Raw genomic sequence first — 55,806 nt, forward strand, 5'->3', positions numbered from 1 at the left:
CGATGATAGTGCGGGTTCCCGTGTGAAAGTAGGTCATCGTCAGGCTCTTACAGCCCAGAAAACCCCAGTCTCTAAAGGACTGGGGTTTTTTGCTTTGGAGTGCCAGATTCGCCACCGGGCTAGCTCTCAGCGCACGCATCGGTTCCTAGCCCTTATCCCTCGCTTGGCACCTCGCCGACGCTAGGCATTGCTTGCAATCAGATCGGCAGCCGCCGGCCTTGCTCGAACACCAGCAGCTCTCCCTTGCCGAATGCCGTCCAGCTCTCGTTGCTGGTCAATGGGCTCGTCACGATCACTGCGACTTGGTCGTGTTCGCTGGTTTCCTTCGAAAAATCCAGCTGCAGGTCTTCGTCACTCAAATGCGCTGCGCCAAATGGGTGGCGGCGCTCTATGTAGTGCAGATTGGTGGAGGCGTGTGCCCACAAGGCCTGACCATTGGAAAGAAGCAAATTGAATGTGCCATGAGGGGCTATACGCGCAGCGAGTTCCTTGAGGGTCAGCGTGAGCTCTGGAACTGAAGGCACGCTGGCGTGTGACTTGGCCAACTCCTGCATGATCCAGCAAAACGCGTGCTCGCTGTCGGTATCGCCTACCGGACGGAAATGTGAATGCAGGCGTGGACGGAAGTCTTTCAGATCTCCGTTGTGGGCAAACACCCAGTACCGACCCCACAGCTCGCGCACAAAAGGATGGCAGTTCTGAAGGCTCACCACGCCCTGGGTGGCTTTGCGGATATGGGCAATGACGTTCCGGCTCTTGATGGGGTAGCGGCGAATCAGCTCAGCTACAGGGGAGTCCATCGCCGCCAGATGGTCCACAAAGTGCCTCAACCCCTTGTCTTCGAAGAACGCGATACCCCAGCCATCGGTGTGATGGTCGGTCTTTCCGCCGCGTTGCGCAAACCCCGTGAAGCTGAAGGTCACATCGGTGGGGACATTGCAGTTCATGCCGAGCAGTTGGCACATGGCGAAGGTTCCGTTTCTTCGGTGTCGAAAAAAAGCTTGATAGAGTCTGGGCCACGCCGGCCCGAAAGCATCAGGATAGGGGGCGTGGTAGCGTCATTCGGAACGGGCTTCGCGCAGTTGCCAAGCCGCTACCAGAGCCAGCAGACACAGAAAAGTCAGCATCAAGAAAGTCTCGCCAAACGCTGCAATGCGGGCAGAGTTGCTGGCTCCAGCCGCCAGCGACGCGCCATGTGCGCTCAGGCGCCATTCCAGCACGATGCCACACAGGCTGACCCCTGCTGCGCCGCCCAGCATGCGCAAGAAGCCAATGGCGCTGGAGCCTTGAGAAATCAACGACTTGTCCAGCGGGCGCATCGAGCCGAGGTTCAGCGAGGGCAGAATGAATCCCAGCCCGATGCGCCCCAGGATCGCAAAAGCGACCAGCATCCACAGCGACGAGCCCAGGCCCACAAACACCATCAGTCCGAACGACAGCGCCAGCAAACCCAGCCCGGTGCTGACCAGCAAATGGGTCGGTTGACGGTCGGCCAGTCGGCCCACCACCGCGATGGTGGCGGCCAGCACGAATCCGGCTGGGAGCATCAGGGTGCCCACGTGGGATGCCGACAACTCCAGCCCCAATTGCATGAATACCGGCAACAGGTAGGTGGAGCCGAACAAGGCTGTACCGTAGATGAACGCCACCACACTGCCCATGGCGAACTGGCGGTATTGAAAAAGGCGCAGGTCCATCAGCGGCTTGCGCCCGGTGCGCAGTAGCCTGCGTTGCCAAGCCACAAAGCAAGCCACGGCCACGACCGCGCTCAGTAACAGGACACCTGCTTCGGTCATGGACCCACCATGCAGCGAGACCAGGCCATTGAGGAGGCACAGCGTGCCCACGGTGCCCAGCAGCAGCCCCCGCCAGTCCAGCGCCTGACCTTGGCGATTGGCCTCAACGCCCCCGGGCGCAGTGATCGGCACGAATTTGTAGGCCAGCCAAATGGATGCCAGGCACAGCGGCACGACCATGAAGAAAATCGAGCGCCAGCCAAACCAGTCCACCAGCAATCCCCCGATGCTCGGGCCAATGGCGGGTGCCAGCACCACGCCCATGCCAAAAATGCCGCTGGCGCGCCCTTGCTCATGGGGCTGGAAGGCGTAGAGGATGATGACGGCCGGGATGGGTTGCACAACACCGGCCGCCAGCCCCTCGGCCACCCGTGCGGCAAGTACCAGGCCAAAGTCGCGCGCCAGACCGCCTCCCACACCGCCGACCAGCAGCAGCAACATAGCGCCCACATAGGTCGCGCGGTAGCCGTACCGCGACAGCAGCCAGGGGGTGGTGAGCATGGACACGGTGGTGGCCACCATGAAGCCCGAGGTGACCCATTGGGCGCGCTCCTGGCCCAGTGCAAAGTAGTGGCTCATGTCCGGGATCGCCACGTTGACGATGGTGGAGGACATGATGGAGGCCATGGTGCCGACCATGACGGACAGCAACAGCAGCCACCGATAGCGCTCGCCATAGCGCTCGCGCAAGACGTACAGTGACCCCGAGGAGGAGTTCATGAAACGGTCAAATGCAGAAGCCGTGCGACGGGGTTCGTAACGGTGCGGGAACCTGCGTTCAGGACGTGCGCTCCAGCCACAGCTTGCCGCCCGTGGCCCAGTTTTCGCGCTTGATGTCGGTGATCAGGATGTCCACCGACTCGGGCGAGCCGCCCAGGATCTCGACGGACACGCGGGTGATCTCTTCCACCAGCTTCTTCTTTTGCTCGACCGTGCGGCCTTCCATCATTTCGACGTGGTACGTGGGCATATCAGCTTCCTTGGGAGTGGGCAAAAAACGAAAGAGAAATCATATCGGCGGTTACGCGGTGTCTCCGCTGCGTGCGCTCGGTGCGCCGGGCGCGCCGCAGGCGGGGCAAATGCAGCGTTGGCCGCGCTCGTCCGCAGGCAGGGCCTCCAGGGCGCCGGGCGCAATGCGCTTTGTCATGCACCAGCAGCTGTCGGGCGGCAGCCCCAGCGCCATCGCGCATTGGTTGGACTGGCCGCACAGGGGGCAACGAGAGGAGTCCGGTTCTGGGCGTGGCATGGAGCGGGATGAGATGGGCAGCGCGCGCAGGAAACGGGCACCGGCGCCCAGTGTACGGCGGCGCGTGGCGGGCCGGGGGCAAGCGTCGCGCAACGGCGCCCGCCTGCGGTTCATTCCACAATGCTCTCATAAAAGTAGCATCTTGCGCTTTATCTAAGGGCGCAGAGGGGCATTCTGGATTGGAATGGACTGGCTTCTGCCGCCCCGGCATCTTCGATGGCGCCGACCCCTGGTCGCAATGGTGTGGGCCGCCAGAGCCATTTCTGGAGCGCTTAGTTGCGCAGCTGCTCCGCCACAAACTGGCGGAACAGGCCCATTGACGGCGCTTCGGTGCGTCCCGCCAGCGTGACAAAGGCAAAACGCGCGCCGCTGACCAGCGGTGGCTCGGTGGCCAGTTCAGCGAGCTGCCCCGCGGCGATGCCCACGCGTGCGGGTGCCAGGATGCCCAGGTAGATCGCGTCCGAGGCCGCAACGGTGGCGATCAAGCTGGTGATGTCGTCGCAGCGCAGGCTCACGGCCTGCTGCGGGTCGGCCTGCGGGCCGAAGTGGGTGACCAGCAGATGGGCGACTTCGGTGCTCAGGGGGATCGACGCCAGGGGGTAGCGCAGCAACGCGTCAAACGACACCGGGCCGCCGCCCTGCAGCAAGGGATGGCCGCTGCGGCAGACAAAACCGGCACGCATGTCGGTGAGGTACTCGATGGCCAGGTCAGGCGCCGGCGCCGTGCGGCGAACATCAACCACCAGCGCGTCCAGCGTGCGCTGGCGCAGCTGCATGAGCTGCAGTTCGGTCGCGCCCGGCGACACGCTGACCTGCACGCCTGGATGGTGTCTGGCCATGTGGATCAGAAACGGCGTCATCAGCATCGCGCCCGGCCCCGACCCCAGACCCACGCGGATAGCGCCCAGATCGCCCTGCTTGAGCAGTTCGGCACTGCGGCGCAGTTCGGCCGCCTCGAACACCATGCGCCGGGCGCGCACCGCCACGGCTTCACCCAGCGGCGTGAGCTCGTTGCGTTTGCCGCTGCGGTCGACCAGGCGCGCACCCAGATCTTCCTCCAGGGCCTGGATGCTGCGGCTCAGGGCGGATTGCGTGAGGTGCTGTCGTTCGGCGGCGCGGCTGAACGAGCCGGTCTCGGCCACAGCCAGCAGGTGTTCGAGTTGTTGGAGGTTCGTGCTGCAGCCAATGAATGAGTCGAATGAATGATAAGCAGAAAAATAATGCATTGGACACATCAATTCGGCCTATCTAGCATTCTTGAATGCATCCCCAGTGCGCCCGTTCCAGGCATTCCGATGCATTCCAAATATTCCAAGGAGACAACCCCATGAACGCATTCAAGACAGTCAGCCTGCTCCTGGCCAGTGCGCTGCTGGTCAACGGCGCCGCCCTCGCCCAGACCTACCCCAGCAAGCCGGTCAACCTGATGGTGCCCTACCCGGCCGGGGGGCCGTCCGATGCGACGGCACGCATCTTCACCGTACCTTTGGGCAAGGAGTTGGGCCAGCCGGTGGTGGTGGAAAACCTGGGCGGCGCCGCGGGGGGCCTGGCTGCCCAAAAGGTGCTGGCCGCGCCTGCCGATGGCCACTACATCTTCCAGGGCTCGCCCAACGAGGTCATCCTGTCGCCGCTGGCCAACGCCGCCGTGAAGCTCAAGACCGAGGACTTCCGCCTGGTGCATCCGGTGGCGGATGCCGTGATGGTTTTCGTGGCGCGCAAGGATCTGCCGGTCAACAGCGTGGACGAGCTGATTGCGCTGGCGCGCAAATCGGGTGACAAGCCGCTGACCTACGGCAGCGTGGGCGTGGGCTCGCTGTACCACCTGATCCTTGAGGACGTGCAGCAACGCGCCGGCATCAAGCTGCTCCACGCGCCCTACAGGGGCAATGCGCCCCTGATGCAGGACATCGGCGGCGGGCAGGTCGATTTCGCCGTGCTGGTGTACAGCGCGGCGATGGGGGCGATGGCCGATCAAGGCCGGGTCAAGATCATCGGCCAGCTCGGCGGGCAACGTTCGGAGCTGCTGAAAAACGTGCCGACCGCCAGCGAAGGCAAGGAGCTGAAAAACTTCTCCTACGGCATCTGGAGCGGCTTCATGGTGCCCAAGAACACGCCAGAAGCGGTGGTTCAGCGCCTGCACAAGGCCATTGGCGCGACGCTGCAGGACCCGTCCGTGCGCTCGCAGCTGGCAGCGCAAACGCAGCTGGCATCGCCGTCCACATCGCTGGCCGAAGCCACCGCGTTCTTCGAGGCCGAGACCGCGCGTTACCGTGCCATCGCCAAATCCATCAACCTGCAGCCCCAGTGAGCGTTCCCATGAGCACCCCTTTGCTGAAAGCACTGAACGCGACGGCCGACGAATTCATCGGCCTGCGGCGCGACATCCACCGCCACCCAGAACTGGCTTTCGACGAACACCGCACCTCGGCCCTGGTGGCCGAGAAGCTCCAGGGCTGGGGCTACGCAATCGAGCGCGGCCTGGGTGGTACCGGTCTGGTGGGCCAGCTGGTGCGCGGCGACGGCCGCCGCCGGCTGGGCCTGCGCGCCGACATGGATGCCCTGCCCATCCATGAAGCCACCGGCCTGCCACACGCCAGTTGCCACGACGGGGTGATGCATGCCTGCGGCCACGACGGCCACACCGCCATGCTGCTGGCTGCCGCACAGCACCTGGCGCAGAGCGGGGACTTTTCGGGCACCTTGAACCTGATCTTCCAGCCTGCCGAAGAAGGCGGCGGCGGCGCGCTGCGCATGATGGACGACGGCCTGTTCGACAAATACCCCTGCGATGCGGTCTTTGCCATGCACAACATGCCCGGCTTGCCACAAGGCCAGCTGGTGCTGCGCGAGGGCGCCACCATGGCCTCGTCCGACTACGCCACGGTCACGCTCACCGGCGTCGGCGGCCATGGCGCCATGCCGCACCTGGCGACCGACCCCATCGTGGCCGCAGCCAGCATCGTGATGGCGCTGCAGACGGTGGTCTCGCGCAACATCGATCCGTTGCAGATGGCGGTGGTGACCGTGGGGGCGCTGCATGCCGGCAAGGCCAACAACGTGATCCCGCAAAGCGCCACGCTGGAGCTGAGCGTGCGCGCGCTGGACCGTGCAGTGCGCGCCAGGCTGGAGCAACGTATCAAGGCGCTGATCGCTGCGCAGGCGGATAGCTTGGGCGTCGCGGCGCAGATCGACTGGCGGCCCGGTTATGCCGTGCTGGTCAACACGCCGGAAGAAACCGCCTTCGCCTGCGAGGTGGCCCTGGAGCTGGTCGGCGAGGCGCATGTGACCCTGCAGGGCCTGGCCTTGTCCGGCAGCGAAGACTTCGCCTTCATGCTGGAGCGCGTGCCCGGCAGCTACCTGTTCATCGGCAACGGCGACGGCGACAGCGCGGGGGCATGCATGGTGCACAACCCCGGCTACGACTTCAACGACGCCAATCTGCCCATCGGTGCGGCCTATTGGGCGCTGCTGGCGCAACGCTTTCTGGTCTGAACCCGCAGGTTGCTCCCAGAACCACAACGGCGCCCTCGGGCGCCGTTGTTTTTGGATCAGAGAGGCCTCTGGTGCCTATCCTGTATGTGCTGAGTGCTATCCAATAAATAGCATTTCGCTCAAGCCTGGTCAGGCCGTGGCGGCCTTCACCTTCAGGCGCCAGGCGTGCAGCAGTGGCTCGGTGTAGCCGCTGGGCTGCTCCAGGCCCTTGAAGACCAGGTCGCAGGCCGCCTTGTACGCCATGCTGGTGTCAAAGTGTCCGGCCATGGGCTGGTACAGCGGGTCACCCGCGTTTTGCTGGTCCACCACGGCGGCCATGCGCTCGAACGTGGCACGCACCTGGGCTTCGGTCACCACACCGTGGTGCAGCCAGTTGGCCATGTGCTGGCTGCTGATGCGCAGCGTGGCGCGGTCTTCCATCAGGCCCACGTTGTGGATGTCGGGCACCTTGGAGCAACCCACGCCCTGGTCCACCCAGCGCACCACGTAGCCCAGGATGCCCTGGGCGTTGTTGTCCAGCTCCTGCTGCTTCTCGGCGTCGCTCCAGTTGGGGGCGGCGGCCACGGGCACGGTGAGCAGGCCGGTCAGCAGGTTGTCGCGCTCGGCGTTCACGTCGGTCTTTTCCAGCTCGATCTGGATGTCGCTCACCTTCACCTGGTGGTAGTGCAGCGCATGCAGCGTGGCGCCCGTGGGGCTGGGCACCCAGGCGGTGTTGGCACCGGCCTTGGGGTGGGCGATCTTCTGCTTGAGCATCTCGGCCATCAGGTCGGGCATGGCCCACATGCCCTTGCCGATCTGCGCCTTGCCGCGCAGGCCGCAGCTCAGGCCCACCAGCACGTTGTTCTTCTCGTACGACTGGATCCAGGCGCTGGTCTTCATGTCGCCCTTGCGCACCATGGGGCCAGCGTGCATGGCGGTGTGCATCTCGTCGCCCGTGCGGTCCAGGAAGCCGGTGTTGATGAATGCCACGCGGCTCGATGCGGCGGCAATGCAGGCCTTGAGGTTGACGGACGTGCGGCGCTCTTCGTCCATGATGCCCAGCTTGACGGTGCTGTCGGGCAGACCCAGCAGCTTTTCGACGCGGCCAAACAGTTCAGCGGCAAAACCCACTTCGGCGGGGCCGTGCATCTTGGGCTTGACGATGTAGACGCTGCCTTTGCGGCTGTTGCGAATACCGTTCGCGCCATGGCCTTGCAGGTCGTGCAGTGCAATGGCCGTGGTCACCACCGCGTCCAGGATGCCTTCAGGGATCTCGCGTTGCGCGCCCTGGGCGTCCTTCCAGAGGATGGCCGGGTTCGTCATCAGGTGGCCCACATTGCGCAGGAACATGAGCGAGCGGCCGTGCAGGCGCACTTCACCGCCTTGGGGGGCGGTGTAGATGCGATCAGGGTTCAGGCCGCGCGTGAAGGTCTTGCCGCCCTTGGCGACCTGCTCGGTCAGCGTCGCCTGGATGATGCCCAGCCAGTTGCTGTAGCCCAGCACCTTGTCCTCTGCGTCCACGGCGGCCACGGAGTCTTCCAGGTCCAGGATGGTGGAGAGGGCGGCTTCGAGCACCAGGTCGCTCACGCCTGCCGCGTCAGACTGGCCAATGGGCGTGCTGCGGTCGATCTGGATGTCCAGGTGCAGGCCGTTGTGCTGCAGCAGCACCGACGAAGGCGCGGCGGCATTGCCCTGGTAGCCCTTGAACTGTGACGCGTCCTTCAGGCCCGTGGTGCTGCCGTTGGCGAGCGACACGACCAACTGGCCACCCTCGACCTTGTAGCCGGTGGAGTCCTTGTGAGAGCCGCTGGCCAGGGGCGCCGTGTCATCCAGCACCTGGCGTGCAAATGCGATCACCTTGGCGCCGCGCACGGGGTTGTAGCCCTTGCCCTTTTCGGCGCCATCGGTTTCTGGAATGGCGTCCGTTCCATACAGCGCGTCATACAGGCTGCCCCAGCGCGCGTTGGCGGCGTTCAGCGCATAGCGTGCGTTCAGGATAGGCACCACCAGCTGGGGGCCAGCTTGCGTGGCCAGCTCGTCGTCCACGTTGGCGGTGGTGGCCTTCACGTCGGCAGGCAGGGGCACCAGGTAGCCGATCTTTTCGAGGAAGCTGCGATACGCCACCATGTTCTGGATGGGGCCGGGGTTGGCCTTGTGCCAGGTGTCTAGCTCGGTTTGCAGGCGGTCGCGCTCTGCCAGTAGGGCGATGTTGCGCGGGGCCAGGTCCGACACGATGGCGTCAAAGCCCTTCCAGAAGGCGGCGGCATCGACCCCCGTGCCGGGCAGCACCTTGTCTTCGACAAAGCGGTACAGGGAGGTGGCCACTTGCAGGCCGTGAACTTGGGTGCGATCGGTCATGGGGTGCCTAGAGAAGAGTGGTGGAAACGGGGATCAAAGAAAAACGGTGCCCGCACAAGCAGGCCATGGACAGACTGTATTGCAAATGTTTGTCCATATAAATACGCTGAAAATCTCTAAACCAGTGACTTTTACGCAAAACTGAGGGCGGTCCGTAGTCGCCCTGAATGGTGCTTTGGCCCGTTACCCACTACGCTGCGCCCACAACAAACCCACCGGGAGACAAACCCATGCAGGCACCCCTGGACGCCAGCGCGCTCAACGCGGCCCACAAGAACAAGATCGTGAGCGCCGCCGATGCCGTGCAGCTCATCCACGACGGCGACACCGTGGCCACGGGCGGCTTTGTGGGCATCGGCTTTGCCGAGAGCATTGCAGTGGCGCTGGCCCAGCGGTGGGAGTCCACACAAACCCCGCAGGGCCTCACGCTGGTCTATGCCGCAGGCCAGGGCGACGGCAAGCAGCGCGGCCTCAACCACCTGGGCCATGCGGGCCTGCTCAAACGCGTGATCGGCGGGCACTGGAGCCTGGTGCCGCGTATCCAGAAGCTGGCGGTAGACAACCAGATCGAGGCCTGGAACCTGCCGCAGGGCGTGATCACGCACCTGTTCCGTGACATCGCTGCGGGCAAGCCCGGCACGCTCACACGCGTGGGCCTCGACACCTTTGTAGACCCGCGCCACGGCGGCGGCAAGCTCAATGCGCGCACCACCGAAGACCTAGTGCGCATCCTGCCCATCGACGGGCAGGACTACCTGTTCTACAAGGCCTTCCCCATCCACGTGGGCATCATCCGTGCGACCACGGCCGACGCGGACGGCAACCTCACCATGGAGCGCGAGGCGCTCACGCTCGAAGCGCTGGCGATTGCCATGGCGGCGCGCAACTCGGGCGGCGTGGTCATCGCGCAGGTCGAGCGCATTGCCGAGCGCGGCACGCTCAACCCCCGGCAGGTAAAGGTGCCCGGCGTGCTGGTGGACGCCGTGGTGCTGGCCACCGAGCCCGCGCACCACCACCAGACCTTTGCCGAGCCCTACAGCGCCGCGTTCGCCGGCGAGCTGCGCGTGCCCATGGACATGCTGGAGGCGATGCCCCTGACCGAGCGCAAGATCATCGCCCGCCGTGCGGCGCTGGAGCTGCGCCCGCACCAGGTGGTGAACCTGGGCATCGGCATGCCCGAGGGTGTGGCCAACGTGGCGGCCGAAGAGCGCATCATCGACCTGGTCACGCTCACGGCCGAGCCCGGCGTGATTGGCGGCATCCCCGCAGGCGGGCTGAACTTTGGCGCGGCCGTGAACCCGCAGGCCATCATCGACCAGCCCAACCAGTTCGACTTCTACGACGGCGGTGGCCTGGACATCGCCATCCTGGGCCTGGCGCAGGCCGACCAGCACGGCAACCTCAACGTGAGCAAGTTCGGGCCCCGCCTGGCGGGCGCGGGCGGTTTCATCAACATCAGCCAGAACGCCAAGACCGTGGTGTTTGTCGGCACCTTCACCGCCGGCGCGCTGCAGGTGGAGGCGGTGGACGGCCACCTGCACATCCTGCACGAAGGCGGCGCGCGCAAGCTGGTGCGTGAGGTCGAGCACCGCACCTTCAGCGGCGCCGAGGCGCTGCGGCGCGGCCAGCGCGTGCTGTATGTGACGGAGCGCTGCGTGTTCCGCCTGGTGCCCTCGGGTGATGCCGACGGCGGTGGCGCGCTGGAGCTGATCGAGCTGGCGCCCGGCATCGACCTGCACCGCGACGTGTTGGCCCACATGGCCTTCACGCCGCGCATCAGCCCCGGCCTGCAGACCATGGACCTGCGCCTGTTCGAGCCCGGCCCGCTGGGCCTGCGCGAGCAGTTGCTCAACCGCCCGCTGGTGCAGCGCTTTGAGCTGGACGCCGCGCGCCAGCTGCTGCACATCGACTTCTCGGGCCTGCAGATCAACAGCGCCAGCACCATCGACGCCATCGAGCAGGAGGTGCGCCGCCTGCTTGCCCCGCTGGCCGCACAGGGCGAGCGCGTGGGCGTGATCGTGAACTACGACCACTTCACCATCGCTCCCGACCTGGCCGACGCCTACACCGCCATGGTGCAGGGCCTCACGCGCGACCTTTACACCGAGGTCAAGCGCTATGGCACCGTGGGGTTCCTCAAGTCGCGCCTGGTGTGAAGTGCGGGTGATGCCGGTTTACTATCATTTGTGTAGCTGCTCAGGCATGTTGTACTAGCGCATGCGGCCTGTTTGGCTTCAAAACCGATCACAGGCCGTGCCCATGTCCGCCACCAGGCCCTTCGCCGCTTTATCCCCATAATCAGCGCCCATGGACAAACTCAAGGCCTTCGAATCGTTTGTGTCGGTGGCAACGCGCGGCAGCCTCACCGCGGCGGCCAAGGCCGAGGGCGTGGCCCCGGCCATCATGGGCCGGCGGCTCGATGCGCTGGAAGAACACCTGGGCGTGAAGCTGCTGGTGCGCACCACGCGCCGCATCAGCCTCACGCACGAAGGCAGCGCGTTTCTGGAAGACTGCCAGCGCCTGCTGTCCGACGTGGCCAATGCCGAGGCCAGCGTGTCCGAAGGGGGCGTCAAGGCCACGGGCCATTTGCGCATCACCGCACCCGCCGGCTTTGGTCGCCGCCATGTGGCGCCGCTGGTGCCGCGTTTTCGCACGGCGCACCCCGATGTGACCATCTCGCTCAACCTCAGCGACCGCGTGGTGGACCTGGCGGGCGAGGGCTACGACTGCGCCGTGCGCGTGGGCGACCTGCCCGACTCGTCGCTGGTGAGCGTGCGCATCGCCGACAACCGCCGCCTGTGCGTGGCCACGCCCGCTTACCTGCAGCGCCACGGCACGCCGCGCCACCCCAGCGAGCTGGTGCAGCACGACTGCCTCACGCTGTCGAGCGAGGCCTCGCAAACACGGGGCTGGGCGTTCCGCATGCCGGTCGAAGGCGGTGGCACCGAGGTCATCCACCTCAAGCCCGGCGGCCCGCTCGACTGCTCGGACGGGCAGGTGCTGCACGACTGGTGCCTGGCGGGCTACGGCATTGCCTGGCGCAGCACCTGGGAGGTTGAGGCCGAGATCGCCGCTGGCCGTTTGGTGGAGGTGCTGCACGACTTTGCCGCACCGCCCAACGGCATCTATGTGGTGTTCCCGCAGCGCAAGCACATGCCGCTGCGGGTGCGGCTGTGGATCGAACACCTCAAGCACCAGTACGCGCAGCCCGCGTTCTGGAAAGGCCCCCAGGCCGGCGGCTGATGGCCCCCGTGGCAGACTGCACCACACTCATGTCCACCGCGCCCACGCTCCTCGTCGCTGACGACCACCCGCTGTTCCGCGCCGCCGTGCTGCATGTGCTGCGCGAGCGGCTGCCGCAGTTCCGCACGCTGGAAGCCGCCAGCGCCGCCACGCTGGGCCAGGCGCTGCAAGACCACCCCGAGGTCGAGCTGGTGCTGCTGGACTTGAGCATGCCTGGCACGCGCGGCTTCTCGGCCCTGCTGCATGTACGCGGCGAGTACCCCGAGCTGCCCGTGGTCATCATCTCGTCCAACGACCACCCCCGCGTCATCCGCCGCGCCCAGCAGTTTGGTGCGGCGGGGTTCATCCCCAAGTCCGCGCCCGCCGACGCCATGGGGGACGCCATCCAGGCCGTGCTGGACGGCGGCAGTTGGTTCCCCCCCATGGCGGCCGAACGCTCTGAGGCCGATGCCGAGCTAGCCGCGCGGCTGGCCCAGCTCACGCCCCAGCAGTTCCGCGTGCTGCTCTGCCTAGCCGATGGTTTGCTGAACAAACAGATCGCGGCCACGCTGGGCTTGGCCGAGAACACGGTGAAGGTGCACGTCACCGCCATCCTGAAAAAGCTGGAGTGCTACAGCCGCACGCAGGCAGCGGTGCTGGTGAAGAGCCTGGAGACAGAGGACGGGGCTTCGGGCTGAGGCCGCGTTGGGAGTTGGGTCGAAATGGGCCTCTGGTGCTAGTCCATCATGCGTTTGCAGCTATCAGTTTTGCAGTGATGAGAAGCTGACTCGCTGCGGCTACTTCTCGCGCCAGCGCAGCAGCGTCTGGCTCACCAGCGCCCGCAGTGCAGGCGCGCGCACCGGCTTGGCCAGAAAGCCCCAGCCGCGCTCGGCGGCCTGGCGGCGCAGGGTGGCGTCGCGCTCGGCGGTGACCAGGATCACGGCGGGTGTCTGGCCCCAGCGCTGGCACAGCTGCGCGAACACTTCGGGGCCGTGGAGGCCCGCGCCCAGGTGCACGTCCAGCAGCACCAGCTGTGGTGCCTGGCCGGGCTGGGCGGCGGCCAGGGCCTCGGGTGCGCCAGCGGCCAGCGGCACCGTGCAGCCCCAGCGCTGCAGCAGGGCCTGTGTGGCGGCGCAGGTGGGGCCGTCGTCGTCAATGACCCAGGCGCTGCTGCCTTGCAGGGGCGCGTCATCACTGGGCTGGTGCGTGGTTGCGGGGGGCGCAGCCTGCTGCGCGGCGGCGGGGTTGCCCAGCGGCACACATACCCAGAACACGCTGCCGCGTCCCAGCTGTGAGCGCAGGCCGATCTCGTGCCCCAGCAAGCGGCCCAGGCGTTCGACGATGGCCAGGCCCAGGCCCGCGCCGCGGTCGTCGGCGCGGCCTTCGTCCAGGCGGCGGAATTCTTCAAAAATCTCGCGTTGCAATGCCTCGGGGATGCCGGTGCCCTGGTCGTGCACCTCGATGCGCAGGTGGTCTCCCATCCTGCGGCAGCCCACCACAATGCGCCCGCGCCGGCTGTAGCGGATGGCGTTGGAGACAAAGTTCTGCAGGATGCGGCGCAGCAGGTTTTCGTCGGTGCGCACCACGGCACGCGTGGGCACGCAGCGCAGCTTTAAACCTTGGCTCTCGGCCAGCACGCCAAAGTTGTGGCCCAGCACCTGCAGCAGCGGGCCCAGCGCCACGTCGTGGATGTGCACGTCGAACTGGCCCGACTCCATGCGCGAGATGTCGAGCAGGCTGTTGAGGATGGCGTCCTGCGCGGCCAGGGCGCCGTCGATGCTGTCCACCGCGTGCCTTTCGGCGTCGCCCGGCAGATGGCTGCGCAAGAGCGAGGTGAACATGCGCGCGGCGTTCAGGGGTTGCAGCAGGTCGTGCACGGCGGCGGCCACAAAGCGGGTTTTGGAGCGGTTGGCCTGCTCGGCCTCGCGCCGTGCGGCGTCCAGGTCGCGGGTGCGGTCGGCCACGCGCTGCTCCAGCGCGTCGGCCAACGAGCGCAGCTCGCGCGCGGCGTTCTTGTAGCTGGTGATGTCGGCGTAGCTGGTCACAAAGCCGCCCTCGGGCAGCGGGTTGCCCCGGATCTCCAGCACGGTGCCGTCTTCCTTGGCGCTTTCGTGCAGGTGCGGGGTGCCGCTGCGCAGGTGGGCCAGGCGGCGTTCGATGGCTTCTTCCATCGGGCCCGGGCCCAGCAGGCCCCGGCGTGCGTTGTGGCGCATCAGGTCTTCGATGGGGCGGCCCACCTGCATCAGGTCGGCGGGGTAGCGGAACAGCTGTACGTAGCGCGAGTTCCACGCCACCAGCTTCAGGTCGGCGTCGATGATGACCACGCCCTGGGGCAGGTGCTCGAGGCTGCGGGAGAGGCCCATGTCTGCTTGCTGGGCGGCCTGCACGATGCCGTCCTGTGCGGTGCGCAGCTCTTGTGCGTGCTGTTGCAGTACGGTCTCCAGCTCCTGGCGGCTGCGCTGGCGCAGGCGGGCCAGGCGCTGGCGCTGGCGCACAAACAGCACCAGCAGCGATAGGGCCAGCCAGCCGCCGCCCCCGGCTGCGGCCGCCCAGCGGCTGTCGGCAATGCTGCTGTGGGTGGTGTGCACCAGGTGCAGTTGCCAGGGCGTGCCGGGCAGGGGCTGGGTCAGCCACAGCATGCGGCCGGGTGGGGCGGGCATGTCGGCGGACGGTTGCACGCGCACCAGCCGCCCGCCGTTGTAGAGGCGGTCGTCCACGCGGATGTCGAGCGGGCGCAGCGGCTGGTCGGAGTATTGGCGGGTGGCGTTCAGCTCGCGGCGCTCCTCGTCGTCCAGCGGCTCCAGCAGGCGGTAGCGCCAGGCGTCCTGGCTGGCCAGGAAGACCACGCCATGCGCGTCCGACGCCAGCACGATGTCGGGTGTCTGCAGCCACTCGCGCTCCAGCTCCTGCAGCGCGATCTTGATGGCCACCAGACCGAGGATGTGGCCGCTGTCGTCGCGGATGGCCTGCGACAGGAAGTAGCCCGGCTCGCCCGTGGTCACGCCAATGCCGTAGAAGCTGCCGCGCCCCTGGGCCAGCGCCTGCTGCACATAGGGGCGAAAGCTGTAGTCCACACCCACATTGCTGGTGGTCGTGCGCCAGTTGCTGGCGGCCACGGCCAGGCCGTCGCGGTTGAGCAGGGTGAGGGTGGACGACTGGCTGGCGCCGTTGGCCTGCTCCAGCTTGCGGTTGAGCCGCGCCACCTCGTCGGTGCTCAGGGTGCGGCGCAGCGCGTCCTGCAGTTGCGCGTCCAGGGCCAGCACCTCGGGCAGGGTGCGGTAGCGGTCGATGCGCTGGGCCAGCGTCTGCCCGTACAGAGCCAGCTGGCGCTGCACGCTGTCGCTTTCGTCCAGCAAGGACCGGTGCCAGGCCCACTGGCCGGCCGCGAACATGCTGGCCGCTGTGCCTGCAAGCAGGATGAGCAGCGTCCAGAACTGGCGAAGGCGGGGCGTGGGCATGGAAATCCGGCGGGGTGGTTGTGCTGCGACAAGGCCAATTGGGCGCGAGTGGGAGTGTGCCGCACCAGGCTGGGGACTAAGTAGTTACCCTGATTTGGTGCACGCGTTCTCCTATGAGGCCGCTTGCGACTAATACCAATAGGTTATCGGCTGAAACAAAGTGCAGCGGTACAAACGGCACCCTAACGCGCGCCGGAGGCACCCCGGTGGTGCAGACCCGTGACCCCAGGAGACCCGTTCCATGCACAACCATTCCGCTCCCGCAGCCTCAACCCTGAAGCTGCCCTTTTATCGGCAACTGTACTTCCAGGTGGTGTTCGCCATCGTTCTGGGCGTGCTGCTGGGCCATTTCGAGCCCGCCTATGGCGAGGCGCTCAAGCCGCTGGGCGACGCGTTCATCAAGCTGGTCAAGATGATCATCGCTCCGGTGATCTTTCTGACCATCGTGACCGGCATCGCGGGCATGTCGCAGCTCTCCACCGTGGGCCGCGTGTTCGGCAAGGCCATGGCGTACTTTTTGTTCTTCTCCACGCTGGCCCTGGTGGTGGGCCTGGTGGTGGCCAACGTGGTGCAGCCCGGCGCGGGCATGAACATCAACGTGGCCGACCTGGACCAGACGGCAGTGAAGACCTATGTGGCCAAGTCGCACGAGATGACGCTCACGGGCTTTGCCATGGACATCATCCCCAAGACCCTGGTGAGTCCGTTCGTGGGCGACAACATCCTGCAGGTGCTGCTGGTGGCCGTGCTGTTCGGCGTGGGCCTGGCGATGGTGGGTGAGGCAGGCCGGCCGGTGCTGAACTTTCTGGACGCGCTGACGACCCCCGTGTTCAAGGTGGTGGGCATCGTGATGAAGGCCGCTCCCATCGGCGCGTTTGGCGCCATGGCGTTCACCATTGGCAAGTTTGGCCTGGGCTCGCTGGTCAACCTGGCGTGGCTGGTGGGCTCGTTTTACATCACCTCGCTGCTGTTTGTGGTGGTGATCCTGGGCCTGGTGGCGCGCCTTTGTGGCTTCTCGGTGTTCAAGCTGATCCGCTACCTCAAGGCCGAGCTGATGCTGGTGCTGGGCACTTCGTCGTCTGAATCCGCCCTGCCATCGCTGATGGAAAAGATGGAAAAGGCCGGTTGCAGCAAGTCGGTGGTGGGCCTCGTGGTGCCCACGGGCTACTCGTTCAACCTGGACGGCACCAACATCTACATGACGCTGGCCGCGCTGTTCATCGCCCAGGCCACGAACACCGAACTGACGCTGGGCCACCAGGTGGCGCTGCTGCTCGTCGCCATGCTGTCGTCCAAGGGCGCAGCGGGTGTGACGGGCGCGGGCTTCATCACCCTGGCCGCCACCCTGGCCGTGGTGCCCGAAGTGCCCGTGGCCGGCATGGCGCTGATCCTGGGCGTGGACCGTTTCATGAGCGAATGCCGTTCGCTGACCAACTTCATCGGCAACGCCGTGGCCACGGTGGTGGTGTCGCGTTGGGAAAACGCGCTGGACCACGAACGCCTGGACGCGGCGATGAACGGCCATCCGCTGCCGCTCGCAGTGTCTGCCGCTTCTGCGCCTGTGGTGTCGGCGGACGTACCTGTGACCACGATGGCTCGCACAGTGGCCTGAGCGTGGGTACCTGCACAATAGTGACCGCAGCGGCGCGGGCCTTCGGGCCCGCGCCGCTTTTTTGCGGGTAGTGTCGAGTCACCGCCATCAAGCACAATGGCGGCCCTGCCTGACGGCTCTATGAGCGCTTGGCGCGGCTCAAAAGCCTGGGGCACTACAAGGAATCCTCACCATGACCCTCGAAGCCATCCTGGCCGCCTTTCACCTTCTGGCCATCCTGACCTTTGTGGTTTTCCTGTCGAGCCAGGCCGCGCTGTGCCGTATCGAATGGCTCAACGCCGCCGTGATCGAGCGCCTGGCCCGGCTGGATGTGATCTGCGGTGTGGCCGGGGCAGTGATGCTTGGCAGTGGGCTGGCCCGGTTGATCTGGGGCGTGAAGGGCGCTTCGTGGTACCTGTCGCAGCCCCTGTTCCACGTCAAGATCACCCTGGTGTTGGCCATGGTGGTGCTGTCGTTTGTGCCCTCGGCTGCTTTTCGCCGCTGGCGCCAGAACCTGCGCAGCACCGGCGCCCTGCCACCCGCTCAGGAAGTCTCGCGGGTGCGCCGCCTGGTGATGATCCAGTCGCATGTGTTGCCGGTGGTGGCGATGATTGCGGTGTTCTGGGCGCGCGGCTGGTAAGCGCGAATTCCCCCGAATTTCACCAAAAGAAAAGCCCGCCCGGCTTGCTGCCGGCGGGCTTTTTGTTTTGTCGAGTGCGCCAGTGGCGGCGCACTGCGCGTGAACTTACTTCTTCAGGCACTCGCTCATGAAGGCCTTGCGCTCGTCGCCCTTGAGGGTCTTGGTCTTGGCATCGGCGTTGCAGGTCTTCATCTTGTCCTGCTGGGTGGCGGGCTTGTTGCTCAGGCAGGTCTTCATGAAGGCCTTGCGCTCGTCACCTTTCATGTCTCCTGCGTCCTTGTTGCAGGTCGCCATTTTCGATTGCTGTTTGGTGGGCGCCTTGGCGTCTTCGGCGGCGTGAGCACCAAAGCCCAGTGAAAGGGCCAGGCCGAGTGCAGTCAGGGAAAGAAGCTTTTTCATGGAATCTCCTGGTGTGAATGCGTTATGGGGGGTCCCGATGGCATTGCACCATAGAACACGGCGTGCGACAACGCGCACAAGTCATGACAACCTTGTGCGGGGCTTGGAGGCCGCTGCTGCGTGAAAGGCTTTCAGTGTCGTTTGGATCTGCCGGGGGTCGTGCGCCAGCCCGCCGAGGGCAAACACCACATCACCCCGTTGCTGCCAGCGTTTGAGCGTCTTGATGATCACGCCTAGGGCAGAGTCCTTGTGGCCGGGTCGCAACTTGACCAGGATCACGCCTTCGTAGCCGTCCAGGTGCACACGTTCCATGGCTTCCCAGGGCACGGTGTATGGGTCGTCCTGGCGCAGGTCGGTGATGCCGGTGGCGTCAATGACCACTGCCGGGTCTTGCTCCCGGTAGGCCTCCAGAGCGGACCGGCCCAGGGTTCCGCCCACACAGAAGGAGACGAACGCGGCACACAGGCAGAGGATCGTGAGCAGCCGGTCGTTCGATACGGACGCCCAATACAGCGAGAACGCCAGGCACATCGCCATCAGCAGCACAAAAGGCACCTGAAACACCAGGGTCCAGCGGCGCCGGTAGAGCAGGATGGGTGGGGGCGGCATGTGCAATCTCCGGGTGAAAGGGCACGGTGGCCCATTGTGCCTTTGGCTGCGGGATGCCCCGTGGCGGCGCGTCTGGCGCCCCGCCGCTGGCGGGCCCGTAAAATCCGCCGATGCTCACAGCCAAAAATGAATTGCTCGCTGCGCTCGCAGCCGAGCTGGAAAACCTGTCTCCCGGCGCTGGCGCCAAGGCAGCCTTTGAATCTCCCAAGGTAGCGGCCCATGGCGATTTCGCCTGCACCGCGGCCATGCAGCTGGCCAAGCCGCTCAAGCTCAACCCGCGCGCCCTGGGCGAGCAGCTCAAGGCTGCGCTCGAAGCCACGCCAGCCTTTCAACGCTGGGTGTCCGCCATTGAAATCGCGGGCCCGGGCTTTCTGAACATCCGCCTGCAACCCGCTGCCAAGCAGGAAGTGGTGCGCGAGGTGCTGACGGCCGGTGAACGTTTCGGTTATCAGGCCAGCAACGGCCAGCAGGTGCTGGTCGAGTTCGTGTCGGCCAACCCCACGGGCCCGCTGCACGTGGGCCATGGCCGCCAAGCGGCGCTGGGCGATGCCATCTGCAACCTGTTCAGCACCCAGGGCTGGAAGGTACACCGCGAGTTCTATTACAACGACGCGGGCGTGCAGATCGACACCCTCACCAAGAGCACGCAGCTGCGCGCCAAGGGCTTCAAGCCCGGCGACGACTGCTGGCCCACCGACAGCGACAACCCGCTGGCCAAGAACTTCTACAACGGCGACTACATCGCCGACATTGCCGAGGCCTTCAAGGCCAAGGCCACCGTCAAGGCCGACGACCGCGAGTTCACGGCCAATGGCGATGTAGACGACTACGACAACATCCGCCAGTTTGCCGTGGCCTACCTGCGCAATGAACAGGACAAGGACCTGCAGGCCTTCAACCTCCAGTTCGACGAGTACTACCTGGAGTCCAGCCTGTACACCAGCGGCCGGGTCGAGGCCACGGTGAACAAGCTCATCGCCAACGGCAAGACCTACGAACAGGACGGCGCGCTGTGGCTCAAGAGCACCGACTACGGCGACGATAAGGACCGCGTCATGCGCAAGCAGGACGGCACCTTCACCTACTTTGTGCCCGACGTGGCGTACCACATCGCCAAGTGGGAGCGCGGCTTTACCAAGGTCGTCAACATCCAGGGCACCGACCACCACGGCACCATTGCCCGCGTGCGCGCCGGCCTGCAGGCGGCCGACGTGGGCATTCCGCAGGGCTACCCCGACTACGTGCTGCACACCATGGTGCGCGTGGTCAAGGGCGGCGAAGAGGTCAAGATCAGCAAGCGCGCGGGCAGCTACGTCACGCTGCGCGATTTGATCGAGTGGACCAGCAAGGACGCGGTGCGTTTCTTCTTGCTGTCTCGCAAGCCCGACACCGAGTACACCTTCGACGTGGACCTAGCGGTGGCGCAGAACAACGACAACCCGGTGTACTACGTGCAGTACGCGCATGCCCGCATCCAGTCGGTGCTGCGCGCCTGGCAAGAGGCGGGTGGTGGCGACGTGGCGTCGCTCCAGGACGTGGACCTGTCGGCGCTGGAAGGCCCCCAGGCCCAAGCGCTGATGCTGCAACTGGCCAAGTACCCCGAGATGCTCACGGCCGCTGCCGACGGCGAAGCCCCGCACGACGTGACCTTCTACCTGCGCGACTTGGCCGCCAGCTACCACAGCTACTACGATGCCGAGCGCATCCTCGTGGACGACGAGGTGGTGAAGAAGGCGCGCCTGGCGCTGGTCGCTGCCACCGCCCAGGTATTGCACAATGGCCTGGCTGTGCTGGGCGTGTCGGCCCCGGCCAGAATGTAAGCAGTTACTACCAATATGAAAAAGCAACAGACGGGCGGGACCATTGTCGGCTTCATCGTCGGGGTCATCGTGGGCCTGGGCGCGGCGCTGGCCGTGGCCGTGTATGTGACCAAGGTGCCGGTGCCGTTCTTGAACAAGGGCAACGGCCGCGGCGCGGACATGGACGCGGCGGAGTCACAGAAGAACAAGAACTGGGACCCGAATTCGCCGCTGTATGGCAAGAACCCGGCCCGCCCCGCCGCGCCCCCGGTGGCCGCGGCTGCGTCAACCCCTGCATCGGCACCGGCCCCTGAGGTGCGCGCCGCCGCATCGGCCGCCAAGCCCGCCGCAAGCAAGCCAGACGCGAAAGCCGAAGCCAAGGCCGAGAGCAAGCCGGGTGCCGACCCCCTGGGCGATCTGGCCGTGGCCAAGGCAGCGGCCAAGGGCAGCGCGGACCCGTTTGACTACTTTGTGCAGGCAGGCGCCTTTCGCACCCAGGCCGACGCAGACGCCCAGCGCGCCAAGCTGGCCATGCTGGGTTGGGAGGCCCGCGTGAGCGAGCGTGAGCAAAATGGCCGGGCGGTGTTCCGGGTGCGCATCGGCCCCTTCACCAAGCGTGACGATGCCGAGGTGCTCAAAGAGAAACTCGACGGCGCCGGGCTGGAATCGGCGCTCGTGCGCGTGCAGCGCTGAAGTGCCTGTCAAAACGGCACCAACGCCAGGGCTGAACTTTTTGTAAAGGGATGTCTCACATCCCGCATACCTGAACCAGGAGAGTCTTTGTCATGAAACGCCGTGAGTTTTCTTTGTCCGCCGCCTCGGCGGTTGCCGCTTCTGCCCTGACGCTGCCAGTGGCCAACCCCGCCATGGCGCAAGCCCGCCAGTTCAAGGAGGGCAAGGACTTCAAGCGGCTGGACAAGCCCGTCGCTCCCGATGCCCCCGCTGGCAAGGTCGATGTGATCGAGTTCTTCTGGTACAGCTGCCCCCACTGCAACGCCTTCGAGCCTTCGCTGGACGCCTGGGTCAAGGCCGCGCCCAAGGACCTCTCCATCCGCCGCGTGCCCGTGGCGTTCAATGCCAGCTTTGTGCCCCAGCAAAAGCTGTACTACACGCTCGAAGGCATGGGCAAGCTCGACGCCCTGCACGCCAAGGTCTTCCGCGCCATCCATGTGGAAAAAGTCAAGCTCGCCAAGGACGACGAGATCCTGGCCTGGGTGACCCAGCAGGGCGTGGACGCCGCCAAGTTCAAGGAGGTCTACGGCTCCTTCAGCGTGGCCAATCAGGTGCGTCGCGCCTCGCAGCTGCAGGATTCGTACGGCGTCGAGGGCGTGCCATCCATGGGCGTGGCAGGCAAGTACTACACCGACGGCACGATGGCTGGCAGCATGCAGACGGTGCTGCAAGTGGTCGAATACCTGGCATCGACGGCGCGCAAAGCCTGACGAGTGGCCGACCCTGTCGGCAAGCTGTCCCAAAGGCCCGCTGATGCGGGCTTTTTTTCGGGATGGGTACCATCGGGTGGCTACAATCATTGCAAGATTCGTGCCCTATGACCCAACGCCTACTCCCCCTCCTGTTGCTCGCAGCCCTGACTGGCCTTGCGGGCATGGCACACGCCGAAAAGGCCGACCGTGCCAAGCCCATGAACATCGAGGCCGATGCCCTGCGCCACGATGAACTCAAGCAGACCAGCGTGTTCTCGGGCCGCGTGGTGATGACCAAAGGCACCATCGTGCTGCGCGGCGCGCGGCTGGATGTGCGCCAGGATGCCGACGGTTACCAGTACGGCGTGGTCACGGCCGAGGCGGGCAAACGGGCATTCTTTCGCCAGAAGCGCGACACCGTGGCCGGAGCGCCGGACGAGTTCATCGAAGGCGAGAGCGAAGTCATCGAGTACGACGGCAAGGCCGACAACGTGCGCTTCATCACCCGCGCCGAACTGCGTCGCTACCGTGGGTCGGTGCTGAACGATGAGATCACCGGCGCCGTGATCGTCTACAACAACCTCACCGACGTGTTCACCGTGGACGGCCAGAAGGCGCCCGCGTCTTCGGCTGCTGCAGGCGACACCCCCGCGCCCGGTGGCCGTGTGCGCGCCGTGCTGGCGCCCAAGGACCCGCCGCCCGGCGCGGCAGCGCCGGCCCCTGCGCCCGACGCGCCCGCACCGGCGCTGCGCCCCAGCAGCAGCCTTGGCGGCGGCGCCAAGTGAGCGGGCCTGTGGTGAGTACCGGTCCTGATACCCAGGCGGATGGCCGCCTGGGGCCTGATTCGCAGTCGGGCAGTCGCCTGGAGGTGCAGCACCTGGCCAAGTCCTATGGCAGCCGCAAGGTCGTCAAGGATGTGTCGCTGGTGGTGCAAAAAGGCGAGGTGGTGGGGCTGCTTGGGCCCAATGGCGCGGGCAAGACCACATCGTTCTACATGATCGTGGGCCTGGTGCGCAGCGATGCGGGCGACATCCGTATCGACGGCCAGTCCGTAGCCCACATGCCCATCCATCGCCGGTCGCGCTTGGGGCTATCGTACCTGCCGCAAGAAGCCTCCATCTTCCGCAAGCTCACTGTCGAAGAAAACGTGCGCGCCGTGCTGGAACTGCAGCGCGCCGATGACGGCCAGCCGCTGTCGCGCGATGCCATCGAAGAGCGCCTGACAGCCCTGCTGCAGGAGCTGCGCGTGGACCACCTGCGTGCCTCGCCCGCCCTGGCGCTGTCGGGCGGCGAGCGCCGCCGCGTAGAGATTGCCCGCGCCCTGGCCACCCAGCCACGTTTCATCCTGCTGGACGAACCCTTCGCCGGTATCGACCCCATCGCCGTGATCGAGATTCAGCGCATCATCGGCTTCCTGAAGGCGCGGGGCATCGGTGTGCTCATCACCGACCACAACGTGCGCGAGACGCTGGGCATCTGCGACCACGCCTTCATCATCAGCGACGGCCGCGTACTGGCCCAGGGCACGCCCTCCGAGATCGTGGACAACGCCGAAGTGCGCCGGGTGTACCTGGGCGAGCATTTCCGCATGTGATGAAGCCTGGACTGTCGCTGCGCGTCTCGCAGCACCTTGCATTGACCCCTCAGCTCCAGCAGTCCATCCGGCTGCTGCAGTTGTCCACGCTCGAACTGTCGCAGGAAGTCGAGCAGATGCTCGACGAAAACCCGTTCCTCGAACGCAATGCCGACGAAGCCCCGCGTGAGGAGTTTGGCCTGGAAGCCGCCGACACGCCCGCACAGGCCGACGACTATAGTGCCGATGATGCTATGTTTTCAGGAGCTGTCAGCACAAGCAGCACCAGCACTGAAAGCCAAAATGATGCTGAAATCTCCGGTGGAGGCACCGACGAGCCCGACTGGAGCGGCGACGGCACCGTCGAGATGGCGCCCAATGATGCCGAGTGGGGCGGCGACGCCCCCGCCCGCACCCATAACGGCGCCGAGGGCGACGAGGCCGACGCCACCGAACTGGCGCGCTCGCACGAATCGCTCACGGCCTTCCTGCACCGCCAGGCGCTGTCGCTGCGGCTGTCTGACGTGGACACGGCCGCACTGCGTTTTCTCATCGAATCGCTGAACGACGACGGTTACCTGGAAGAGCCTCTCGAAGAGCTGGCGATCAGCCTCGCCGGGCCCGACGACCTGGAGCAGATCGAAGAACTGGTACATCGCTTCACGGTGGCCCAAAGGCTGCTGCAAAGCCTGGAGCCTGTGGGCGTCGGCGCGCGCAACCTGGCCGAATGCCTGACGCTGCAGCTCACCGCCCTGGCGGCCGATGAAGACAGCGATGCCGACCCCGACACCGTGCAGACCGCGCTGCGTATCTGCCAGCAGCCGCTGGAGATGCTGGCCCGCCGCGACATCCGCCGCCTGACGCAGCTGTGTGGCGATGGCGAGGAGCGCACGCGCGCCGCCATGGCCCTGATCGCCCGCCTGGAGCCGCGCCCTGGCCGCCGTTTTGCCGATGTTGAGCGCAACATCATCATTCCCGACGTCATCGTGCGCAAAGCTGGCCGGGCCAACGGGCGTGACGGGCAGCACAACTTCATCGTGAGCCTCAACCCCGATGTGATGCCCCGCCTGCGTGTGCACGACATCTACGCCGGCGCGCTGCGCGGTCACAAGGGCGGCGAGGGCCACCAGGGCATGCAGCAGCGCCTGCAGGAGGCGCGCTGGTTCATCAAGAACATCCAGCAGCGCTTTGACACCATCCTGCGCGTCTCGCGCGCCATCGTCGAGCGCCAGAAGAACTTCTTCACCCACGGCGAACTGGCCATGCGCCCCCTGGTGCTGCGCGACATTGCCGACGAACTGGGCCTGCACGAGTCCACCATCAGCCGCGTCACCACCGCCAAGTACATGGCCACGCCGATCGGCACCTACGAGCTGAAGTATTTCTTTGGCTCCGGCTTGGGCACCGAAACGGGCGGCAATGCATCCAGCACCGCTGTGCGCGCGTTGATCAAGCAGTTCGTGTCGTCGGAAAACCCGGCCAAGCCGCTGTCCGACAGCCAGATCGCCGAGATGCTCAAGGAGCAGGGCATTGAATGCGCCCGCCGCACCGTGGCCAAGTACCGCGAGGCGCTCAAGATCGCGCCGGCGAATTTGCGCAAGGCTTTGTAGACGCTCGGCAGGTGGCGCACTGCCCGCCTGCGCCGCCGTAGTCTTTTCTGTTGTTTCCGTATTACCCACCGCAGCCCACCATGGCCCGCATCGTCTTTGACCTTCCCGCGCACTTCGGTTTTGCCACCGAGCTGCAGATCTACATCAGCCATGTGAACCAGGGCGGGCACCTGGACAACGCGCAGTTGCTCAGTCTGGTGTCTGAAGCGCGCGTGCGCTTCTTCCAGTCCCTGGGCTACCCCGAGGCGGATGTGGGTGGCCTGTCCATCGTCGTGGGCGACATCGTGGCGCAGTACAAGTCCGAAGGTTTCCACGGCGAAACCATGCGCGTGGAGATGGCGCCGGCCGACTTCAACCGCTATGGGTTCGACCTGGTCTTTTGCATGACCGAGAAGACCTCGGGCCGCGAGGTGGCGCGCGGCAAGATCGGCATCGTCTTCATTGGCAAGGCCGACCGCAAGGTGGCGTCCATCCCCGAGTCCATCCGCCAGTTGCTTCTGGCGCGCGCCGGCACGCCGGGTTCCCACACGTTGCCCGAGCGCGTATCCTCCCCATCGACATGAACCAACTCCAACTTTTCCTCCCTTGCGCTGCGGGCGTCGAGGGCTTTCTGGCCGACGAGGTGCATGGCATCACCGGCCTCACGGGGCAAGACCTGCTGATGGGCCGGGGTGGCGTGCTGCTGCGCGCCTCGTGGCGCCAGGCCATGCAGCTCAACCTGCACAGCCGCCTGGCGCAGCGCGTGCTGGTGCAACTGGCGCACCGCCCGTACCGCTCCGAGAACGATCTGTACGGGATGGCCAGCGACGTGGCCTGGGAGATCTGGTTCACCACACGCCAGACCTTCAAGGTCGAGGTGACGGCCCAGCACAGCCCGCTGCAGAGCCTGAACTTCGCGGGCCTCAAGGTGAAGGACGCCGTGGCCGACCGCTTCCGCCACAAAAGCGGTGTGCGCCCCGATGTGAACACCCAGTGGCCCGACGTGCGCATCCACCTGCACCTGACCACCGACGAGGCCACGCTTTACATCGACACATCGGGCGAGCCGCTGTTCAAGCGCGGCTGGCGCGAGGATAAGGGCGACGCACCGCTAAAGGAAACCCTGGCCGCCGCCATGATCGCTGCCAGCGGCTGGGACCCGCACGGCGACAACCCCCAGCCCCTGTACGACCCCTGCTGCGGCAGCGGCACCATCGTGGTCGAGGCGGCGCAGATCGCCTGCCGCATTCCCGCGGGCATGCTGCGGCGCTTTGCGTTTGAAAAGCTACTGCCCTTCCAGGCGCACGTCTGGTCTGCTATCAAAAACGAAGCTGAAAGCGCAATTTGTACTAGCGCTGTACCCATATTTGGCAGTGATGTGGCCTTCCGCATGGTCGATTTTGCCCAGCGCAACGCCGAGCGCGCAGGCGTGGCCGAGGCCGTGCAGCTGCGCGGTGGCGACGCCCTGCAGCGCATGCCGCCTTGCGAGCAGCCTGGCGTGATGCTGCTCAACCCGCCCTATGGCGAGCGCATTGCTGCCGCAGGCAGCGCAGGCCGCAATGCCAGCGAGCGTGCGGCCGACCGCGCCCAGGGCCTGGCCGTGGGCCGCGAAGAGGCGCAGACCGAAGACGGCGGCGAGTTCTTCAGCCAGCTGGCCACGCACTGGAAGAAGAACTACAGCGGCTGGACGGCCTGGATGCTCACGCCCGACCTCAAGCTGCCCGGCAAGATGCGCCTGAAGGAATCGCGCCGCGTGCCCATGTGGAACGGCCCCATCGAATGCCGCATGTTCCGCTTCGACATGATCAAGGGTGCGGTGCGCGAACGTCCTGCCAAGCCATCCGCCGATCACCACGCTGGCAACGGCGCACCATGAAGGTCGAACTGAGCCTGCCTGCCGAGGCGGCGGCGGGCGAGCCCGTACGCCCCGTGGTGGTGGACACCAACGTCGCGCTCGACCTGCTGATCTTCAGCGACCCACGCACCGTTCCGCTGCGCACCCTGCTGGCCCAAGGTCGCCTGTCATGGATTGCCACGCAGGTCATGCGCGACGAGCTGGAGCGCGTGCTGGCCTACCCACACATCGTGGCGCGCATGGACTACTACCGGGTGGATGCGGCGCAGGTGCTGGCGGCGTTTGATGCGCAGGCGCTTCTGGTGGATGTGGCGCCGCGCGTCACCTATGTGTGCAAGGACGCCGACGACCAGAAATTCATCGATCTGGCTGCCGCGCACCGCGCCATCTTGCTGAGCAAGGACAAGGCGGTGATCTGCATGCGCAAGCGGCTGCTCACGCTGGATGCCCATGTGGCGACGGCACTGGTGCTTGAGCGCGCAGAGGATTCGGCGCCCGCCGGCGTTTGACGCTCAGCCATCGAACCTGAAGTCTGCAGCGGCGTGCAGCGCCCACGCGCCTTCGCCCTTGATTTCCAGCACATGCGTGTGGTGCTTGAGCACGGCGGGGCGGTGGGCAATGCTGATCAGGGTGGTGCCGCTCGCGCGCAGGCGTTCGTAGAGGGCGGCTTCGTTGGCGCTGTCCAGCGCGCTGGTCGCCTCGTCGAGGATGACGATGCTGGGCTGGCGCGCCAACACCCGGGCAAAGGCCAGGCGTTGCTGCTCACCGATGGACAACTGCTTCTCCCAATCGTGCGACGCGTTGAGCCCACCCACGCGCTCTGCCAGTGATTCCAGTCGCACTTCCTGCAGCAACTCGAGCAAGCGTTCATCGCTCAACCCGGTCTGCCTGCTCGGGTAGATGATCTGGCTGCGCAGCGTATCGATCTGCATGTAGGGGCGTTGGGGCAGGAAGAAAACGTCTTGCAGGGGCGGGTGCTGCACGGTGCCGGTGCCCGTGCGCCACAAGCCGGCAATGGCACGCAGGATAGAGCTTTTGCCGCTGCCACTCGGGCCTGTGATCAGCAGCGCATCGCCGGGCTGCAGCTGAAGCGACAGGTCACGCACCAGGAGGCGACCAAACTGGGGGGTGTAGAGGCACAGGTCCTCAATGGCCAATGTGTTGCCGATGCGGGTGATGATTTGCGGGGGCGGCTCGGTGGTGCCGGGGGACGCATCGCGCATCGGCAAATCGTCCGCCGTTTTGCCCCCCGCGCCAGGTTCTGCCCACGGGGTGGGTGCGGCAGGGGTTTTGAGCACCACCTGCGACAGTGCGTGCAGCCGGTCGATGCCCGCCACAAACCGGCTCAGGCTCTCGAAGTTGTCCACGATCAGTGAAATCGCGCCCAGCACAGCCGCGAACGCGCCAGCAGCCTGGATGGCCCGCCCCACTTCCAGCTCGCCCGATAGCACGCCGTTAGCCAGGAGGATGCTGGGCAACACCAGCGTGAGCTGGCTGAAAGAGCGCTGATACAGGTTGAGCGAGCGCTGCTTCTTGATGAGCCGCGCGTAGTTGGTGAAGGCAGCTTCGAACCGGTTGTCGATCTGGGCGCGTTCTTGCGGCTCGCCGCTGTAGAAGGCAATGGATTCGGCGTTTTCGCGCAGCCGCATCAGTCCAAACCGGAAATCTGCCTCACGCCGGATCTGCCAGAAGTTCAGCCGAATGAGTGGCGCGCCAAACAGGTACAGCGCCCCGAAAGTGCCCAGCAGGGCATACACGGCCAGAAAGGCCACCAAGGTCTTGGAGATGGACCACAACACCGCACTGAAGGCCACCAGCTGCATCAGCGAACCAAGAAAGATCAGCAGGAAGTGTGTGGACCGGCCCGTGAAGGTGTTGATGTCTTCGCTGATGCGCTGGTCGGGGTTGTCGATGTCGCTGCCCGCACCAATTTCATAGTACTTGCGCTCGCTCAGGTAGCCGTCCAGAAAGCGGTAGGTGAGCCAGCGCCGCCAGTGGTTGGAGAACGCGTCGCGCATGTAGTAGTAGAAGGCGTATACCGGTACGGCGAACGCCAGCACCACCAGGGTGGTGCGCACCGCCGACCAGAAGCGATCGGCCTGCTTGGCCGCCAGTGCCGATGTCATCTCCCCTGTCTTGTCGATCAACATCACTGCAAGCTGTGTCTCGCACACCATGAGTCCGATCAGCAGCGCTAGCAGCCCCCATGCGGTGCGCTTGTTGTCTCCTGCCCAATAGGGTCGGGCCACGCCCATGAACTGCTTCCAGGCGGCCAGCGACAGGGTCGGCGGGCGCTGGCGTCGGTGTTTGGTATCGGGGGGAGGCAACGGAGCGGGCGCTGAAGGGCCGGGAATCGCGGCGGCAGGAGTGGTCATTGCAAAGAAATAGGTCGAAGCGAAGCTCCGTCTGCACATTAAATCGCTGTTCGGCCTGGTGCTGCCAGCGGATGACGACCGCCCGCTAAGAAGAGCTGCGCCCGTGGTTCATCTGTGCATGACTGCTTGACTCCACGACCTGGCCCCGGACGCACACCTGGCTCACGGAACCAGCAGGTCATACGCCGCCCGCACCCGCTGCAAATCCCGCCCCAACCGACGGCTCGCGGGCAGGTGCCGCATCCACCCCATCCGGCGGATACTGGTCGCCAGCAGCGCCTGCATCTCCCCGTCGCCCTGTGCGACCCATGCAGCCCAGCGTTCGCGGGCCTCGGGCAGCCGGCCGCTTTGGTGCAAGAAGATGGCGGTGGAGTGCGCGTAGCACAGGGCATCGCGCACATGGCACAGCGGCAGTGGCAACACGGCGGCCGGGTCGTCCTCAAAGTCGATGCAGACCACCGCACCGCTGGGGTCGCGCACCATATTGCGCGCAAACGCCTGGCTCAGGCAGGTGCCCTGGTGGTGCACGTGGGCCAGCGCGTCCAGCCCTTGCTGCCACAGTGAGAGCACGGCGGCGGGGTCATGCGCACGCAGCGTCCGCTCGATCGCGTTGCCCAGTGAATGGGCCTCCTCGCCCACGCGGCCCAGGTGGCGCATGGCAAAGCCATTCTCTTGCGCGGCCAGCACTTCGGGCACGCGCACGCCGCGAGCGGCCAGGTCCCGCAGGCGCCGCACCTCGGTGGCAATGGCGGCGGGGCCGCCCGGGTTGGGCACAGGGCGCAGCACCGGCAGCCGCAGCAGGCCTGCCAGCATGGCCATGGCGCGATAGCGGCCCGTGCCATGGGGGGCGCCTGCGCGCTTGATCCAGATCTGCTCATTGCCCAGCACATGGCTCATCACGTTGTGGGGCTGCGTGGCCAGCTGCTGGCGCAGAAAGGCGCTGTAGTCGATGGCCGAAACGTTCGTTGTCATGCGGCCGCATCTCCCGCCACCACGGCAGCCGTGCCCGCGGCGGCGGCGTGGACCATCTCCACATGGTGTGGCACCGACGGCTCCAGAGCAGGCTCGCTGGCCTGAAAGCTGTGGGCGCTGGCCAGGGGCCAGTACAGGCGAAACACGTTGTGCTGCGCGTCGAGCGGGCCCAGCAGCGCGCCGGGTTGCATGCGGGTGATGAGGTTGGACAGCAGGCGCACCTCGGTGTCGCTGATGCGGCGCACGATGTGGTGGGCCGTGATGTCCTGGGGGTGTCGCAGGCCGGCGGCCTGCACCAGCTCCTGCAGCGCGTGCAGCGTGCTGCGGTGGAACTGCGCCACGCGTGTGGCCTTGTCGGGCACCACCAGCGCCTGCTGGCGCAGCGGGTCTTGCGTGGTCACACCGGTGGGGCAGTGGCCGGTGTGGCAGCTCTGCGCCTGGATGCAGCCCAGCGCCATCATGAAGCCGCGACCCGCGTTGCACCAGTCGGCACCCAGCGCCATCATGCGCGCGATGTCGAAGGCGCTGATCACCTTGCCCGCGCAGCCCAGGCGCACGCGGTCGCGCAGGTTCACGCCCACCAGCGTGTTGTGCACCAGCAGCAGGCCCTCTTGCAGCGGCGCGCCCACGTGGTCGGTGAACTCGACAGGCGCCGCGCCCGTGCCGCCCTCGGCACCGTCCACCACGATGAAGTCGGGCGTGATGCCCGTGACCAGCATGGCCTTGACGATGGCAAACCACTCCCACGGGTGGCCCAGGCAGAACTTGAACCCCGTGGGCTTGCCGCCCGAGAGCAGGCGCAGTTTGGCGATGAACTGCATCATCTCCACCGGGGTGTGGAACGCGCTGTGGCTGGCGGGCGAAATGCAGGTTTCACCTTCCTTCACGCCGCGGGCGGCCGCGATCTCGGCCGTCACCTTGGCGCCGGGCAGTACGCCACCGTGGCCCGGCTTGGCACCCTGGCTCAGTTTGAGCTCGATCATCTTGACCTGTGGGTCGGTGGCATTGGCGGCAAAACGCTCTTCGCTGAACGTGCCATCGGGGTTGCGGCAGCCAAAGTAGCCCGAGCCAATCTCCCAGATCAGATCGCCCCCATGCACGCGGTGGTGCTGGCTGATGCTACCTTCACCCGTGTCGTGCGCAAAGCCGCCTTTTTTCGCGCCCTGGTTGAGCGCCAGGATGGCGTTGGCCGACAACGCGCCGAAGCTCATGGCCGAGATGTTGAACACGCTCGCGTGGTAGGGCTGGGTGCAGGGCGATACGGACGGTGACGGCACATCGGGGCTGCCCCCGACCCACACCCGAAAGTCGTGCGACGGCAGCTGGGTGGGCGCGAGCGAGTGATTCACCCATTCGTAGCCCTGCGCGCCCACGTCCAGGTGCGTGCCAAAGGGCCGGTTGTCCGGGTCACCCTTGGCGCGCTGGTACACCAGCGAGCGCTGCGCGCGCGAGAACGGCGCGGCTTCGCTGTCGCTCTCGATGAAGTACTGGCGTACCTCGGGCCGCACGTATTCGAGCATGAAGCGGATGTGGCCGATGACCGGGTAGTTGCGCAGGATGGCGTGGCGCGACTGCTGCAGGTCGTACACACCCAAAGCCACCAGGGCCGCGAACACCAGCACCACGGGCAGCCCCACTTGAAAGGCCACCAGCGCAAACAGCGACAACAGCAGCCCGAAAACGCACAGCACAAAAGCCGTGTAGCGCACCGGGTACAGGGAGTTCAGTTGGTGGATCATGGAGGTCCTGGTTCTGGGCCGCGGCGCGGGAGGGCTACACTGACCGCCTTTTTATCGGGTTGCCGGGTGGTGAGCGGCCTGCCTTGCGCCGCCCCAGCCCACGTCTGCGGTGCCGCTGCTGCACCATGACCGTGACATGGCCGTGGCACAAGGCCTGCGCATCATAAAAGTAAAACTTTGCCCGCCAATCCCCGCTTTCTCCCTTGACGACCGGAGCCAACATGACCGAACCCACATCGCCCACCCCCGCCACTGACGAACTCGACCCCACGGCCGCACCGGCCGCTGCGCTGGGCCCGCAGGAGCTGGAAGAGATCGACAACATCCTCGACGACCTGCGCGCGCGCGGCGAGGAAATTCCGCAGTGGGAGTTCTGCGACGGCTTCATGACGGCGCTGATCTGCAGCCGCCGCCCGATTGCCCCGGCCGAATACCTGCCCATGCTGCTGGGTGACGGGGCCGAGCTGGACGTGGCGGAGGGCGCGCCGCTGCCGCTGCTGCCCGCGTTTGCCGACGCCGCACAGCAGGCGCGGTTTCTGGTGCTGTGGGACCGCCGCTGGGCCGAGATCGTGACCCAGCTCGACACCGATGTGAAGACGCTGGATGACGATCGCACCTTCCAGCCCGAAGCCATGGACATGCGGGGTGCCGTGGCCAGCCTGACCGACGAGCAGCGCGCGGAGATGGGCGACGACCAGGAGATCCCGTCCTTCGGCCAGGTCTGGGCGCTGGGCTTCATGTTTGCCGTGGAGAACTGGCCCGAAGACTGGGCCGCCCCGCGCGACAAGGAAGCCGCCAAGTGGCTGGACGACGCGCTGGACCGCATCGTGGCCCTGACCGAAGACGACACCGGCAAGCCCGAAGTCTGCATGTACGACGAAGACGGCCCGCCCAGCACCAGCCAGGCGCGCGTGGAAGCCTTCGGCGAAGCCATCTGGGCGGTGTACGACCTCCGCCAGCTGTGGAAGAGCATGGGCCCGCGCGTGGAGACCGTGCGCAAGGCGCCCGAGCCAGGGCGCAATGACCCTTGCCACTGCGGCAGCGGCAAGAAGTACAAGAAGTGCCACGGGGCTTGAGTCCTCTTGGACCTCCCTGCAAACGCAAAAATGGCGCAATTCATCCAGGCCGTGATGGATCACTTTGAATGGGGGCAGTACGTACTGTTCTCGGTGGTCCTGGGCATTCTTGCTTTGACAGAGCACTTCTGGCCTCGCCGTGTGACCGGCGAAGGCTGCCAAGGGCGGAGAAAGGTCAATCTATTGCTGTATGGGTTGGGTGGTCTGTTGATGTGGTGGGTGGCCGAGCCCGTGCAGACCGCAGCGGTACGACTGGGGACGTCCTTAGAGTGGACAGGGTTGGCCGGATCGGCATTGCCCGGTGTTCCCAAGATCGTCATTGGCGTTTTGCTGGTTGATGCGATTCAGTATCTGCTGCACCGTGCTTCGCACTCCATTCCACTACTGTGGCGAATGCACCAAGTGCATCACGCAGACGCCGCGTTCGATGTGACGACCAGTGTGCGACACCATCCGCTGGAAGTGGCGGCACTTGCTGCACTGACGCTGATGCTTTGCGCGGCGCTGGGCATTCCTCTTGCCTCCTTGTTGTTGTACGCGGTGTTTCAACTGGTGCACTCCGCGTTTTGCCATGCCAATGTTGCGATTCCTTTGCGCTGGGATCGGAGGCTGCGTTGGGTCATGGTGACCCCGGATATGCACCGTGTGCACCATTCTGAACGCATGGATGAGGGCAACAGCAACTTCGGAATGGTGTTCCCCTGGTGGGACCACTTGGCAGGAACCTACTGCGTGCAACCAGTGTTGGGCCACAAGGACATGCGCCTGGGACTGGCCAACGACAACGATGCCCGGCCTGACGGGCTCTGGCGGGCCTTGAGCCAACCCTTTGACAAGCTGCCTTGAGGCGCTGGTTCAAGACCGAGTGCGCGCGGTCATTTTTTGGAAGACATTTTCAAAACATTGAAGTACAAACGCCACTCTCTTGATTGAGCGTTCAGAAAGCCTGCATTTTTTAGAGGACGATATGTCGAAAGTTCGTTGGATGGGAGCGCTGTTGATCGGCGCCGGCGCATTGTGGGCAACTGGCGCGCAAGCGGGCGTTGTCTTTACTTTTAGCAAGGCGTTTGGAGTGCCAAGCGTGGCGGTCGGAAGCTCTACCTCGCTGGCGTTCACCATCAATCGGATGGGGGGGGCCGCTAACAACATCACGTTCACGGACAACTTGCCTGCGGGCTTGGCGGTGTCCACTCCCAACGGTTTGGTGGGCGACTGTGGGGTCGGTAGCGTGGTGACCGCCGTACCGGGTTCCTCCGCGGTGGCCTTGGCCGGCGGGGCGCTGGCCGCAGGGGGCAGTTGCACCTTTTCTGTTCAGGTCACGGCGACAGCGCCGGGCGTAAAAAATAACGTCACTACGGGCCTGAATTCCAGTGCCGGCAGTGCCCCTGCCGCCAACGCCACGCTTAACGTGCTGGCTGCCAGCGCAACCTCTGTTCCGACACTGAGCGAATGGGGGCTTATGGCGCTGTTGCTGGCCATGACAGCATCGGCATTCAATGCGGTGCGTCGCAAGAAGACTTGAAGCTCAAGCGCAGCCAATTGCACAGGGGGCTTGTGTCGTATTTCGCGGGCCTGGTGTGCGGGTCATAGCGGCCGTGCCTCCTGCGCCAGAAACTTCTTCAGATTCCCCGCCGCTGTACTACGCACCTTGCGCTTGAGCGATGGCGACCAGCCCAGCAGCAGCCCCGGCGCACCTAGCGCCTGCCGCGCCCAGCGCCAGAAGTTGAAGCGGTCGCGGTGGGTGGCGATCAGCCCGTCGGGCGTGAAGGTGAAGGTGCCGTCGATGATGTTGTGCACCTTGCGCCCCGTGGCGCTGAAGAGGTAGTGCGCTTCCCAGTGCGCCTTGCCGCCCTGCGCATCGGCGTCGATGCCGCTGAACTCCAGCTTCCAGTGTTCGGCGGCGCCGGGCTTTTGGGTGGCAGTGCACAGCATGCGCCACATGCCTGCCACCTGCTCGCGGCCTTTCAGGGAAAAGGCTTCGTCGTCAAACGTGGCGTCGGGTGCATAGCAGGCCGCCATGGTGGCGTGGTCCAGTTGCGCAAACGCGGTGTAAAAGCGTTGCAGAGTCTGGGCGTTGGGGTGCATGGGTTCTCCTCCTCAAGGGCTGCCCATGCTACACGCACGCTCCGGTCATCACAGCACGAGCAGTGCCCGAAAGTCGTTGACGTTGGTATGGGTGGGACCGGTCACCACCAGGTCGCCCAGGGCTGAGAAAAATCCGTAGGCGTCGTTGCGCTGCTGGTGCTCGGCCAGGTCCAGGCCCAGGGCATTCGCCCGTGCCAAGGTATCGGGACTGACGATGGCGCCCGCGTTGTCCTCCATGCCGTCGATGCCATCGGTGTCCGCTGCCAGGGCCCACACGCCAGGCTGCCCTTGCAGGGCCTCGGCCACGCCCATGCAGAACTCGCCCGCACGGCCGCCGCGCCCGCGCGGGGCGGGGCCCTCGGCCCGGCGCACCGTGACGGTGGTTTCCCCGCCGCTGAGTAGCACGCAGGGCCGTTGCAGGCTGCTGCGCCCCTGGGCCACGGCACGCGCCATGGCGCCGTGCACCCGGCCTACGTCGCGTGATTCGCCCTCGATGGCATCGCCCAACAGGTACACGGCCAGCCCGGTTGCACCCGCTGCCTCAGCTGCTGCCTGTAGCGACTGCTGGGGCGTGGCCAGCAGGTGAACCTGGTGGTCGGCCAGACGCGGGTCGCCGGGCTTGGGGGTTTCCAGGTCGCCGCGGCGCAGCGCGGCCTGCACGGCGTGGGGCAGGGTGATGCCGTAGCGGGTCAGAATGGCCAATGCATCGGCACAGGTGGAGTCATCGGGCACGGTGGGGCCGCTGGCGATGACGGCAGGGTCGTCGCCCGGCACGTCGCTGATGGCCAGGGTGACCACTTGGGCGGGCGCGCAGGCGGCGGCCAGGTGGCCACCCTTGATGCGGGACAGGTGCTTGCGCACGCAGTTCATCTCGGCAATGGTGGCCCCGCTGTGCAGCAGCGCGCGGTTGAGGGTCTGCTTGTCCTGCAGCGTCAGGCCCTCGCAGGGCAGTGTCAGCAGGGCCGAGCCGCCACCCGAGATCAGGCACAGCACCAGGTCGTCGGCTGCAAGGCCATGGGTAAGGGCCAGCATGCGTTCAGCGGCCTGCAGTCCGGCCGCATCGGGCACGGGGTGCGCGGCCTCGGCAATCTCGATGCGCGCGGGTAGACCCGTCGGGAGAGGTGGCGTGTGCCCGTAGCGCGTGACCACCAGGCCGGACAGCGGCGCATCCTGTGGCCACAGGGCCTCCAGCGCATGCACCATGGCACCAGCCGCCTTGCCCGCACCCAGTACCACGGTGCGTCCCCGAGGCGGCGCGGGCAGCGCCTGCGCCATGCGGTGCACCGGCTGCGCGGCGCGCACGGCGATGTCGAACAACCCCCGCAAAAAGCCCCCGGGCGTTGCAGTGCCTCCGCGGGGCGGCGGTGCCGTCACGCCAGCCACTGCTTGAGCTGGGCGGCCATCTTGTCGGCAGAGATGCCGTAGCGATCGTGCAACGTTGGCAGGGCACCTGCGTCCAGGAACGCATCGGGCAGCGCCAGCATGCGAAAGCGCGACGGTGTCACGCCCTCGCGCAGCAGCAGGCCTGCCACGGCCTCGCCCAGGCCACCCACCGTGGAGTGGTTCTCGGCCACCACCACCAGCCGGCCGGGCTTGCGCACCTCGGCCAGGATGGTGGCGTTGTCCAGGGGCTTGATCGTGGGGCAGTGCAGCACAGCCACGCTGATGTGGTCGGTGGCGAGCTGCTTGGCGACCTCCAGCGTGCGCATGGTCATGAAGCCGCTGCTGATCACCAGCACGTCGGCACCGTCCTGCAGCAGCTTGGCCTTGCCCAGCTCGAAGCGGTAGTCGTATTCGTCCAGCACCAGCGGCACGTTGCCGCGCAGCAGGCGCATGTACACGGGGCCGGGGTGTTGCGCGATCTGCGGCACGGCCTGCTCGATGTCCAGCGCGTCGCACGGGTCCACCACCGTCAGGCCAGGGATGGCGCGCATCATGGCCAGGTCTTCGGTGGCCTGGTGGCTGGGGCCGTAGCCAGTGGTCAGGCCGGGCAGGGCGCAGCAGATCTTGACGGGCAGGCTCTCCTCGGCAATCACCTGGTGGATGAAGTCGTAGGCGCGCCGGGTGCCAAACACCGCGTAGGTGGTGGCAAACGGCACCAGGCCCACCTTGGCCATGCCGCCTGCCGCGCCCATCAGGAGCTGCTCGGCCATTCCCATCTGAAAGAATCTATCGGGGTAAGCCTGGGCAAACAGGTGCAGGTCGGTGTACTTGGCCAGGTCGGCCGTCATGCCTACCACTTCGGGGTGGCTGGCGGCGTATTCCACCAGCGCCTTGCCAAAGGGGGCTGCCTTCACGCGCTGCCCTTCGGACGCGATGGAGGCGATCATGGCCGAGGTGGTCAGCCGGGGTTTCTTGTCGGTTGCTGCAGTGTTCATGGTGTGGCCCCGGGTTCAAGGACGATGGGCATCGAGTACCTCAAGGGCCTGTTGCCATTCGGGCGGATCGACGCGGATGAAGTGGTTCTTGTCGCGCGACTCCAGGAAGGGAATGCCCTTGCCCATGAGCGTGTCGCACAGGATCACCCGGGGCCTGGGCTCTGCCAGCTGGCGCGCCGTGTCGAAGGCGCGCACCACGGCCGGCAGGTGGTTGCCGTCCACGCGCTGCACATGCCAGCCAAAGGCCGCCCACTTGTCGGTGAGCGGCTCAAAGCCCATCACCTTGCTCGACGGCCCGTCGGCCTGCTGGTTGTTGATGTCCACGATGCAAATCAAGTTGCCCAGCCGGTGGTGGCTGGCAGACATGGCGGCCTCCCAGGTGGAGCCTTCGTCCAGCTCTCCGTCGGACATGGAGTTATAGACAAACGCCGGATTGCCCCGGTGGCGCAGGCCCAGTGCCATGCCCACAGCGATGGGCAGGCCCTGTCCCAGTGAGCCGCCCGACATCTCCATGCCCGGCGTGTACGTGGCCATGCCGGACATGGGCAGGCGGCTGTCGTCGCTGCCATAGGTTTCCAGCTCCGATTCGGGGATGGTGCCGGCCTCGATGAGTGCGGCATAGAAGGCGATGGCGTAATGGCCATGCGAGAGCAGGAAACGGTCACGACCGTCCCACTGTGGGTCGTCAGGGCGCAGGTTCAGCGCGTGGGCGTAGGCCGTGGCCAGGACGTCGGCATAGCCCAGTGCCTGGCCGACGTAGCCTTGGCCCTGGACTTCGCCCATGCGCACGGCGAAGCGGCGGATGCGCCATGCGGCCTGTGCAATGTGTTGGAGGGTGCTCATGGATCGTTCGTCTCCGGGTGAAGGATCATCAGTGCAAGGTCAGCCACGGCAGGTAGGCAAAGCCCAGCAGCAACAGCAATGCGACCATGTAAAAGGGAATCAGCTCCTTGACCACGTCGCCGATGCGCACCTTGGCGATTGAGCTGGTGATGAACAAGGTGGTGCCGATGGGCGGGTGGTACAGCCCGATGGACAGGTTCACGATCATCATGATCCCGAGCTGCACGGTGTCCATGCCCACGGCGGACGCCAGCGGCACGAACATGGGCGTGAGTAGCAGTACGGCCGCCGGCAGGTCGATGAACATGCCCGTGGCGAGCATGATCAGGTTCATCGCGAGGATGATGAGCCACGGCGACTGCAGCGTTTCCTTTGCGTACAGCGTGAAGGCGGCAGGCAGCTGCTCGTAGGTGACGATCCAGCCCACGACGCTGGAGGCCATGATGATCAGCAGCACCACTCCTGTGGAGATGCCGGCCTCCACCGCAGCGGCCTTGAGCTTGGCGATGGTCAGGTCACGGTAGACGATGCCTGACACCACCAGCGCGTACAGCGTGGACATCACGCTCACCTCGGTCGGCGTGGCAATGCCGAAGCGCAGAAAGATGATGATCAGCACCGGCATCAGCAATGCCGGCCCCGCATGTAGCAGCTGCCGCAGGAACGCCGGCCACTCGAAGGGCGTGGTGTCGCGCGGGAAGTTGCGGCGGCGCCCCTGGATGTAGCACACGGCCATGAAGCCGCCGCACATCAGCAGCCCCGGCAGGATGCCGGCCACGAACAGCGCGCCGATGGAGGCGCCCGACACCAGCGCGTACACGATCATCGGGATGGACGGCGGGATCAGGATGTCGATGGTGGCCGCCGCTGCCAGCGTGCCAGCCGCGAACGGAGCCGGGTAGCCCAGCTTCTTGAGCCAGGGGATCAGCATGGATCCAATGGCCGAGGCGTCGGCCACGGCGGAGCCGGACACGCCGCCGAAGATGGTGGACGACAGCACCCCCACCTGCGCCGGGCCGCCGTGCACGCGGCCGATCATCATGCTGAGCAGCTGCACCAGGCTCTGGCCCAGCCGACCGCTGACCATCAGCGCGCCTGTCATCATGAAGAAGGGAATGGCGATCAGCGGAAAGCTCTGCGTCTGCGTGATCATCTGTTCGACCGCCAGGTGTACGGGCACACGGTCAATAATCAGAAGCCCACAGACAGACGCCAGCACCAGCGCGTGCGCGATCGGTATGGAGGCCAGCGCGGCCAGGATGAAGAGGCCGATGATGAGTGTGGTCATGCGTCGGCTCCCGGTTCGTCGTGCGCGGTACCGCGCCACACCTGAGGCAGCCGGCACAGCGTCACAACGGCCAGCATCACGAAGCCCAGCAGCAGACAGCCCACGCTCACCGACCCCGGCACCTGCATGATGGGGCTGCGCTCGTCTGCTGCGATCTCGAACACGGGCCACGCGGCCCAGGACAGACCCAGGTACAGCGTTACCACCACCAGCGAGCCCGCGGTGAGCACCCAGCGCCGTGCAGCGCCGAGCTTCTGCGTGACCAGCACCACGGCAATGTGCGATCCGTGCTGGGCGGCCAGCACCACGCCGGCCATGATCATCCAGGGAAACATCAGCTCAGGTAGTTCCGAAGCCCAAGACAGACTGGTGCCAGCCACGTAGCGCAACACCACGTTGATGCTCAGGATGGCGAACACCACCGACAGCGTCACATACAGCACGGCATGGCACCACCAGGCGATGGCAGTGTCCACCGCTCTCAAAAGAGGATTCATCAGGATCTCCTTGCGGGCGCACCAGCCGGTGCGCCCCGGAATGGCGAAGGAATCAGCGGGCGGCCTGCTGCACGCGGCCGACAAAGCTGCCAATGGGGCTGGCCAGCCACTTGGTGTAGACCGGCTGGGCGGCTTGCATGAAAGCGTCCCGCTCCACCGTGTCAACCTGCACGCCCCGGGCCTTGAGGTCAGCGACCAGCTTATCGTCGATCTCCTTGTTCAGCTGGCGCTGCAACTGCGTCGCCTCTGTGGCGGCGTCTGCCACGATCTGGCGATCTCCCGGCGCCATGCGGTCCCACGAGCGCTTGCTCATCAGGAACGGCGTGCTCTCGTACTTGTGACCCGTGAGCGAGATGTACTTTTGCACCTCGTAGAGCTTGGCCGATGCAATGTTGGTCAGCGGGTTCTCCTGGCCGTCGACCACGCCCTGCTGCAGAGCGACGTACAGCTCGGAGAACTTGATTTGCTGCGCGTCGGCGCCCAGGGCCTGCATGATGTCCACCGTCACCGAATCTGGCGGGGTGCGCATCTTCAGCCCCTTCATGTCGGCGGGCGTCTTGATGGGGCGCTTGCTGTTGGACATCTGGCGCACGCCGTTGTCCCACAGCCCCAGCAGCACCATGCCTTTGGCGGCCGACTTGTCGGCCAGCTCCTTGCCGATGGGGCCATCCATCACCGACCAGGCCTTGGGCGCATCGGCGAACAGGAACGGCATGCCCAGCGCGGCATATTCGGGCACCACGGCGGACACTGCGCCCTGGCTGTTGGCCGAGAAGTCCAGCGTGCCCGAGCGCAGGGCCGTCACCATGGCGGCATCGTCGCCCAGTTGCGCTGAGTGGGCCACCTGGATCTCCACGCGGCCGCCCGTCTTGGCCTTGACCGTTTCCGCGAACTTCACGGCCGCCACGTGGCGTGGGTTGTCGGGCGGGTTGCCGTGCGCCAGCGTGAGCTTGACGGGTTGGGCCGAGGCGAATGAGGCTGCGCCTGCCACGGCGGCGGCCAACAGGGTGCGGCGAAGAATGTGGATCGATGGCATGGTTTTGTCTCCTGGGTTTTTGGTATGGCTTATGGGGATGGCGCTTGTGGGAAGGCCGGGTGGCAGCGGTCGGTGCCCACGTCAGTGGATCAACATGCCGCCGTTCACGTCGAGCGTGACGCCCGTGCAGTACTTGGCCAGGTCGCTGGCCAGGAAGACAACGCAGCCGGCCACGTCGTTAGGCTCGCCGATGCGGGCCAGCGGAATGCCGTCCAGAATCCCTTGCCGCTTGTCGTCGGGGATCTTGCCCTTGTTGATGTCGGTGGCGATGAGGCCCGGCGTCACGCAGTTCACGCGGATGTTGTTGCCGCCGTATTCGCGGGCCATGGCGCGGGCCAGGCCCAGCACGCCAGCCTTGGCGGCCGAGTAGTGCGGGCCGCCCAGGATGCCGCCGCCGCGCTGTGCCGACACCGACGAGATGCAGACGATGGCGCCACTGTTCTGCGCCACCATGAACGGCAGCACGGCCTGCGATGCGTAGAGCGTGCCGCGCAGGCTCACGTCCAGGATGCGGTCGTAATCGGCGCCCGTGATATCGAGGAACTTCACCGGCTGCGTGATGCCGGCGTTGTTCACCAGGATGTCGATGTGGCCATAGCGCGCCTGGATGGCTGCTGCCGCCGCCTCACACGAGGCCTTGTCGGTCACGTTGGCCACCAGCCCCAGGTGCTCTGTGCCGAGCCGGGCAGCAGCGGCCTGCGGGTTGGCCCCTTCCAGATCGAGGATCACCACCTTGGCGCCCTGTTCGGCCATCATGCGTGCCGTGGCAAAACCCAGGCCGTTGAGTCCCGCACCGCCGGTGATGACGGCAACCTTGTCTTTGAGCAGCATGCGTGTCTCCTTGTATGTACTGCATTGCGATGGGCTGGATTCTGGAAGGCAGGGTCTTTGAAAACAAACGATATAAACTCACCCAAGATTTAATTTCGTTCATGTTGCGTCGCAATAAGTGAACAACTGTCATCCACATGATTCCTCCCCTGAGTGCCCTGCAGGCGTTTGAAGCCATTGCCCGCCGCAAGAGCTTTTCGCTGGCCGCCGGCGAACTGAACCTCACGCCCTCGGCCGTGAGCCACCAGCTCGCCAAGCTCGAAGGGCTGCTTGGGGTGCGGTTGTTTGAGCGTTCGGCGCGAGGCGTGGAGCTGACCCCGGCAGGGCAAAGCTACTTGCAGCGCGTGGCCAACGCGCTCGGAGCCATCAACACCGCCACCGAAAGCCTGCGCCACGGCATGCAGGACACGCTGCACCTGCACTGCAGCCCCAGCTTTGCCAGCCTGTGGCTGATGCCGCGCATCTCGCGTTTCACGCGGCGGCACCCGGACATTGCGCTGTCGCTGTCGGCCTCGCACGTGCATTCGGACTTTCAGCTGGGCCTGGTAGACATCGATATCCGCTACGGGCTGCCCAATTGGCCGCACCTCGAGGTTGAACCCGTGTTTGCTGAAAAAGTCATGCCGCTGGCCAGCCCCGAGTTCATTCGCACCCATGCGGTGCATACGGCGCAAGACCTGCTGCGCGTGCCGCTGATCCAGTCGGTGGTCAACGTGGCACAGTGGCCCGACTGGTTTGCGCGGTTTTTGCCTGGCCAGCGGCCCGAGCGCATTGCGCTGCGCTTTGACCGCGCGATGATGAGCCTGGACGCTGCCGTGCAGTCGCTGGGCGTGGCGCTGGAGAGCACCAGCCTGGGCCAGGCCCTGATCGCCACAGGCCGCCTGCAGCCTGTGTTCGGCCCCGAGGTGGAGCTGCAGGTGCAGGCGCACTTTCTGGTCTACCCGGGGCGCCACGCGGCCCGGCCCGAGGTGCGGCGGTTTCTGGACTGGGTGCGCGAGGAGGCGCTGCAGTCCCAAGGGCGATGAGATCGGTCAGGCGGGGGCGGTGAATGAACTGATTTCATGTATCCCTGAATAAACGTCGCTTGTCTTCATGAATTCGGGCGCAAAGAATCCGGGCTGATTCCTTTGCCACAACCACCCGGAGACAAGCGGCAGCCCCTGGCATGCCGCGCACCCCATGAGTGCCCACCCCCTGCAGCCCCTGGCGCATGCCATCCGCTTCTTGTCGATCGACGCCATCGTTCGCGCCACCGAAGGCCACCAGGGCGTGCCCCTGGGCATGGCCGAGATCGCAACGGCGCTTTACACCCAGCACCTCAGGCATCACCCCGCTGACCCCACGTGGTGGGACCGCGACCGCGTGGTGCTCTCCAACGGCCACGGCTCCATGCTGCTGTACTCGCTGCTGCATCTCACGGGCTACGAGGCCATCACCCTGGAACAGATCCAGCGCTTCCGCGAGCTGGGCGCCATCTGCGAAGGCCACCCCGAGCGCAACCCCGGGCACGGCATCGAGGTCACCACCGGCCCGCTGGGCCAGGGCATTGCCAACGCCTTCGGCATGGCCGTGGCCGAGGCCTACCTGCGTGCCCGCTTCGGCAGCGCCCTGGTGGACCATTTCACCTACGCCTTCGTGGGCGATGGCTGCCTGCAGGAGGGCGTGGGTCAGGAAATGATCTCGCTGGCCGGGCACCTGCGACTGGGTCACCTCGTGCTGCTGTGGGACGACAACCTCATCACCGACGACGGCGCGACCTCGCTGTCCATCAGCGAAAACGTGCCCGACCGCTTCCGTGTGGCGGGCTGGCATGTGGAGGAGTTGGATGGCCACGACATCGACGCCGTGTCGGCCGCGCTGACCCTGGCGCGCAAGGACCCGCGCCCCTCGCTCCTCGCCTGCCGCACGGTCATCGGCAAGGGGCTGCCGCGCGTGCAGGGCCAGCGCGGTGGCCACAGCGCACGCCTGCACCCCCAAGACGCCGATGACGCGCGCGCGCTGCTGGGCTGGCCCCACCCATCCTTCGTTGTCCCACCCGACGTGTTGCAGGCCTGGCTTGATGCCGGACAACGCAGCGCCGCCGAACACGCCGCCTGGCAGCAGCGTCTGCAGGCCCTGCCCACGGCGGAGCGCGAGGAGTTCTGCCGGGTGATGGAAGGGCGCCTGCCCACGGGCTGGCAGCAGGTGTTGCAGGACTACAAGGCGCGTGCCCATACCCAGCCCGAAGGCCAGGGCGGCATCCTGCTTTCGGCCGAGATCAACGACCTGCTCGCCCCCGTCATCCCCGAGCGCATGGTGGGCTGCGCCGACCTGGAGGCGCCCACCAGCCACAAACGCGGCCTGCGCGCCTTCACGGCAGCCGACCCCGGTGGGGCTTACGTGCACTGCGGCGTGCGCGAGCACGTGATGGGCTCCATGGCCAACGGCATGGCCGCGCACGGCGGCATCGTGCCGCTCAGCGTGACCTACCTCGCGTTCTCGGACTACGAGCGGCCCGCCATGCGCATGGCCGCCCTCATGGGCCTGCCGGTGAAGTTCGTGTTCAGCCACGACTCCATCGGCATCGGCAAGAACGGCCCCACCCACCAGCCGGTGGAAATTCTTGCGTCGCTGCGCGCCACGCCCAACATGTGGGTCATGCGCCCGGCCGATGCGGTGGAGGCCGCCGAATGCTGGGAGGCCGCGCTGGCCCATACCGACGGCCCGGTGAGCCTGGTGTTCGCACGCCAGACGCTGCCGCTGGTACGCACCGCCCACGACGCCCGCAACTGCAGTGCCCGCGGCGGCTACGTGCTGCACGAGGCCACCCGCGGCCCGCGCGAGGTCACGCTGCTGGCCACTGGCTCGGAGGTGGCGCTGGCCGTGGCCGCACGCGACCTGCTGGAGCAGGGCGGCGTGGGCACGGCCGTGGTATCGCTGCCCTGCTGGGAGCTGTTTGACCAGCAGGACGCAGACTACCGCCGCGCGGTGCTGGGCAGCGGCGTGCGCGTGGCGGTGGAGGCCGCCTGCCGCATGGGCTGGGACGCCTACCTGGGACCTCGCGGCAGCTTCGTGGGCATGCGGGGCTTTGGTGCTTCGGGCCCCGCGCCCGCGCTTTACGAGTTGTTCGGCATCACCGCCGAGGCCGTGGCTGCCGAAGCCCACCGCCTGCGTGCGGCATGAATGGCCTGAACCACCCCACCCAGAGAGTTCCCATGCACATCGTCTTTCTCGATCGCGACACCCTTTCTCCCACCACCCAGTTGCGCCGCCCGGCTTTTGACCACACTTGGGCTGAGCATGCCGCCACCGCTCCGGCCGACGTGGTGGCGCGCATCCGCGATGCCGACGTCGTGATCACCAACAAGGTGCGCATCACCGCCGAGGCGCTGGCCCAGGCGCCGCGCCTGCGCCTGGTGGCCGTGGCCGCCACGGGCACTGACAACGTGGACCTGGCGGCCTGCCAGGCCCGGGGTGTGGTGGTGAGCAACGTGCGCAGCTACGCGACCCACACCGTGCCCGAGCACACCTTTGCGCTGATCTTTGCCCTGCGTCGCAGCCTGTGTGCCTATCGCGACGCGGTGCGCGCCGGGCGCTGGCAGCAGGCCGGACAGTTCTGCTTTTTTGACCACCCGATCCGCGACCTGGCGGGCTCCACGCTCGGTGTGATTGGCGACGGCGCGCTGGGCCAGGCCGTGGCCGCCATCGGCCGCGCGCTGGGCATGCGGGTGCTGATGGCGGCGCACAAGGGGCGCAGCGGCCAGGGCCGCCTGTACACCCCATTCGAGCAGACGCTGCGCGAAGCCGATGTGCTGACGCTGCACTGCCCGCTCAACGCCCACACGCGCCACATGATCGGTGCGCCCGAGTTTGCGCTCATGCAGCGGCGGCCCTTGCTGATCAACACCGCACGCGGTGGTTTGGTGGATGAGCAGGCCGTGGGCCCCGCGCTGCAGGCGGGGCAGATCAGCGGCGCGGCCTTTGACGTGACGAGCGTGGAGCCGCCACCCCCTGACCACCCCTTCATGGCGCTGCTGGACCGGCCGGACTTCGTGCTCACGCCCCATGTGGCCTGGGCCAGCGCCGAGGCCATCCAGGCGCTGGCCGACCAGCTGACCAGCAACATCGAGGCCTGTGTGGCGGGCAACCCCGTGAACGTGGTGCAGCCGCGCGCCTGAATCTGCGGCAGTGGGCTCAGGCGCTGAAAAATTGGACCAGTGCCTGGGCGGTCTCTCCAGGCAATTGCTCGGGGATGAAGTGCCCTGCCGGCACGGCCTGGCCCGTGACCACGCCCGCGCACTGCGCCTGCCACAGCGCCAGTGGATCAAACAGCCGGTGCACCACACCGTGCGCGCCCCAGATCACCAAGGTGTCGCAGGCGATCTTCTCGCCGCGCGCGCGGCTGTCACGGTCGTGGTCGAGGTCGATGCCTGCGCTGGCGCGGTAGTCCTCGCAGGCGGTGTGGATGGCTTCGGGCGTGCAAAAGCATCGCTCGTAGTCGGCCAGGGCCTGGGGCTCGATGTGGGCCAGGCCAGCGCTGCCCCAGCCGCCCAGCTTGGCGTGCAGGTAGGCGCGCGCGTTGCCGCCAATCATGGTCTCGGGCAGCGGCGCGGGCTGGATCAAGTGGAACCAGTGGTAGTAGGCGCGCGCAAACTCCATGTCGGTGCGCGCGTACATGTCGAGCGTGGGGGCGATGTCGATCACGCACAGCTTCTTGACGCGCGCGGCGTGGTCCAGCGCGAGCCGGTGGGCCACACGGCCGCCCCGGTCGTGGCCGCACAGGTAGAACCGGTCGTGGCCCAGAGCGGTCATCACCTCGGCCATGTCCTGCGCCAGGGCGCGTTTGCTGTAGTTGCTGTGGTCGGGCAGGCCCGGCGCGTGGGATGAGTCGCCATAGCCGCGCAGATCGGGCAGCACCAGAAAATAGTGGCGTGCCAGTTGCTGTGCCACGCGGTGCCACAGCGCATGCGTTTGCGGAAAGCCGTGCAGCAACAGCAGCGGCGGAGCGCCCACGGTGCCCCCGGTGCGCACAAAGATCTCCGCGCCCGAGGTGGTGATGCGCTGAGTGGCAAAGCCGTCAAACCAGGGAGATGTCGTTGTCATGGCCGTATGGTGTGGCAAGGGGCGGGTGAAGCCCTGTCTTGTGGACGACAGCGGCTACTCAGGCCAGGCCTGGGCATGGTGCCCCGGTAAAGTCAGGCAGGCAGCAGGCTCAGCAGACGCTTCAGGGCGTACCGCAGCGTGGCCGTGCGGACGGCGGCGCGGTCCCCAGCAAAGTGCTGCATTTCGCTGTGGGTTTGCCCGCCCACGCACCAGGCGAACCACACGGTGCCCACCGGCTTGGTCTCGGTGCCGCCCGTGGGGCCCGCGACGCCCGTCACGGCCAGACTGACCTGCGCGCGCGAGTGGGCAAGGGCGCCGTCGGCCATGGCGCGCGCCACAGGCTCGCTCACCGCACCGTGCTGCTCGATCAGGCCGGGGGGTACGCCCAGCATCTCGGCCTTGGCCTCGTTAGAATAGGTCACAAAGCCGCGCTCGAACCACTGGCTGGAGCCCGACAGGTCGGTGCAGGCGGCGGCGATCATGCCGCCAGTGCAGCTTTCGGCAGTGGCCAGTAGGTGGCGGCGGGCCAGCAAACGCAGCGATATTTGCGTCAAATTGGCATCAAGCGCTTGTACTTCTTGCTCTAGTAGCTCACTTTTTGATAGTGATGTGGGTGCCATCAGAACCTCCACAGTGCAATGACCAGCAAGGTACAGAAGGCTGCCACAAAGTCGTCCCACAAGATACCCCAGCCCCCGCGCCAGCCAAAGCCCTTGAACAGGCTGTCGGCCCAGCCCACCGGGCCGGGTTTGGCGGCGTCAAAAAAGCGGAACAGCCCAAACGCCACCACCTGCCCCCACAGCCCCATGGGCATGGCCAGCCACAGCACCAGCCAGAAGGCCACCACCTCGTCCCACACGATGCTGCCGGGGTCGGCCACGCGCATGTGGCGTGCCGTGGTGGTGCAGGCCCACCAGCCCACCACGGTGCTGACTGCGATCAGCAAGCCCATTTGCCGCTGGTTCAGCCACTGCTGCAGCACCAGGTAGGCCAGCCAAGCCCACAGGGTGCCCACGGTCCCCGGCGCCTTCGGGGCCAGGCCCGCACCAAAGCCCAGCGCCATGAAGTGGGCGGGGTGGGACAGCATGAAGCGCACGCTGGGGCGCTGAGGGGCAAGGGGTGGCAGGGGCTCGGAAACGGTCATGGCATGGAAGAAAAAGGGTCAGGCGCCGGCGGCACCGCCGGCAGCTTCGGCGGGCAGGCGCACCAGCAGCACGGGCACGGGGGCGGTGCGGGCGATCTGCTCGGCATCGCTGCCCATCAGCACGCGGGCCAGGCCACGGCGCCCATGGGTGCCCAGCACTATCAGGTCGGCGCCCCAGGCCCGAGCGTGTTCCACCAACAGGTCAGCCACCCGGGCATCCAGGTTTTCGATCAGCACCGTGTCCACGGGAACGCCCTGCTGTTCCACGCGCTGGCGTGCCTGCTGCAGCAGGGCTTCGCCCGCGTTGCGCAGGCGGGGTAGCACTTCCTGGCTGTAGACCTCGGGCCGCTCAAAGCCGCTGATGTGGGCCACGGGGTCCATCACGTTCAGCAGGCGGATGCGGCCGCCCGAGGCCTTGGCCAAGCCCGTGGCTTCGGTCAGCGCGTGGTCGGAGGTGGGGCTGCCGTCAACGGCAACGAGGAGGTGTTGGTAACTCATGGCGGCGGGCTCCTGGGGGCTCGGTCGCGCCTTGGCGGGCGCTGTGACGGATTGTGACCGACCCGTTGTTGTGTGCGGCGGGCGGTCGGCTGCAGGGTCTCTGGGTCATTGGCGTTCGAGCAACTCCACATCCTTGGGGTAGCGGATGGTGTGCTCGGCACTGAACTGCGCGGTAGCCCCTGCAGCCACAGGCTGCTGCCAGGCCACGGTGCCGGGCGTGCGGTTCCAGGCCGTGTCCGCCGGTTGGGGCTGGTAGCGCGATTCGACCTCGATCTTTTCATTGCGCGAGACTGGTGCGGCATGCAGCACCTGCAGCGTGATGACCGTCTTGTGGCGGTTCTCCACGCTGTAGGCCCGGCGCGTCTTGCGCTCCACGCGCGAGCTGGTGAAGCCACTGCTGCCGGTCAGATCCTGCGCGGGCTCCGCCCGCACGGTGACCAGTTCATCGCGGCCAAACGACAGGCTGGTGCTGCCGGCCGGGGCACCCGCGCTGGGCGCGCCAAAGTCGATGCGGCCGTTGCCTACAAAGGCGCCGTCGCGGTACAGGCCCGCTGCACCTGCGGGCCATACACCGGGCGGCTGCGCAATCTGCGCGACCAGGTAGGCCGCTTCTTCCACGGCGGGTGCCGTGCGGGTGCTCAGCGTGGCGGGGGCGCTGTGGCTGCCCAGCGCAAGCGTCACGCGCTGGCCGCTGGAGGGCACGGCGATGCGCTGGGGCACGGCGAACTCGGTGGCAAATCCTTTGTCGAGGGCGTTCACGTCGAACGTGGGCATGGCCTCTTCGGCGGCATTGCGGGACCGGGACAGTGACGCAACGGTCGGTGCGGGCGCTGGTGCCATCGCCATCGCGGGTGCAGGCGAGCCTTGGGGCGGTGGCGCCACGTTCAGCCACCAGGGGCGCGGCAGTTGCCCTTGTGTGGCGCGCCCGGGCTGGCCCGTCGACAAAGTCAGCTGCACGTTGCCCCAGTCTTCACCACTGTTCTGCGCCACCAGCGCCTGGCGCTCGATCAGCACCGTGGATTTGGTGGCATCGAGCGTCGCCCGGTAGATGGGCTGCCAGCCGGGGCCGCGCACCTGGTAGGACAGGCGCAGCTCGGCCTCGCGCTCGGTGGCCAGATTGATGGTGACCGACACCACCCTCGCGCGCTGGCTGGCCACGCGGTCGCGTTCTGCCACCAAGGGCTTGAGGGCCAGCTCCAGCGCCTCCTGCTTGCGCTGAAGCTGGTGCGCGCGCGCAGCGCTGTCCTGCCCGGACTTGCGCAGTACCTCTGCGGTGGCGGTGATCTGAGCGGGCGTGGGGGTGGCCGCACGGGGAGCGGTGGCGGCAGGCGCTGTCCCCTCAGTGCCCGCGCCGGTTTGCGCCACGCTGCGCAGATAGCCATCCACCAGCTGCAGGGCCGAGGCCTCGGCCTTCACCCCGGCGATCTGGTCCTCCAGTTCGCGGATGCGGCCGTCCAGCGGACTGGAGCAGCCTGCCGCCACATCGCGGTCCTCGGTGAGCACATTGAATTCGCCCACGCGCACGGCGGGGTCGGCGTTGATCTGCAGGCTTTGCACATCCAGCGACGCGGGTAGGCAGGCCAGCGTGAGGCTGCGCGCGCCAGCGGCCACCCTGGCTACGCGCTCCACCGTGGCGCTGCCGGGGTAGACGGTGACGCGGGCGATGCGGGAGGTGTCCTGGGCGAGGGCCGGCGAGGCCGCGTTGCAGAGCAGGGCCATGCTGACCAGGCACAGGGGGCGCAGCGGGCGTGGGGAGTGCAAGCGCGAGGCAAGGGAGGAATGGATCACGGGGCTCCTTGGCGCGGTGGACAAAGGGAATGGGATGCTAGCAGCCGCCGTGGCCTGGAACGGGCGCGGAGAACGTCAACATGCTCTCAAAGCACCAGAGGCACCTCTGCCGCCAGAAAGTCATACACCGCCCGGATCTTGCGGCTGGTGCGTATCTCGCGGTGCACTGTCAGCCAGATGGGCAGATCAGGCAGCGGCAACTGGGGCAGCACGGCCACCACTTTCGGGTCGGTGCGGGCCATGTAGTTGCCCACAAAGCCAATGCCCAGCCCTGCGCGCACGGCCTCCCAGTAGGCCATGAGGTCGTCGGTGCGGAACGCGAAGTGCTGGCGTTCCACCGGGTAGCCCATGGCAGCAAAACCTTGCAGGATGTCTTCGTGCCGGTCGTTGCCCACCAGCTCGTGCTGCAGCAGGTCGGGCGGCTGCCGGGGCGTGCCCTTGCGGCGCAGGTAGTCGCGGTGGGCATAGGCGCCCAGCGTCACCGCGCCGATGCGTTTGGCCACCAGGCTGGCCTGGTCGGGGCGCACCATGCGCAGCGCAATGTCGGCCTCGCGCCGCAGCAGGTTGGTGACCTGGTTGCTGGCCACCAGCTCCACCTGCACCTCGGGCAGGGCCTGGCGCATGCGCACAAGGACCGGGGGCAGCAGCACGCAGGCTACAGGCTGGCTGGCGGTGATGCGCACGGTGCCGCTCACGCCGTCCTCCGCGCCCGACACGCTGCGCGCCAGCTGGTGGGCGTCGGCTTCCATGGCGCGGGCCGATTCGGCCAGCCGCAGTGCCGTGGCCGTGGGCAGCAGGCCACGGCCCGTGCGCTCGAACAGCACCACGCCCAGCTGCGATTCCAGCTCGGCAATGTGGCGGCCGATGGTGGGCTGGCTGGCATTGAGCGCGCGTGCGGCGCCCAGCAGGCTGCCCTGGTCGAGCGCAGCCAGGAAGGACTGCACCAGGCTCCAGTCAAAGGTTTGATTCATGTTGATAGCGTGCCCGCGATGGGGTGGCAGCGGTGGCGGGTGGAGGTATTCATATTTGCATTGCTGTTATGAATGATTAGCCAATTGTGTAGTGGTGACCACGATTTCACAATCGCTCCATCCCTTGTGAATGGAGCCCTGACATGACCCCCCATCCTCTTTCTCGACCCTGCACGGACAACCCCTCCACCGTGTTGATCCTGGGCGCCCGGGGCCGGCTCGGCCTGGCGGCTGCCCGTGCGTTTGCACACGCCGGCTGGCAGGTGCTGGCGCAGGTGCGGCCCAGCGCTCAGGGCGCGGCACTGCCGGCCATCGCCGGCGTGTGGTGGCTGCCCGTAGCGGTCGATGACACCGCTGCGCTGGCCGCCCAGGCTCAAGGCGCGCAGGTGGTGGTGCATGCGCTCAACCCCGCCTACACCCACAAGACATGGCGCGAGCAGGCCCCGGCACTCATGGAGGCGGCGATTGCCGTCACGCGCCAGCTGCACGCCACGCTGATGCTGCCGGGCAACGTCTACAACTTTGGCGAAGCCATGCCGCCCGTGCTGCGCGAAGACACGCCCCAGAACGCCACGGGCTTCAAGGGCCGCATGCGGGTGCAGCTGGAGCAGCGCTTGCACGCCGCCACGCAAGGGGGCGAAATGCGCGCCATCGTGCTGCGCGCCGGAGATTTCTTCGGCAGCGGCACGGGCAGCTGGATCGACCAGGCCATCGCCAAGGACCTGCCCCGGGGCCGCGTTACCTGGCCCGGCCCGCTGGATGTGGCCACGCCCTGGGCTTATCTGCCCGATCTGGCCCGCTCCTTCGTGCGCGTGGCGCAGGAGCGGCACCGGTTGGCCGCGTTTGAATGCCTGCATTTCGGGGGCCACCACGTCACCGCGCAGCAGTGGCTGCATAGCTTCACGGCCATCGCTGCAGAGCAGGGCTGGTTGCCCGATACGGGTGCGCTGCGGGTGGGCCAGTTGCCGTGGCCCTTGCTGTGTGTGGCCGGTGTGGTGGCGCCCACGTTTGCCGCGCTGGCGGCCATGCGCTACTTGTGGCGCACGCCCCACCGGCTGGACAACACCCGCCTGCGCGCCCTGATCGGCGATGAGCCCCACACCCCGTTCGATCAGGCCGTGCGCCAGGCGCTGATGGACCTGGGACTGGTGGCCATGCAGTCCAGCCGCGCCGCGCTGGCCTGACGTCACGACCGTTGAATCACCGGAGCATGCTCATGAACCGTCGCAATTTCATCCGGCTGGCCGGTGGTGGCTCCGTCGCCGCCGCCACAGCGGGCACGCTGGCCGCCTGTGGCGCCCTGGACTCGCACTATCCCGCCGAGGCGGTCGAGGCCTGGCAAGGCCCCGTGGGCGAGACCGAGGTGCGCCGCCGCGCCGTGGCCTACGCCATCACCGCGCCCAATTCGCACAACCTGCAGCCCTGGCTGGTGGATTTGCGCGAGGACGGTGTCGTCACACTGCGCACCGACCCCGGGCGGGTGCTGCCACAGACGGATCCGTTGGGCCGGCAGATCCTGATCGGCCATGGCGCCTTTCTGGAGTTGCTGGTGATGGCGCTGGCCGAGCAGGGTGTGGCCAGCCAGGTCTTGCTGTGGCCGCAGGGCGAGATGCCTGCGGCGCTGAAGGACTGGGACGACCGCCCCGTGGCGCGCATCACGCTGCAACCCGGTGGCCAGCCCGACCCGCTGTTTGCGCAGGTGCTGCTGCGCCACACGCCCAAGACAGACTTCGACACCACCCGCGCCGTGGCGCCCGCACTGCTGGCCCAATTGTTGGACGGCGCGCCAGCCAACACCCCGCTGCGTTTCGGGGGCACCGTCAGCGCCGACCAGCTGCCCGCGTTGCGCACGCTGTGCTGGGAGTCGGCCAGAGTCGAACTGCTCACGCCGCGCACGATGATGGAAAGCATCCACCTCACGCGCGTGGGCCCGGCGGAGATCCTGCAGCACCGGGATGGCATCTCGATCAATTCACCCTTCGTGCGCGCGGTGTCGGCGCTGGGGATGTTCGACCGCAGCGCGCCGCCCGCTGAAGGCAGCGCGGCCTACAAAAATGCCATGGGCCGCTTCGAAGGTCACAGCAGCACGGCCATGGGTTTTGTGTGGATCACCGGCCCCAACACGCGCAGCGACCAGGTACGGGCTGGGCGTGCCTACGTGCGCCAGCAACTGCAGGCCACGGCCCTGGGCGTGGGCATGCACCCCATGAGCCAGGCCGTGCAGGAGTTTGCCGAGATGGCCCTGCACTACGAGCGCGTGCACCAGCTGGTGCTGGGGCGGCCCGCTCCGCGCACACCGCAAGATCCCACGGTGCAGATGTTCTGCCGCATTGGCTACCCGCAGGGCGAGGTGCCCGCCACGCCACGGCGGCCGCTGGCGCGTTTTGTGCGCGCATGAGAACAAGGGCGTGAGCGCCCTCTGAGCGCGGCTCCCCGTGCGCAGGGCTGATGCAGGTCAACCCCGGGCCACAAGCTGCCGCGCTTTGCAGATTCTTCACATGCGGTTCAGGTGGCGTTCATCGCGGCTCTCTATATTTGTTGCATTGCAATAAATGGACAGAGGCGTGTGATGTGGAAGAAGGTCTTGGGTGGCTCTCTGGCAGTGGCCATGGGCGCGTGGCTGCTGGCGTTGTGGGTGCCCCAGCCAGCGCCACCCGCGTGGGGTGATATCTGGTGGTGGCGCAACCAGCTGATCCTGCTTACCGGGGTGGCGGCGTGGGCGCTGATGTCGCTGATCATGGTGCTGGCCGTGCGCCCCGCGTGGCTTGAGAAGTCCTTGGACGGCCTGGACAAGAGCTACCGCCTGCACAAGTGGGCGGGCATCGGAGCCATCGTGCTGGGGCTGTTGCACTATGGGTTGCAGCTGTCGCGCAGCCTGCTGGCCGCCTGGGTGGGCCGCCCAGTGCGCACGCCGCGCGCAGACTGGTGGCTCAACACCTTCCGCCACCTGGCCGAAGAGATGGGGGAGTGGGCGGTGTGGTTCCTCGCGGCCATGCTGGTCATCACGCTGTGGCAGCGGTTCCCGTACCACGTGTGGCGCTACCTGCACAAGCTGCTGGCTGGGGTGTACCTGGTGCTGGCGTTTCATGCGGTGGTGCTGACGCCGCCCGCCTGGTGGGCGCAGCCTGCGGGCGTGCTGGTGGGCCTTTGCACGCTGGCGGGCGTGTTGTGCGCTGTGCGCTCGCTGGCCGGGGCCATCGGGCGCGGCCGCCGCCACGCGGCCCGCGTGGTCAGCGTGTCGCAGCAAGCCGCTGGCGTGCTGGAGGTGACCTGCCAGGTTAGCCCCGCCAGCGCCTGGCGGCACACGGCCGGGCAGTTTGCGTTTGTCACGTTTGGCAAAGCCGAAGGCGCGCACCCGTTCACCGTGCTCAATGCAGACCAGGGTGACGGCACGCTGCGTTTTGCGATCAAGGCGTTGGGCGATCACACGGCGCAGTTGCCTTTGCAAGTGCAGCCGGGCCAGCGGGTGGACATCGAGGGGCCGTATGGCTGTTTTGACTTTCGCAGCGACAGCGCGCCCGAGCAGGTGTGGGTGGCTGCAGGCATCGGCGCCACGCCGTTCATGGCTTGGCTTGAATCCTTGCAGTCCACGCCCGCGCTGGCACCCCGGGTGCACCTGCACTACTGCGTGCGCCATGCGGGCGAGGCGGTGTTTGCCGAACGCATGGCTGCGCTGTGCGCGCGTCTGCCCAGCGTGACGCTGGAGATCCACTACAGCGACGATGCCGGGCCCGTGACACCGGCCACGCTGCTGGCAGGCACCAGCAACGCGGCAAGTGTGTGGTTCTGCGGGCCGCAGGGTTTTGCCGAGGCGGTGCGGCAGGGCATGCAGCAGCTGGGGCGTTCGCCTGCGCGCTTTCACCAGGAGTTGTTCCAGATGCGTTGAGGGCAGGGGCCCTGCGTCTCTCCGTGGCCTAGCTTGTCGGGTGCTGGTCCGTGGGCACCAGGTATTCGCGCACCAGGGCCCGCGCGCGGTGCAGGCGGCTTTTGGCGGCCTCACGTGTCACGCCCAGCCGCTGCGCCATTTCTTCGATAGTCAGCTCCTCGAAGTCGCGCAGCAGCAGGGCTTCGCGGTAAAGGGGCGGCAGCGAGTCGATGGCCAGGGCCAGGTCGTGGCGCAGTTCGTGGTCGGGACGGTGCGACCAGGCGAGGCTGTCCTCTACCTGCGCCAGC

52 protein-coding genes (1 of these 52 only partly in view) are annotated in these 55,806 nt (G+C 66.6%); 25 read left to right on the top strand and 27 right to left on the bottom strand.

Annotated elements, in window-relative coordinates:
• Positions 1-197: 197 nt before the first annotated feature.
• From ASD94_RS21615 to ASD94_RS21635, 5 genes are all read right to left on the bottom strand, one after another.
• A complete protein-coding gene (locus tag ASD94_RS21615) occupies positions 198-965 on the bottom strand; it encodes a class II glutamine amidotransferase (RefSeq protein ID WP_056647696.1) in 768 nt (255 codons plus the stop codon).
• Positions 966-1,058: 93 nt separating this feature from the next.
• Positions 1,059-2,516, bottom strand: coding sequence for a DHA2 family efflux MFS transporter permease subunit (locus tag ASD94_RS21620; protein ID WP_056647700.1), 1,458 nt, complete (start codon positions 2,514-2,516; stop codon positions 1,059-1,061).
• A 58-nt stretch (positions 2,517-2,574) separates the two neighbouring features.
• Positions 2,575-2,790 (bottom strand): 4-oxalocrotonate tautomerase, encoded by a 216-nt coding sequence (locus ASD94_RS21625; RefSeq protein ID WP_255411685.1) that lies wholly within the window; start codon positions 2,788-2,790, stop codon positions 2,575-2,577.
• 27 nt (positions 2,791-2,817) lie between these two features.
• Complete coding sequence (locus ASD94_RS21630; RefSeq protein ID WP_056648321.1) at positions 2,818-3,042, bottom strand: cysteine-rich CWC family protein; 225 nt, start codon at positions 3,040-3,042, stop codon at positions 2,818-2,820.
• A 272-nt stretch (positions 3,043-3,314) separates the two neighbouring features.
• Complete coding sequence (locus ASD94_RS21635; protein ID WP_056647706.1) at positions 3,315-4,268, bottom strand: LysR family transcriptional regulator; 954 nt, start codon at positions 4,266-4,268, stop codon at positions 3,315-3,317.
• Between the two features lie 101 nt (positions 4,269-4,369).
• Here ASD94_RS21635 and ASD94_RS21640 point away from each other — a divergent pair, with 101 nt between their 5' ends.
• Entirely contained in the window at positions 4,370-5,350 is a 981-nt protein-coding gene (locus ASD94_RS21640; RefSeq protein WP_056647709.1) for a tripartite tricarboxylate transporter substrate binding protein, read from the top strand.
• Positions 5,351-5,358: 8 nt separating this feature from the next.
• Positions 5,359-6,534 carry a M20 aminoacylase family protein gene (locus ASD94_RS21645; protein WP_056647712.1) on the top strand — a complete coding sequence of 392 codons (1,176 nt, stop codon included), beginning with the start codon at positions 5,359-5,361 and terminating at the stop codon, positions 6,532-6,534.
• Between the two features lie 129 nt (positions 6,535-6,663).
• On the opposite strand, the gene ASD94_RS21650 is transcribed toward ASD94_RS21645, so the two are convergent.
• Positions 6,664-8,871, bottom strand: a complete 2,208-nt coding sequence (locus ASD94_RS21650) for a malate synthase G (protein WP_056647715.1) — start codon at positions 8,869-8,871, stop codon at positions 6,664-6,666.
• A gap of 230 nt (positions 8,872-9,101) precedes the next feature.
• Here ASD94_RS21650 and ASD94_RS21655 point away from each other — a divergent pair, with 230 nt between their 5' ends.
• The 3 genes from ASD94_RS21655 (at position 9,102) to ASD94_RS21665 (ending at position 12,791) form a co-directional block, all read left to right on the top strand.
• On the top strand, positions 9,102-11,027 hold the full coding sequence (locus tag ASD94_RS21655; RefSeq protein WP_056647717.1) for an acyl CoA:acetate/3-ketoacid CoA transferase: 1,926 nt from the start codon (positions 9,102-9,104) through the stop codon (positions 11,025-11,027).
• 151 nt (positions 11,028-11,178) lie between these two features.
• Complete coding sequence (locus ASD94_RS21660; RefSeq protein WP_015016104.1) at positions 11,179-12,114, top strand: LysR family transcriptional regulator; 936 nt, start codon at positions 11,179-11,181, stop codon at positions 12,112-12,114.
• 29 nt (positions 12,115-12,143) lie between these two features.
• Positions 12,144-12,791 (top strand): response regulator transcription factor, encoded by a 648-nt coding sequence (locus tag ASD94_RS21665; RefSeq protein ID WP_056648324.1) that lies wholly within the window; start codon positions 12,144-12,146, stop codon positions 12,789-12,791.
• 99 nt (positions 12,792-12,890) lie between these two features.
• Here ASD94_RS21665 and ASD94_RS21670 read toward each other — a convergent pair whose 3' ends face one another.
• Entirely contained in the window at positions 12,891-15,551 is a 2,661-nt protein-coding gene (locus tag ASD94_RS21670) for a PAS-domain containing protein (RefSeq protein WP_056647719.1), read from the bottom strand.
• A gap of 241 nt (positions 15,552-15,792) precedes the next feature.
• Between ASD94_RS21670 and ASD94_RS21675 the strand changes: the two genes are divergently transcribed.
• Both ASD94_RS21675 and ASD94_RS21680 read left to right on the top strand, forming a co-directional pair.
• On the top strand, positions 15,793-17,163 hold the full coding sequence (locus ASD94_RS21675; RefSeq protein ID WP_056647722.1) for a dicarboxylate/amino acid:cation symporter: 1,371 nt from the start codon (positions 15,793-15,795) through the stop codon (positions 17,161-17,163).
• A gap of 172 nt (positions 17,164-17,335) precedes the next feature.
• On the top strand, positions 17,336-17,782 hold the full coding sequence (locus ASD94_RS21680) for a DUF2214 family protein (protein WP_056647724.1): 447 nt from the start codon (positions 17,336-17,338) through the stop codon (positions 17,780-17,782).
• Positions 17,783-17,887: 105 nt separating this feature from the next.
• Here the strand turns inward: ASD94_RS21680 and ASD94_RS21685 are convergent, their stop codons facing one another.
• Together ASD94_RS21685 and ASD94_RS21690 are read right to left on the bottom strand one after the other, a co-directional pair.
• Positions 17,888-18,181: a PsiF family protein gene (locus tag ASD94_RS21685; RefSeq protein ID WP_056647727.1), complete on the bottom strand. Its 294-nt coding sequence runs from the start codon at positions 18,179-18,181 to the stop codon at positions 17,888-17,890.
• Positions 18,182-18,262: 81 nt separating this feature from the next.
• Complete coding sequence (locus ASD94_RS21690; RefSeq protein ID WP_056647730.1) at positions 18,263-18,790, bottom strand: hypothetical protein; 528 nt, start codon at positions 18,788-18,790, stop codon at positions 18,263-18,265.
• 110 nt (positions 18,791-18,900) lie between these two features.
• On the opposite strand from ASD94_RS21690, the gene argS reads away from it, so the two are divergent.
• The 9 genes from argS (at position 18,901) to ASD94_RS21735 (ending at position 27,539) form a co-directional block, all read left to right on the top strand.
• Positions 18,901-20,610, top strand: coding sequence for an arginine--tRNA ligase (argS, locus tag ASD94_RS21695; RefSeq protein ID WP_056647733.1), 1,710 nt, complete (start codon positions 18,901-18,903; stop codon positions 20,608-20,610).
• A 15-nt stretch (positions 20,611-20,625) separates the two neighbouring features.
• Positions 20,626-21,282 (top strand): SPOR domain-containing protein, encoded by a 657-nt coding sequence (locus tag ASD94_RS21700; RefSeq protein WP_056647736.1) that lies wholly within the window; start codon positions 20,626-20,628, stop codon positions 21,280-21,282.
• Between the two features lie 92 nt (positions 21,283-21,374).
• Positions 21,375-22,031, top strand: a complete 657-nt coding sequence (locus tag ASD94_RS21705) for a thiol:disulfide interchange protein DsbA/DsbL (RefSeq protein WP_056647739.1) — start codon at positions 21,375-21,377, stop codon at positions 22,029-22,031.
• Between the two features lie 107 nt (positions 22,032-22,138).
• Positions 22,139-22,798 carry a lipopolysaccharide transport periplasmic protein LptA gene (gene lptA, locus ASD94_RS21710; protein ID WP_056647742.1) on the top strand — a complete coding sequence of 220 codons (660 nt, stop codon included), beginning with the start codon at positions 22,139-22,141 and terminating at the stop codon, positions 22,796-22,798.
• Between the two features lie 11 nt (positions 22,799-22,809).
• Entirely contained in the window at positions 22,810-23,607 is a 798-nt protein-coding gene (gene lptB, locus ASD94_RS21715) for an LPS export ABC transporter ATP-binding protein (RefSeq protein WP_056648329.1), read from the top strand.
• On the top strand, positions 23,607-25,196 hold the full coding sequence (locus ASD94_RS21720; RefSeq protein ID WP_056647746.1) for an RNA polymerase factor sigma-54: 1,590 nt from the start codon (positions 23,607-23,609) through the stop codon (positions 25,194-25,196). The genes lptB and ASD94_RS21720 overlap by 1 nt, the downstream gene beginning before the upstream one ends.
• Before the next feature lie 80 nt (positions 25,197-25,276).
• Positions 25,277-25,759: a thioesterase family protein gene (locus tag ASD94_RS21725; RefSeq protein WP_056648332.1), complete on the top strand. Its 483-nt coding sequence runs from the start codon at positions 25,277-25,279 to the stop codon at positions 25,757-25,759.
• Complete coding sequence (locus tag ASD94_RS21730) at positions 25,756-27,051, top strand: class I SAM-dependent RNA methyltransferase (RefSeq protein ID WP_056647748.1); 1,296 nt, start codon at positions 25,756-25,758, stop codon at positions 27,049-27,051. The genes ASD94_RS21725 and ASD94_RS21730 overlap by 4 nt, the downstream gene beginning before the upstream one ends.
• Positions 27,048-27,539, top strand: coding sequence for a putative toxin-antitoxin system toxin component, PIN family (locus tag ASD94_RS21735; protein WP_056647751.1), 492 nt, complete (start codon positions 27,048-27,050; stop codon positions 27,537-27,539). The genes ASD94_RS21730 and ASD94_RS21735 overlap by 4 nt, the downstream gene beginning before the upstream one ends.
• A 3-nt stretch (positions 27,540-27,542) precedes the next feature.
• Here ASD94_RS21735 and ASD94_RS21740 read toward each other — a convergent pair whose 3' ends face one another.
• The 3 genes from ASD94_RS21740 to ASD94_RS21750 form a co-directional block, all read right to left on the bottom strand.
• A complete protein-coding gene (locus ASD94_RS21740) occupies positions 27,543-29,285 on the bottom strand; it encodes an ABC transporter ATP-binding protein/permease (protein WP_082576972.1) in 1,743 nt (580 codons plus the stop codon).
• Between the two features lie 282 nt (positions 29,286-29,567).
• Positions 29,568-30,377 (bottom strand): hypothetical protein, encoded by an 810-nt coding sequence (locus tag ASD94_RS21745; protein ID WP_056647757.1) that lies wholly within the window; start codon positions 30,375-30,377, stop codon positions 29,568-29,570.
• The gene (locus ASD94_RS21750) at positions 30,374-32,116 is read right to left on the bottom strand and encodes an FMN-binding glutamate synthase family protein (RefSeq protein ID WP_056647761.1); all 1,743 of its coding nucleotides are present in this window, start codon (positions 32,114-32,116) and stop codon (positions 30,374-30,376) included. The genes ASD94_RS21745 and ASD94_RS21750 overlap by 4 nt, the downstream gene beginning before the upstream one ends.
• 221 nt (positions 32,117-32,337) lie before the next feature.
• Here ASD94_RS21750 and ASD94_RS21755 point away from each other — a divergent pair, with 221 nt between their 5' ends.
• The 3 genes from ASD94_RS21755 to ASD94_RS21765 all read left to right on the top strand — a co-directional run bounded on the left by ASD94_RS21755 (position 32,338) and on the right by ASD94_RS21765 (position 34,714).
• On the top strand, positions 32,338-33,192 hold the full coding sequence (locus ASD94_RS21755; RefSeq protein ID WP_056647766.1) for a YecA family protein: 855 nt from the start codon (positions 32,338-32,340) through the stop codon (positions 33,190-33,192).
• A 6-nt stretch (positions 33,193-33,198) separates the two neighbouring features.
• Positions 33,199-34,038, top strand: a complete 840-nt coding sequence (locus tag ASD94_RS21760; RefSeq protein WP_162255834.1) for a sterol desaturase family protein — start codon at positions 33,199-33,201, stop codon at positions 34,036-34,038.
• Between the two features lie 79 nt (positions 34,039-34,117).
• On the top strand, positions 34,118-34,714 hold the full coding sequence (locus tag ASD94_RS21765) for an IPTL-CTERM sorting domain-containing protein (RefSeq protein ID WP_146186026.1): 597 nt from the start codon (positions 34,118-34,120) through the stop codon (positions 34,712-34,714).
• Positions 34,715-34,776: 62 nt separating this feature from the next.
• Here the strand turns inward: ASD94_RS21765 and ASD94_RS21770 are convergent, their stop codons facing one another.
• From ASD94_RS21770 to ASD94_RS21805, 8 genes are all read right to left on the bottom strand, one after another.
• Positions 34,777-35,277 (bottom strand): nuclear transport factor 2 family protein, encoded by a 501-nt coding sequence (locus ASD94_RS21770; RefSeq protein WP_056647777.1) that lies wholly within the window; start codon positions 35,275-35,277, stop codon positions 34,777-34,779.
• A 48-nt stretch (positions 35,278-35,325) separates the two neighbouring features.
• The gene (locus tag ASD94_RS21775) at positions 35,326-36,651 is read right to left on the bottom strand and encodes a glycerate kinase (RefSeq protein WP_056648335.1); all 1,326 of its coding nucleotides are present in this window, start codon (positions 36,649-36,651) and stop codon (positions 35,326-35,328) included.
• Positions 36,648-37,655: a transketolase family protein gene (locus ASD94_RS21780; RefSeq protein ID WP_056647778.1), complete on the bottom strand. Its 1,008-nt coding sequence runs from the start codon at positions 37,653-37,655 to the stop codon at positions 36,648-36,650. Before ASD94_RS21780 ends, ASD94_RS21775 begins: the two co-directional genes overlap by 4 nt.
• 15 nt (positions 37,656-37,670) lie before the next feature.
• Entirely contained in the window at positions 37,671-38,498 is an 828-nt protein-coding gene (locus tag ASD94_RS21785) for a transketolase (protein WP_056647781.1), read from the bottom strand.
• A gap of 28 nt (positions 38,499-38,526) precedes the next feature.
• Positions 38,527-39,786, bottom strand: coding sequence for a TRAP transporter large permease (locus ASD94_RS21790; protein WP_056647783.1), 1,260 nt, complete (start codon positions 39,784-39,786; stop codon positions 38,527-38,529).
• Positions 39,783-40,283: a TRAP transporter small permease gene (locus ASD94_RS21795; protein ID WP_056647787.1), complete on the bottom strand. Its 501-nt coding sequence runs from the start codon at positions 40,281-40,283 to the stop codon at positions 39,783-39,785. The genes ASD94_RS21790 and ASD94_RS21795 overlap by 4 nt, the downstream gene beginning before the upstream one ends.
• A gap of 52 nt (positions 40,284-40,335) precedes the next feature.
• Positions 40,336-41,319: a TRAP transporter substrate-binding protein gene (locus tag ASD94_RS21800; protein ID WP_056647790.1), complete on the bottom strand. Its 984-nt coding sequence runs from the start codon at positions 41,317-41,319 to the stop codon at positions 40,336-40,338.
• A gap of 81 nt (positions 41,320-41,400) precedes the next feature.
• On the bottom strand, positions 41,401-42,150 hold the full coding sequence (locus ASD94_RS21805) for an SDR family NAD(P)-dependent oxidoreductase (protein ID WP_056647794.1): 750 nt from the start codon (positions 42,148-42,150) through the stop codon (positions 41,401-41,403).
• 137 nt (positions 42,151-42,287) lie between these two features.
• Between ASD94_RS21805 and ASD94_RS21810 the strand changes: the two genes are divergently transcribed.
• From ASD94_RS21810 to ASD94_RS21820, 3 genes are all read left to right on the top strand, one after another.
• The gene (locus tag ASD94_RS21810; RefSeq protein WP_056647797.1) at positions 42,288-43,175 is read left to right on the top strand and encodes a LysR substrate-binding domain-containing protein; all 888 of its coding nucleotides are present in this window, start codon (positions 42,288-42,290) and stop codon (positions 43,173-43,175) included.
• Positions 43,176-43,329: 154 nt separating this feature from the next.
• Positions 43,330-45,312 carry a transketolase gene (tkt, locus tag ASD94_RS21815; RefSeq protein ID WP_056647800.1) on the top strand — a complete coding sequence of 661 codons (1,983 nt, stop codon included), beginning with the start codon at positions 43,330-43,332 and terminating at the stop codon, positions 45,310-45,312.
• Between the two features lie 32 nt (positions 45,313-45,344).
• A complete protein-coding gene (locus tag ASD94_RS21820) occupies positions 45,345-46,307 on the top strand; it encodes a D-2-hydroxyacid dehydrogenase (protein WP_056647804.1) in 963 nt (320 codons plus the stop codon).
• Between the two features lie 16 nt (positions 46,308-46,323).
• Here ASD94_RS21820 and ASD94_RS21825 read toward each other — a convergent pair whose 3' ends face one another.
• The 6 genes from ASD94_RS21825 to ASD94_RS21850 form a co-directional block, all read right to left on the bottom strand.
• Positions 46,324-47,232 carry an alpha/beta fold hydrolase gene (locus ASD94_RS21825; RefSeq protein WP_056647807.1) on the bottom strand — a complete coding sequence of 303 codons (909 nt, stop codon included), beginning with the start codon at positions 47,230-47,232 and terminating at the stop codon, positions 46,324-46,326.
• A gap of 92 nt (positions 47,233-47,324) precedes the next feature.
• Positions 47,325-47,852, bottom strand: coding sequence for a CinA family protein (locus tag ASD94_RS21830; protein ID WP_056647810.1), 528 nt, complete (start codon positions 47,850-47,852; stop codon positions 47,325-47,327).
• Complete coding sequence (locus ASD94_RS21835) at positions 47,852-48,376, bottom strand: phosphatidylglycerophosphatase A (protein WP_056647813.1); 525 nt, start codon at positions 48,374-48,376, stop codon at positions 47,852-47,854. Before ASD94_RS21835 ends, ASD94_RS21830 begins: the two co-directional genes overlap by 1 nt.
• Before the next feature lie 18 nt (positions 48,377-48,394).
• Positions 48,395-48,874: a universal stress protein gene (locus ASD94_RS21840; RefSeq protein WP_056647816.1), complete on the bottom strand. Its 480-nt coding sequence runs from the start codon at positions 48,872-48,874 to the stop codon at positions 48,395-48,397.
• Positions 48,875-48,979: 105 nt separating this feature from the next.
• Positions 48,980-50,593 carry a DUF4139 domain-containing protein gene (locus ASD94_RS21845; protein WP_056648337.1) on the bottom strand — a complete coding sequence of 538 codons (1,614 nt, stop codon included), beginning with the start codon at positions 50,591-50,593 and terminating at the stop codon, positions 48,980-48,982.
• Positions 50,594-50,748: 155 nt separating this feature from the next.
• Complete coding sequence (locus ASD94_RS21850) at positions 50,749-51,633, bottom strand: LysR family transcriptional regulator (protein ID WP_056647821.1); 885 nt, start codon at positions 51,631-51,633, stop codon at positions 50,749-50,751.
• 143 nt (positions 51,634-51,776) lie between these two features.
• Between ASD94_RS21850 and ASD94_RS21855 the strand changes: the two genes are divergently transcribed.
• From ASD94_RS21855 to ASD94_RS21865, 3 genes are all read left to right on the top strand, one after another.
• Positions 51,777-52,817, top strand: a complete 1,041-nt coding sequence (locus tag ASD94_RS21855; RefSeq protein WP_056647824.1) for an NAD-dependent epimerase/dehydratase family protein — start codon at positions 51,777-51,779, stop codon at positions 52,815-52,817.
• A gap of 32 nt (positions 52,818-52,849) precedes the next feature.
• A complete protein-coding gene (locus tag ASD94_RS21860; protein ID WP_056648340.1) occupies positions 52,850-54,031 on the top strand; it encodes a hypothetical protein in 1,182 nt (393 codons plus the stop codon).
• A 171-nt stretch (positions 54,032-54,202) separates the two neighbouring features.
• Positions 54,203-55,519 (top strand): ferric reductase-like transmembrane domain-containing protein, encoded by a 1,317-nt coding sequence (locus tag ASD94_RS21865; RefSeq protein WP_056647826.1) that lies wholly within the window; start codon positions 54,203-54,205, stop codon positions 55,517-55,519.
• 28 nt (positions 55,520-55,547) lie between these two features.
• On the opposite strand, the gene ASD94_RS21870 is transcribed toward ASD94_RS21865, so the two are convergent.
• Positions 55,548-55,806, bottom strand: partial view of an RNA polymerase sigma factor gene (locus ASD94_RS21870; RefSeq protein WP_056647829.1) — the 3' end only. The gene runs 293 nt beyond the window's last position; only the last 259 of its 552 coding nucleotides appear in the window; its start codon lies off the right edge, out of view; it ends in the stop codon at positions 55,548-55,550.

Origin of the sequence: Acidovorax sp. Root70 (genome assembly GCF_001428225.1) — a bacterium.
GTDB lineage: Bacteria > Pseudomonadota > Gammaproteobacteria > Burkholderiales > Burkholderiaceae_C > Acidovorax.

Excerpts from the sequence above, each read along its gene's own strand:
- ASD94_RS21615 (WP_056647696.1), bottom strand. The coding sequence starts at position 965 with ATGTGCCAACTGCTCGGCATGAACTGCAATGTCCCCACCGATGTGACC.
- ASD94_RS21620 (WP_056647700.1), bottom strand. The coding sequence starts at position 2,516 with ATGAACTCCTCCTCGGGGTCACTGTACGTCTTGCGCGAGCGCTATGGC.
- ASD94_RS21630 (WP_056648321.1), bottom strand. The coding sequence starts at position 3,042 with ATGCCACGCCCAGAACCGGACTCCTCTCGTTGCCCCCTGTGCGGCCAG.
- ASD94_RS21635 (WP_056647706.1), bottom strand. The coding sequence starts at position 4,268 with ATGCATTATTTTTCTGCTTATCATTCATTCGACTCATTCATTGGCTGC.
- ASD94_RS21640 (WP_056647709.1), top strand. The coding sequence starts at position 4,370 with ATGAACGCATTCAAGACAGTCAGCCTGCTCCTGGCCAGTGCGCTGCTG.
- ASD94_RS21645 (WP_056647712.1), top strand. The coding sequence starts at position 5,359 with ATGAGCACCCCTTTGCTGAAAGCACTGAACGCGACGGCCGACGAATTC.
- ASD94_RS21650 (WP_056647715.1), bottom strand. The coding sequence starts at position 8,871 with ATGACCGATCGCACCCAAGTTCACGGCCTGCAAGTGGCCACCTCCCTG.
- ASD94_RS21655 (WP_056647717.1), top strand. The coding sequence starts at position 9,102 with ATGCAGGCACCCCTGGACGCCAGCGCGCTCAACGCGGCCCACAAGAAC.
- ASD94_RS21660 (WP_015016104.1), top strand. The coding sequence starts at position 11,179 with ATGGACAAACTCAAGGCCTTCGAATCGTTTGTGTCGGTGGCAACGCGC.
- ASD94_RS21665 (WP_056648324.1), top strand. The coding sequence starts at position 12,144 with ATGTCCACCGCGCCCACGCTCCTCGTCGCTGACGACCACCCGCTGTTC.
- ASD94_RS21670 (WP_056647719.1), bottom strand. The coding sequence starts at position 15,551 with ATGCCCACGCCCCGCCTTCGCCAGTTCTGGACGCTGCTCATCCTGCTT.
- ASD94_RS21675 (WP_056647722.1), top strand. The coding sequence starts at position 15,793 with ATGCACAACCATTCCGCTCCCGCAGCCTCAACCCTGAAGCTGCCCTTT.
- ASD94_RS21680 (WP_056647724.1), top strand. The coding sequence starts at position 17,336 with ATGACCCTCGAAGCCATCCTGGCCGCCTTTCACCTTCTGGCCATCCTG.
- ASD94_RS21685 (WP_056647727.1), bottom strand. The coding sequence starts at position 18,181 with ATGAAAAAGCTTCTTTCCCTGACTGCACTCGGCCTGGCCCTTTCACTG.
- ASD94_RS21690 (WP_056647730.1), bottom strand. The coding sequence starts at position 18,790 with ATGCCGCCCCCACCCATCCTGCTCTACCGGCGCCGCTGGACCCTGGTG.
- argS (WP_056647733.1), top strand. The coding sequence starts at position 18,901 with ATGCTCACAGCCAAAAATGAATTGCTCGCTGCGCTCGCAGCCGAGCTG.
- ASD94_RS21700 (WP_056647736.1), top strand. The coding sequence starts at position 20,626 with ATGAAAAAGCAACAGACGGGCGGGACCATTGTCGGCTTCATCGTCGGG.
- ASD94_RS21705 (WP_056647739.1), top strand. The coding sequence starts at position 21,375 with ATGAAACGCCGTGAGTTTTCTTTGTCCGCCGCCTCGGCGGTTGCCGCT.
- lptA (WP_056647742.1), top strand. The coding sequence starts at position 22,139 with ATGACCCAACGCCTACTCCCCCTCCTGTTGCTCGCAGCCCTGACTGGC.
- ASD94_RS21720 (WP_056647746.1), top strand. The coding sequence starts at position 23,607 with ATGAAGCCTGGACTGTCGCTGCGCGTCTCGCAGCACCTTGCATTGACC.
- ASD94_RS21725 (WP_056648332.1), top strand. The coding sequence starts at position 25,277 with ATGGCCCGCATCGTCTTTGACCTTCCCGCGCACTTCGGTTTTGCCACC.
- ASD94_RS21730 (WP_056647748.1), top strand. The coding sequence starts at position 25,756 with ATGAACCAACTCCAACTTTTCCTCCCTTGCGCTGCGGGCGTCGAGGGC.
- ASD94_RS21735 (WP_056647751.1), top strand. The coding sequence starts at position 27,048 with ATGAAGGTCGAACTGAGCCTGCCTGCCGAGGCGGCGGCGGGCGAGCCC.
- ASD94_RS21740 (WP_082576972.1), bottom strand. The coding sequence starts at position 29,285 with ATGGGCGTGGCCCGACCCTATTGGGCAGGAGACAACAAGCGCACCGCA.
- ASD94_RS21745 (WP_056647757.1), bottom strand. The coding sequence starts at position 30,377 with ATGACAACGAACGTTTCGGCCATCGACTACAGCGCCTTTCTGCGCCAG.
- ASD94_RS21750 (WP_056647761.1), bottom strand. The coding sequence starts at position 32,116 with ATGATCCACCAACTGAACTCCCTGTACCCGGTGCGCTACACGGCTTTT.
- ASD94_RS21755 (WP_056647766.1), top strand. The coding sequence starts at position 32,338 with ATGACCGAACCCACATCGCCCACCCCCGCCACTGACGAACTCGACCCC.
- ASD94_RS21770 (WP_056647777.1), bottom strand. The coding sequence starts at position 35,277 with ATGCACCCCAACGCCCAGACTCTGCAACGCTTTTACACCGCGTTTGCG.
- ASD94_RS21780 (WP_056647778.1), bottom strand. The coding sequence starts at position 37,655 with ATGAACACTGCAGCAACCGACAAGAAACCCCGGCTGACCACCTCGGCC.
- ASD94_RS21785 (WP_056647781.1), bottom strand. The coding sequence starts at position 38,498 with ATGAGCACCCTCCAACACATTGCACAGGCCGCATGGCGCATCCGCCGC.
- ASD94_RS21790 (WP_056647783.1), bottom strand. The coding sequence starts at position 39,786 with ATGACCACACTCATCATCGGCCTCTTCATCCTGGCCGCGCTGGCCTCC.
- ASD94_RS21795 (WP_056647787.1), bottom strand. The coding sequence starts at position 40,283 with ATGAATCCTCTTTTGAGAGCGGTGGACACTGCCATCGCCTGGTGGTGC.
- ASD94_RS21800 (WP_056647790.1), bottom strand. The coding sequence starts at position 41,319 with ATGCCATCGATCCACATTCTTCGCCGCACCCTGTTGGCCGCCGCCGTG.
- ASD94_RS21805 (WP_056647794.1), bottom strand. The coding sequence starts at position 42,150 with ATGCTGCTCAAAGACAAGGTTGCCGTCATCACCGGCGGTGCGGGACTC.
- ASD94_RS21810 (WP_056647797.1), top strand. The coding sequence starts at position 42,288 with ATGATTCCTCCCCTGAGTGCCCTGCAGGCGTTTGAAGCCATTGCCCGC.
- tkt (WP_056647800.1), top strand. The coding sequence starts at position 43,330 with ATGAGTGCCCACCCCCTGCAGCCCCTGGCGCATGCCATCCGCTTCTTG.
- ASD94_RS21820 (WP_056647804.1), top strand. The coding sequence starts at position 45,345 with ATGCACATCGTCTTTCTCGATCGCGACACCCTTTCTCCCACCACCCAG.
- ASD94_RS21825 (WP_056647807.1), bottom strand. The coding sequence starts at position 47,232 with ATGACAACGACATCTCCCTGGTTTGACGGCTTTGCCACTCAGCGCATC.
- ASD94_RS21830 (WP_056647810.1), bottom strand. The coding sequence starts at position 47,852 with ATGGCACCCACATCACTATCAAAAAGTGAGCTACTAGAGCAAGAAGTA.
- ASD94_RS21835 (WP_056647813.1), bottom strand. The coding sequence starts at position 48,376 with ATGACCGTTTCCGAGCCCCTGCCACCCCTTGCCCCTCAGCGCCCCAGC.
- ASD94_RS21840 (WP_056647816.1), bottom strand. The coding sequence starts at position 48,874 with ATGAGTTACCAACACCTCCTCGTTGCCGTTGACGGCAGCCCCACCTCC.
- ASD94_RS21845 (WP_056648337.1), bottom strand. The coding sequence starts at position 50,593 with ATGGCCCTGCTCTGCAACGCGGCCTCGCCGGCCCTCGCCCAGGACACC.
- ASD94_RS21850 (WP_056647821.1), bottom strand. The coding sequence starts at position 51,633 with ATGAATCAAACCTTTGACTGGAGCCTGGTGCAGTCCTTCCTGGCTGCG.
- ASD94_RS21855 (WP_056647824.1), top strand. The coding sequence starts at position 51,777 with ATGACCCCCCATCCTCTTTCTCGACCCTGCACGGACAACCCCTCCACC.
- ASD94_RS21860 (WP_056648340.1), top strand. The coding sequence starts at position 52,850 with ATGAACCGTCGCAATTTCATCCGGCTGGCCGGTGGTGGCTCCGTCGCC.
- ASD94_RS21865 (WP_056647826.1), top strand. The coding sequence starts at position 54,203 with ATGTGGAAGAAGGTCTTGGGTGGCTCTCTGGCAGTGGCCATGGGCGCG.